This is a genomic window from Kineococcus sp. TRM81007 (assembly GCF_022669155.1).
GTDB lineage: Bacteria > Actinomycetota > Actinomycetes > Actinomycetales > Kineococcaceae > Kineococcus.
The window spans coordinates 79231-136901 of sequence record NZ_JALBVB010000052.1; the positions used below are offsets into that span (position 1 = coordinate 79231).

The 57671-nt window shown below is 73.1% G+C and carries 49 protein-coding genes (1 of these 49 running past the window's edge); 45 read left to right on the top strand and 4 right to left on the bottom strand.

Going from position 1 to position 57671, the window contains the following annotated elements; all coding sequences use genetic code 11:
- Positions 1-135: 135 nt before the first annotated feature.
- The 22 genes from alaS (at position 136) to nusB (ending at position 24088) form a co-directional block, all read left to right on the top strand.
- Positions 136-2817 carry an alanine--tRNA ligase gene (gene alaS, locus MN205_RS10920; RefSeq protein ID WP_242127131.1) on the top strand — a complete coding sequence of 894 codons (2682 nt, stop codon included), beginning with the start codon at positions 136-138 and terminating at the stop codon, positions 2815-2817.
- A gap of 91 nt (positions 2818-2908) precedes the next feature.
- A complete protein-coding gene (gene ruvX, locus MN205_RS10925) occupies positions 2909-3409 on the top strand; it encodes a Holliday junction resolvase RuvX (protein WP_242127132.1) in 501 nt (166 codons plus the stop codon).
- Positions 3410-3417: 8 nt separating this feature from the next.
- On the top strand, positions 3418-4509 hold the full coding sequence (mltG, locus tag MN205_RS10930) for an endolytic transglycosylase MltG (RefSeq protein WP_242127134.1): 1092 nt from the start codon (positions 3418-3420) through the stop codon (positions 4507-4509).
- Positions 4510-4606: 97 nt separating this feature from the next.
- Positions 4607-5470: a shikimate dehydrogenase gene (locus tag MN205_RS10935; RefSeq protein ID WP_242127136.1), complete on the top strand. Its 864-nt coding sequence runs from the start codon at positions 4607-4609 to the stop codon at positions 5468-5470.
- 40 nt (positions 5471-5510) lie between these two features.
- Entirely contained in the window at positions 5511-6065 is a 555-nt protein-coding gene (locus tag MN205_RS10940; protein ID WP_242127138.1) for a Uma2 family endonuclease, read from the top strand.
- Positions 6066-6220: 155 nt separating this feature from the next.
- On the top strand, positions 6221-7591 hold the full coding sequence (locus MN205_RS10945; protein WP_242127140.1) for a type IV pilus twitching motility protein PilT: 1371 nt from the start codon (positions 6221-6223) through the stop codon (positions 7589-7591).
- Positions 7592-7605: 14 nt separating this feature from the next.
- Entirely contained in the window at positions 7606-8844 is a 1239-nt protein-coding gene (locus MN205_RS10950; RefSeq protein ID WP_242127142.1) for a type II secretion system F family protein, read from the top strand.
- Positions 8845-9053: 209 nt separating this feature from the next.
- Entirely contained in the window at positions 9054-9455 is a 402-nt protein-coding gene (locus MN205_RS21850) for a prepilin-type N-terminal cleavage/methylation domain-containing protein (RefSeq protein ID WP_308220270.1), read from the top strand.
- A gap of 77 nt (positions 9456-9532) precedes the next feature.
- Complete coding sequence (locus MN205_RS10960) at positions 9533-10804, top strand: type II secretion system protein (RefSeq protein ID WP_242127144.1); 1272 nt, start codon at positions 9533-9535, stop codon at positions 10802-10804.
- Complete coding sequence (locus MN205_RS10965) at positions 10801-11559, top strand: type II secretion system protein J (protein WP_242127146.1); 759 nt, start codon at positions 10801-10803, stop codon at positions 11557-11559. The genes MN205_RS10960 and MN205_RS10965 overlap by 4 nt, the downstream gene beginning before the upstream one ends.
- Positions 11559-13490 carry a hypothetical protein gene (locus MN205_RS10970; RefSeq protein WP_242127148.1) on the top strand — a complete coding sequence of 644 codons (1932 nt, stop codon included), beginning with the start codon at positions 11559-11561 and terminating at the stop codon, positions 13488-13490. The genes MN205_RS10965 and MN205_RS10970 overlap by 1 nt, the downstream gene beginning before the upstream one ends.
- Positions 13487-14278 (top strand): A24 family peptidase, encoded by a 792-nt coding sequence (locus MN205_RS10975; RefSeq protein ID WP_242127150.1) that lies wholly within the window; start codon positions 13487-13489, stop codon positions 14276-14278. Before MN205_RS10970 ends, MN205_RS10975 begins: the two co-directional genes overlap by 4 nt.
- A gap of 158 nt (positions 14279-14436) precedes the next feature.
- Positions 14437-15480 carry a type IV pilus assembly protein PilM gene (pilM, locus tag MN205_RS10980; RefSeq protein ID WP_242127152.1) on the top strand — a complete coding sequence of 348 codons (1044 nt, stop codon included), beginning with the start codon at positions 14437-14439 and terminating at the stop codon, positions 15478-15480.
- Positions 15477-16133: a PilN domain-containing protein gene (locus tag MN205_RS10985; protein WP_242127153.1), complete on the top strand. Its 657-nt coding sequence runs from the start codon at positions 15477-15479 to the stop codon at positions 16131-16133. Before pilM ends, MN205_RS10985 begins: the two co-directional genes overlap by 4 nt.
- Before the next feature lie 22 nt (positions 16134-16155).
- The gene (locus MN205_RS10990; RefSeq protein WP_242127155.1) at positions 16156-16839 is read left to right on the top strand and encodes a hypothetical protein; all 684 of its coding nucleotides are present in this window, start codon (positions 16156-16158) and stop codon (positions 16837-16839) included.
- Between the two features lie 11 nt (positions 16840-16850).
- Entirely contained in the window at positions 16851-17930 is a 1080-nt protein-coding gene (locus MN205_RS10995) for a hypothetical protein (RefSeq protein WP_242127157.1), read from the top strand.
- The gene (locus MN205_RS11000; protein WP_242127158.1) at positions 17914-19344 is read left to right on the top strand and encodes a cell wall-binding repeat-containing protein; all 1431 of its coding nucleotides are present in this window, start codon (positions 17914-17916) and stop codon (positions 19342-19344) included. Before MN205_RS10995 ends, MN205_RS11000 begins: the two co-directional genes overlap by 17 nt.
- Before the next feature lie 1325 nt (positions 19345-20669).
- Positions 20670-21059 carry a hypothetical protein gene (locus MN205_RS11005; protein WP_242127160.1) on the top strand — a complete coding sequence of 130 codons (390 nt, stop codon included), beginning with the start codon at positions 20670-20672 and terminating at the stop codon, positions 21057-21059.
- Between the two features lie 343 nt (positions 21060-21402).
- Positions 21403-21918, top strand: a complete 516-nt coding sequence (locus MN205_RS11010) for a shikimate kinase (protein ID WP_242127162.1) — start codon at positions 21403-21405, stop codon at positions 21916-21918.
- A complete protein-coding gene (gene aroB / locus MN205_RS11015) occupies positions 21915-23006 on the top strand; it encodes a 3-dehydroquinate synthase (protein ID WP_242127164.1) in 1092 nt (363 codons plus the stop codon). Before MN205_RS11010 ends, aroB begins: the two co-directional genes overlap by 4 nt.
- A gap of 109 nt (positions 23007-23115) precedes the next feature.
- The gene (gene efp, locus MN205_RS11020) at positions 23116-23676 is read left to right on the top strand and encodes an elongation factor P (protein WP_242127166.1); all 561 of its coding nucleotides are present in this window, start codon (positions 23116-23118) and stop codon (positions 23674-23676) included.
- Between the two features lies 1 nt (position 23677).
- Entirely contained in the window at positions 23678-24088 is a 411-nt protein-coding gene (nusB, locus tag MN205_RS11025) for a transcription antitermination factor NusB (RefSeq protein WP_242127167.1), read from the top strand.
- Positions 24089-24217: 129 nt separating this feature from the next.
- On the opposite strand, the gene MN205_RS11030 is transcribed toward nusB, so the two are convergent.
- Complete coding sequence (locus MN205_RS11030; protein ID WP_166609695.1) at positions 24218-24712, bottom strand: transcriptional regulator; 495 nt, start codon at positions 24710-24712, stop codon at positions 24218-24220.
- 278 nt (positions 24713-24990) lie between these two features.
- Between MN205_RS11030 and pyrR the strand changes: the two genes are divergently transcribed.
- From pyrR to MN205_RS11080, 10 genes are all read left to right on the top strand, one after another.
- The gene (gene pyrR, locus MN205_RS11035) at positions 24991-25557 is read left to right on the top strand and encodes a bifunctional pyr operon transcriptional regulator/uracil phosphoribosyltransferase PyrR (RefSeq protein ID WP_242127169.1); all 567 of its coding nucleotides are present in this window, start codon (positions 24991-24993) and stop codon (positions 25555-25557) included.
- The gene (locus tag MN205_RS11040; protein WP_242127172.1) at positions 25554-26549 is read left to right on the top strand and encodes an aspartate carbamoyltransferase catalytic subunit; all 996 of its coding nucleotides are present in this window, start codon (positions 25554-25556) and stop codon (positions 26547-26549) included. Before pyrR ends, MN205_RS11040 begins: the two co-directional genes overlap by 4 nt.
- Positions 26546-27898: a dihydroorotase gene (locus tag MN205_RS11045; protein ID WP_242127174.1), complete on the top strand. Its 1353-nt coding sequence runs from the start codon at positions 26546-26548 to the stop codon at positions 27896-27898. The genes MN205_RS11040 and MN205_RS11045 overlap by 4 nt, the downstream gene beginning before the upstream one ends.
- Entirely contained in the window at positions 27895-28413 is a 519-nt protein-coding gene (locus MN205_RS21855) for a hypothetical protein (RefSeq protein ID WP_242127176.1), read from the top strand. The genes MN205_RS11045 and MN205_RS21855 overlap by 4 nt, the downstream gene beginning before the upstream one ends.
- On the top strand, positions 28410-29654 hold the full coding sequence (gene carA / locus MN205_RS11055) for a glutamine-hydrolyzing carbamoyl-phosphate synthase small subunit (protein WP_242127177.1): 1245 nt from the start codon (positions 28410-28412) through the stop codon (positions 29652-29654). Before MN205_RS21855 ends, carA begins: the two co-directional genes overlap by 4 nt.
- A complete protein-coding gene (carB, locus tag MN205_RS11060; RefSeq protein ID WP_242127180.1) occupies positions 29654-32959 on the top strand; it encodes a carbamoyl-phosphate synthase large subunit in 3306 nt (1101 codons plus the stop codon). The genes carA and carB overlap by 1 nt, the downstream gene beginning before the upstream one ends.
- A complete protein-coding gene (pyrF, locus tag MN205_RS11065) occupies positions 32956-33828 on the top strand; it encodes an orotidine-5'-phosphate decarboxylase (RefSeq protein ID WP_242127181.1) in 873 nt (290 codons plus the stop codon). Before carB ends, pyrF begins: the two co-directional genes overlap by 4 nt.
- Positions 33829-34014: 186 nt before the next feature.
- Entirely contained in the window at positions 34015-35772 is a 1758-nt protein-coding gene (locus MN205_RS11070; protein WP_242127183.1) for an ABC transporter ATP-binding protein, read from the top strand.
- Positions 35769-37682: an ABC transporter ATP-binding protein gene (locus tag MN205_RS11075; RefSeq protein WP_242127185.1), complete on the top strand. Its 1914-nt coding sequence runs from the start codon at positions 35769-35771 to the stop codon at positions 37680-37682. The genes MN205_RS11070 and MN205_RS11075 overlap by 4 nt, the downstream gene beginning before the upstream one ends.
- Positions 37683-37738: 56 nt before the next feature.
- Positions 37739-40327: an ExeM/NucH family extracellular endonuclease gene (locus MN205_RS11080; protein WP_242127187.1), complete on the top strand. Its 2589-nt coding sequence runs from the start codon at positions 37739-37741 to the stop codon at positions 40325-40327.
- Positions 40328-40331: 4 nt separating this feature from the next.
- Here the strand turns inward: MN205_RS11080 and MN205_RS11085 are convergent, their stop codons facing one another.
- The gene (locus MN205_RS11085) at positions 40332-41207 is read right to left on the bottom strand and encodes a universal stress protein (RefSeq protein WP_242127190.1); all 876 of its coding nucleotides are present in this window, start codon (positions 41205-41207) and stop codon (positions 40332-40334) included.
- 228 nt (positions 41208-41435) lie between these two features.
- Between MN205_RS11085 and MN205_RS11090 the strand changes: the two genes are divergently transcribed.
- The 4 genes from MN205_RS11090 to MN205_RS11105 are packed head-to-tail and all read left to right on the top strand — an operon-like array spanning position 41436 to position 45242.
- Positions 41436-42404 carry an ABC transporter substrate-binding protein gene (locus tag MN205_RS11090; protein ID WP_242127192.1) on the top strand — a complete coding sequence of 323 codons (969 nt, stop codon included), beginning with the start codon at positions 41436-41438 and terminating at the stop codon, positions 42402-42404.
- A 36-nt stretch (positions 42405-42440) separates the two neighbouring features.
- On the top strand, positions 42441-43403 hold the full coding sequence (locus MN205_RS11095; protein ID WP_374115913.1) for an ABC transporter permease: 963 nt from the start codon (positions 42441-42443) through the stop codon (positions 43401-43403).
- Positions 43396-44463 carry an iron chelate uptake ABC transporter family permease subunit gene (locus MN205_RS11100; RefSeq protein WP_242127196.1) on the top strand — a complete coding sequence of 356 codons (1068 nt, stop codon included), beginning with the start codon at positions 43396-43398 and terminating at the stop codon, positions 44461-44463. The genes MN205_RS11095 and MN205_RS11100 overlap by 8 nt, the downstream gene beginning before the upstream one ends.
- Positions 44460-45242 carry an ABC transporter ATP-binding protein gene (locus tag MN205_RS11105; protein WP_242127198.1) on the top strand — a complete coding sequence of 261 codons (783 nt, stop codon included), beginning with the start codon at positions 44460-44462 and terminating at the stop codon, positions 45240-45242. The genes MN205_RS11100 and MN205_RS11105 overlap by 4 nt, the downstream gene beginning before the upstream one ends.
- Before the next feature lie 40 nt (positions 45243-45282).
- Here MN205_RS11105 and MN205_RS11110 read toward each other — a convergent pair whose 3' ends face one another.
- On the bottom strand, positions 45283-45423 hold the full coding sequence (locus tag MN205_RS11110; RefSeq protein ID WP_242127200.1) for a hypothetical protein: 141 nt from the start codon (positions 45421-45423) through the stop codon (positions 45283-45285).
- Between the two features lie 888 nt (positions 45424-46311).
- Between MN205_RS11110 and MN205_RS11115 the strand changes: the two genes are divergently transcribed.
- The 7 genes from MN205_RS11115 to MN205_RS11145 all read left to right on the top strand — a co-directional run bounded on the left by MN205_RS11115 (position 46312) and on the right by MN205_RS11145 (position 56039).
- Complete coding sequence (locus MN205_RS11115; protein ID WP_242127202.1) at positions 46312-47346, top strand: sugar ABC transporter substrate-binding protein; 1035 nt, start codon at positions 46312-46314, stop codon at positions 47344-47346.
- Positions 47347-47348: 2 nt separating this feature from the next.
- Positions 47349-48977, top strand: coding sequence for a sugar ABC transporter ATP-binding protein (locus tag MN205_RS11120; RefSeq protein WP_242127204.1), 1629 nt, complete (start codon positions 47349-47351; stop codon positions 48975-48977).
- Positions 48974-49969, top strand: a complete 996-nt coding sequence (locus MN205_RS11125) for an ABC transporter permease (protein ID WP_242127206.1) — start codon at positions 48974-48976, stop codon at positions 49967-49969. The genes MN205_RS11120 and MN205_RS11125 overlap by 4 nt, the downstream gene beginning before the upstream one ends.
- 94 nt (positions 49970-50063) lie before the next feature.
- On the top strand, positions 50064-52169 hold the full coding sequence (locus tag MN205_RS11130; protein WP_242127208.1) for a hydantoinase/oxoprolinase family protein: 2106 nt from the start codon (positions 50064-50066) through the stop codon (positions 52167-52169).
- The gene (locus MN205_RS11135; RefSeq protein WP_242127210.1) at positions 52166-53893 is read left to right on the top strand and encodes a hydantoinase B/oxoprolinase family protein; all 1728 of its coding nucleotides are present in this window, start codon (positions 52166-52168) and stop codon (positions 53891-53893) included. Before MN205_RS11130 ends, MN205_RS11135 begins: the two co-directional genes overlap by 4 nt.
- Positions 53890-55125: an amidohydrolase family protein gene (locus MN205_RS11140; protein ID WP_242127211.1), complete on the top strand. Its 1236-nt coding sequence runs from the start codon at positions 53890-53892 to the stop codon at positions 55123-55125. Before MN205_RS11135 ends, MN205_RS11140 begins: the two co-directional genes overlap by 4 nt.
- Before the next feature lie 35 nt (positions 55126-55160).
- Complete coding sequence (locus tag MN205_RS11145) at positions 55161-56039, top strand: LLM class flavin-dependent oxidoreductase (RefSeq protein ID WP_242127213.1); 879 nt, start codon at positions 55161-55163, stop codon at positions 56037-56039.
- Positions 56040-56141: 102 nt separating this feature from the next.
- On the opposite strand, the gene MN205_RS22335 is transcribed toward MN205_RS11145, so the two are convergent.
- Positions 56142-56426, bottom strand: a complete 285-nt coding sequence (locus MN205_RS22335) for a transposase (protein ID WP_374115914.1) — start codon at positions 56424-56426, stop codon at positions 56142-56144.
- On the opposite strand from MN205_RS22335, the gene MN205_RS11150 reads away from it, so the two are divergent.
- On the top strand, positions 56386-56607 hold the full coding sequence (locus MN205_RS11150; protein WP_242127214.1) for a hypothetical protein: 222 nt from the start codon (positions 56386-56388) through the stop codon (positions 56605-56607). The genes MN205_RS22335 and MN205_RS11150 overlap by 41 nt on opposite strands.
- Positions 56608-56679: 72 nt before the next feature.
- Positions 56680-57671: the 5' portion of an FUSC family protein gene (locus MN205_RS11155; protein ID WP_242127216.1), read on the top strand. Its footprint extends 37 nt past the window's final position; only the first 992 of its 1029 coding nucleotides appear in the window; the start codon lies at positions 56680-56682; the stop codon falls past the right edge of the window.

Sequence of the window (57671 nt, forward strand, 5' to 3'; positions counted from 1 at the left end):
CCGCGGGGGTCGGGGGAGGTGCTCCCGTCCGCGCCGGTGGCCGCCGGCGCGGGGTGCGCCCGCGCTCCGGGTAGGGTCGAGGGTCGAGCGCCGGGCGGCCGACCCGGCGGCACCGCACGAGCAGGAGGCACCTCGATGCAGACGGCCGAGATCCGTCGGCGCTGGCTGGACTTCTTCGAGCGCAAGGGCCACACCGTGGTGCCCAGCGCCTCGCTGGTCTCCTCCGACCCGAGCCTCATGTTCACCGTCGCGGGCATGGTGCCGTTCATCCCGTACCTCACCGCCCAGGTGCCCGCGCCGTACAAGCGCGCCACCAGCGTGCAGAAGTGCCTGCGGACCCTCGACATCGAGGAGGTCGGCAAGACCACCCGCCACGGCACGTTCTTCCAGATGAACGGCAACTTCTCCTTCGGCGACTACTTCAAGCGCGACGCGATCACCTTCGCCTGGGAGCTGCTGACCACCCCCGAGGCGGACGGCGGCCTCGGCTTCGACCCGCAGCGGCTGTGGGTGACGGTCTACCTCGACGACGACGAAGCCTTCGCGCTGTGGCGCGAGGTGGGCGTGCCCGCCGAGCGCATCCAGCGCCGCGGCAAGGCCGACAACTACTGGAACACCGGCCAGCCCGGCCCCGGCGGTCCCTGCTCGGAGATCTACTTCGACCGCGGCCCCGAGCACGGCGCGGACGGCGGCCCGGAGGCCGACGAGGACCGCTACCTCGAGATCTGGAACCTCGTCTTCATGCAGTACCAGCTCTCCGCGGTGCGCTCGAAGACCGACTTCGACGTCGCCGGCGAGCTGCCCGCCAAGAACATCGACACCGGCATGGGCCTGGAGCGCGTCGCGTTCCTCAAGCAGGGCGTCGACAACATGTACGAGATCGACGAGGTCCGCCCCGTCCTGGACAAGGCCGCCGAGCTGTCCGGCAAGCGCTACGGCGCCGTGCACGAGGACGACGTGCGCCTGCGGGTCGTCGCCGACCACGTGCGCAGCGCCCTGATGCTCATCGGCGACGGCGTCACCCCCGGCAACGAGGGCCCCGGCTACGTGCTGCGCCGCCTGATCCGCCGCGCCGTGCGGGCGATGCGCCTGCTGGGCGTGGAGGAACCCGCCCTGCCGCACCTGCTGCCCGCGTCGATGGAGGTCATGAGCGCCTCCTACCCGGAGCTGCGCACCGACTTCGAGCGCATCTCGAGCGTCGCGCACGCCGAGGAGGACGCCTTCCGCCGCACCCTGGTGGCCGGCACCTCGATCTTCGAGAACGCCGTCGCCGCCACGAGGGCCTCCGGCGGCAGCGCCCTGTCCGGTGAGCGCGCGTTCGCGCTGCACGACACCTACGGCTTCCCCATCGACCTGACGCTGGAGATGGCCTCCGAGGCCGGCGTCACCGTCGACGAGGCCGGCTTCCGCGCCCTCATGGCCGAGCAGGTCGGCCGCGCCAAGGCCGACGCCCGCGCGAAGAAGACCGGCGGGGTGGACCTGTCCAGCTACCGCACCACGCTGGAGGGCATGCCCGGCCCGGTGGTCTTCACCGGCTACGAGCAGGCCGACAGCGAGGGCGGCGTCGTCGTGCTGCTGCGCGACGGGGTGAGCGTGCCGTCCGCACCGGCCGGCACCGACGTCGAGGTCGTCCTGGACCGCACCCCCTTCTACGCCGAGGGCGGCGGCCAGCTCGCCGACCACGGCACCCTCACCACCGCCTCCGGCGCCCGCGCCCGGGTGGGCGACGTGCAGCAGCCGGTGCGCGGGCTGTACGTGCACCGCGCGACCGTCGAGTCCGGCGAGCTCGTCGTCGGCGACCGGGTGCACGCCGAGGTCGACGCGGTGCGCCGCCGCGCCGTCAGCCGCGCCCACACCGCCACCCACCTCGTGCACCAGGTGGTGCGCGAGCACCTGGGCGACTCCGCCACCCAGGCCGGTTCGGAGAACGCCCCCGGCCGGCTGCGCTTCGACTACTCCGCCAGCGGCCAGGTCGGCGCGGACGCCGTGCGCCAGATCGAGGGGGTCGTCAACGAGCGCATCGCCGACGACCTCGAGGTCGGCGCCACGGTCATGGACCGCCAGGCCGCCCTCGACTTCGGCGCGATGGCCCTGTTCGGCGAGAAGTACGGCGACCGCGTGCGCGTGGTCACCATCGGCGGCGACTGGTCCAAGGAGCTGTGCGGCGGCACGCACACCCTGACCTCCCAGCAGGTGGGGCTGGTCTCCATCGTCTCCGAGGGCTCCATCGGTTCCGGCGCGCGCCGCATCGAGGCGCTCGTCGGCACCGACGCCTACGACTTCCTGACCCGCGAGCACCTGCTCGTCAGCCGCCTCACCGACGTCGTCAAGGCCCGCCCGGAGGAGCTGCCCGACCGCATCGGCTCCCTGATGACGCGGCTGCGCGACGCCGAGAAGGAGATCGCGAAGCTGCGCGCCGGGCAGGTCCTGGCGCTGGCCCCGCAGCTGGCCTCCGGCGCCCAGGACGTCTTCGGCGTCAGCGTCGTCGCCCACGACGCCGGTGCCGCCTCCGCCGACGACCTGCGCACCCTCGCGCTGGACGTGCGCGCCCGCCTCGGCGAGGAGCGGCCCGCCGTGGTCGCCGTCGCCGGCGTCGCCAAGGACCGCCCCGTCGTGGTCGTGGCCACCAACGCCGAGGCGCGCGGCTGGGGCGTGAAGGCCGGTGAGCTGGTGCGCCAGGCCGCGCAGACCCTCGGCGGCGGGGGCGGCGGCAAGGACGACGTGGCGCAAGGTGGCGGACAGGACCCCGCGAAGGTCGGTGAGGCCCTGACGGGCCTGCGCGACGCCGTCGGCCGGCGCGTCACCGGCCCGCGCTGAGCCGGGCGCCGCGACGGTGCGGGCCGGGGTGCGGGTCGGCGTGGACGTGGGGAGCGTCCGCGTCGGGCTCGCGGCGTGCGACCCTTCCGGGGTGATCGCCTCTCCCGTGCGCACCCTCGCGCGCGACGAGCAGGCCGACGCGGACGTCGCCGAGGTCGCCGCGGAGGTGCGCGAGCGCGCCGCCGTGGAGGTCGTGGTGGGTCTTCCGCTGTCGATGGACGGGTCCGAGGGTCCGGCGGCCTTGCGCGCGCGCGCGCACGCGAGCAAGATCGCTGTGGCCGTCGACCCCGTGCCGGTGCGCCTCGTGGACGAGCGCCTCAGCACGGTCGGCGCCCACCGGGCCCTGCACGACGCGGGCCGGCGGGAGAAGCAGTTCCGCGACGTCGTCGACCAGGCGGCCGCGGTGGTGCTGCTGCAGGCGGCCCTGGACGCCGAACGCTCCACCGGGCGGGCACCCGGCCAGGTGCTCCCCGCCACCGGGGGAGCCGGCCCCGCCCGGCGGCGCAAGGCCAGGCACGGCAGGACCGCACGCCCCGCCGGGGCGGACGCGGCGCACGACCCGCACGAGCGTCCCGACGCCACGGAGGGCTGAGAAGCGTGATGGACCTGATGGACCTGCCCGGTACCCGCGAGGGCCGACCCCGCCGCCGGCGCCCCTGGCGCGCGGTCGTCGTCCTCCTCGTGGCCCTCGGCCTCGTCGGCGGCGGCACCTGGGCCGCCTGGGGCACCCTGGAGCCCCTCGTCAGCCGGCTGACCGCCAGCGACGACTACGAGGGCACCGGCACGGGCAGCGTCGACGTGAAGGTGGAGGCCGGTGACACCGGCACCGCCATCGGCCGCACCCTGCAGGAGGCCGGTGTCGTCAAGACCACCGAGGCGTTCATCTCCGCCGCCTCCGCCCACCCCGGCATGGCCGGCATCCAGCCCGGCACCTACCGGCTGAAGCAGGAGATGTCCGCCTCCGCGGCGGTCGCCCTCCTGATGGACCCCGCCTCGAAGGTCACCACCCGGCTGACCGTCCCGGAGGGCCTGCGCGTCACGCAGGTCGTGGAGCTGATCGGGGAGCAGACCCCCCTCAGCACCGAGGACGTCGAAGCCGCCCTCGCCGACCCGGCCGCCATCGGCCTGCCCGCCTCCGCCGGCGGGAACGCCGAGGGCTACCTCTTCCCCGCCACCTACGAGGTGGACCCCGACGAGACGGCCGTGGAGCTGCTCAGCAGCATGGTGGCCCGCACCCAGCAGGCCCTCACCGAGCTCGGCGTGGCCCCCGAGCGCGAGCGCGAAGTGATCATCACGGCGAGCATCGCGCAGAAGGAGGCCCGCAGCGCCGCCGACATGGCGAAGGTGACGCGGGTGCTGCTGAACCGCATCGAGGACGGCATGAAGCTGCAGCTGGACTCCACCGTCAGCTACGGCACCGGCGGCACCACCGTCACCACCACGGCGGACGAGCGCGCCACCGACACCCCGTGGAACACCTACATGCACGAGGGCCTGCCCGCCGGGCCCATCAGCAACCCCGGCATGGACGCCCTGCGCGCGGCCGTCAACCCCGAGCCGGGGCCGTGGAAGTTCTTCGTCACGGTGGACCTCGCGACGGGTGAGACGCGCTTCGCCGAGACCGGCGCCGAGCACGCCGCCAACGTGGAGCTGTTCCGCCAGTACCTGCGGGAGCACCCGGAGTCCGAGTGAACGTCCGAGTGAACGTCGGAGTGAACGCCCGAGTGAACGCCCGAGCGGACGTCGGGGTCGACGCGCGGACGGGCACCCGCGCCGGGGCCGGTGCGCGGTGAGGGCCGCCGTCTGCGGTTCCCCCATCGCGCACTCCCTGTCCCCGGCCCTGCACCGCGCCGCCTACGCGGCCCTCGGCCTGCACCGGTGGGAGTACGACCTGCTGGAGGTCGACGAGGAGCGCCTGCCCGGCCTCGTGGCGTCCCTGGACACCGGCTGGGCCGGGCTGAGCCTGACGATGCCGCTGAAGCAGGCCGTCCTGCCCCTCGTCGACGAGGTCAGCGACTTCGCCCGCGCCGTCGGCGCCGTCAACACCGTCGTGGTCACCCCCCGGCCCGCCGGCGGTACCGGCCGGGCCGGGGTGCACCTGCGGGCCGAGAACACCGACGTGCACGGCGTCGTGGCGGCGCTCGCGGAGGCCGGCGCGGTCGGCGTGGCGCGCGGCGCGGTCGTCGGCGGGGGAGCGACGGCCCGCTCGGCGCTGGTGGCGCTGCTGCGCGCCGGCTGCCCGCGGCCGGTGGCGGTGGTGCGTTCCTCCGCCCGCGCCGAGGAGCTGACGCGGGTCGCGGCCCGTCTCGGCGGCGAGGTGGAGGTGCGCGGCTGGGCGGAGCTGCCGAGCGTCCTGGACGCCGACGTCGTGGTCTCCACGGTGCCCAGCGGTGCCTCGCAGGCCGTCGCCGACGTCCTCGCCCCGACCGGTGCCCCGGGCGGGTCGCGTCCCGCCCCGCTGCTGCTGGACGTCGTCTACGCGCCGTGGCCCACGCCCCTGGCGCAGCGCTGGGCCGGGCCTGTGATCGGCGGCTTCGAGATGCTGCTGCACCAGGGGGCGGCGCAGGTGGAGCTGATGACGGGGCGCACCGCGCCGCTGGAGGCGATGCGCGCCGCCGGGCTCGCCGTGCTGCGGGAGCGCGCGCGGGCGTGAGCCGTAACCTGGAGCCCCGGAGGGGAGGAGGTGCTCTCACGTGTCGGTCCCGACCACGGCCCGTCCCGGGCAGGCGATGTCCTGGGAGGAGTACGCGCGGCTCCCGGAGGGGCCCCGGTACGAGTACGTCGACGGGCACCTCGTCGTGAACCCGAGCCCGTCCTTCCGTCACCAGATGATCTCGGTGAACCTGCTGGTGGCCCTGAGGGGGGTGCTGCCCGGCACGCACCGGGCCGTGCCGACGTGGGCGTGGAAGCCCGCGCGCGACGAGTTCATCCCCGACGTGATGGTGTGCGCGATCGCGGACGTGGAAGCGGGCGGTCCGGCGCGGTTCACCGGTACGCCCGCGCTCGTCGTCGAGGTGCTGTCCGGCAACCGCGGTGACGACCTCGTGCGCAAGGCGACGAAGTACGCGGCCGCCGGTCTGCCGCACTACTGGATCGTCGATCCGCGGGACGAGGTGGTGCAGACCTTCGCCCTCGACGCCGGAACCTACCGCTCGGACGTCACCCTGGTCGCGGGCGACCCGCCGGCCGAGCTGGACCTGGGCGTGGCGCGACTGGTCACCTCGGTCGCCGAGCTGCTGACCCCCTGACCCCTCCCCGCCGGCCCTCTGACCCGAACGGCTGACACCCGTCCCCGGCGGTGATCGTCCCCTCAAGACGCGCACCCGCCGCGCCGACACGGTGAGGACGGTGCCGACCGACGGCGCCGCCGTGCGCCGTGGCGGGCGCCGTGGAGGGGAGCGAGATGAACGACGCGGGTGCCGCTGGTCGGCCCGTCGACGCTTACGTGCCGGTGAACCTGCGGCCCGACGGCGAGGTGGCCCCGCGCCGCGACGTCAGCGCGCTGCTGGCGAAGCTCACCGGTGACGCGCCCGTGCCGGAGACCACCGCCGTGGAGGTGCCCGCCCCGCGCGCCGTCCAGCCCCCGGCCACCCCGGGGCTGGCCGAGGACCTGGTGCGTCCCGCGGTGCCGCTGCTCGCCCCCGACCCGCAGCAGGAGCCCGTCGACGTGGAGGCGCTGGTCACCTCCGGCGGCGACGACAGCGGCCCGGCGTTCAAGGTCAACGACGTCCTCGTCGCCGGGCTGGAGGCGGGTGCCTCCGACATCCACCTGACGTCCGGTGCGGAGCCGACCGTGCGCCTGTCGGGCGAGCTGACCCCGCTGGAGGGTTTCGACAAGCTCACCCCGCGGGTGCTGCAGCAGGCGATCTACGCGATCCTCACGCAGAAGCAGCGCGAGCAGTTCGAGGCGAACCTGGAGCTGGACTTCGCCTACCAGGTGCCCGGGCACTCCCGCTTCCGCGTCAACGTGTACCGCCAGCGCGAGTCCCTGGGGGCGGCGTTCCGGCGCATCCCGTACGAGATCAAGCCGCTGGAGGACCTGGGCGTGCCGCCCGTGGTGGGTTCGTTCGCGGGCCTGCAGCGCGGGTTCGTCCTCGTCACCGGCCCCACCGGTTCGGGCAAGTCGACGACGCTGGCGTCGATCGTGGACCTGGCGAACCGCACCCGCAAGGACCACATCATGACGGTGGAGGACCCCATCGAGTTCCTCCACCGCCACAAGAGCTGCCTGGTGAACCAGCGCGAGGTGGGGGAGGACACGAAGTCCTTCGCTAACGCGCTCAAGCACGTGCTGCGCCAGGACCCCGACATCATCCTCGTCGGCGAGATGCGCGACCTGGAGACGATCTCGGTGGCGCTGACGGCAGCCGAGACCGGCCACCTGGTGTTCGGCACCCTGCACACCCAGGACGCCGCGCAGACCATCGACCGCGTCATCGACGTGTTCCCCCCGCACCAGCAGCAGCAGATCCGCGTGCAGCTCGCCGGTGCCCTCCAGGGCGTGGTGTGCCAGACGCTGTGCAAGCGCGCCGACGGCCGCGGCCGCGTCGTCGCCACCGAGGTCCTCGTCGCCACCCCCGCGATCCGCAACCTCATCCGCGAGGGCAAGACCCACCAGATCGGCTCCGCCATGCAGGCCGGCGCGCAGTTCGGCATGCACACCCTCGACCAGCACCTCGCGGAACTCGTCCGCACCCGACAGATCACGTTCGAGCACGGCCTGGAGAAGTGCCACGCCGCCGACGAGTTCCGCCGCCTCACCGGCCGGATCTGAGAGAGGACCGACCGATGGCCACCGCCACCAAGGGGCAGCGGACGTTCGAGTACGCCGTCCGCGACCGCGCCGGGAAGCTCGTCAAGGGGAGGCTGGAGGCGTCCGACCAGGACGCGGTGCTGCAGCGCCTCCGCAGCCAGGGCATGGCACCGATCAGCGTCACCGAGTCCAAGGCCGGCCAGGGCCTCCAGATGGAGATCACCCTGCCGGGGTCCAACGGCGTGGGGATGAAGGACATCGCCGTCATGTCGCGCCAGTTCGCGACGATGGTGTCCTCGGGCCTGACGCTCATCCGCGCCCTGGGCATCCTGGCCGAGCAGACGGAGAGCAAGAAGCTGGCCAAGGTGCTGCACGAGGTGCGTGCCGAGGTGGAGCAGGGCACGGCGCTGTCGACGGCGATGGCCAAGCACCCGCTGGTGTTCCCGCCGCTCATGACCAACATGATCCGGGCGGGTGAGGTCGGCGGCTTCCTGGACGGGGTGCTGCTGCGCATCGCGGCGAACTACGAGTCCGAGGTCAAGCTCCGCGGCAAGATCAAGTCGGCGATGACCTACCCCGTCGTCGTGCTGATCATGGCCGTGGCCGCCGTCTTCGGCATGCTGATGTTCGTCGTCCCGGTCTTCAAGGAGATGTTCGCCTCCCTGGGCGGGAGCCTGCCGGCGCCGACCCAGCTGCTGGTGGTGCTCAGCGAGCAGATGAAGTGGGTCGCACCCTCTGCCGCGGTGCTGCTGATCGCCTTCGGCTTCGTCTGGAAGCGGGTGAAGAACCGCGACGGCGTGCGCGGTGTCGTCGACCCGCTGAAGCTGAAGGTGCCGGTCTTCGGACTGCTGTTCCAGAAGGTGGCGCTCAGCCGCTTCGCCCGCAACATGAGCACGATGCTCGCCGCCGGCGTGCCCATCCTGCAGGCCCTGGACATCGTCGCGGAGACCACCGGGAACATCACGCTGACCCGCGGCATCCGGGACGTTCAGGAGAGCGTCCGCAACGGCGAGTCGCTCACCGGGCCGTTGTCGAAGCACAAGGTGTTCCCGGCGATGATGGTGCAGATGATGGCCGTCGGTGAGGACACCGGGGCCATCGACGCCATGCTCGAGAAGATCTCCGAGTTCTACGACCAGGAGGTCGAGGCGATGACGGAGAGCCTCACGGCCCTCCTGGAGCCGCTGATGATCGCCGTGCTGGGCAGCATCATCGGCTCCATGGTGATCGCCCTCTACATGCCCATGTTCAGCATCATGGACCAGATCAAGTAGGTCCCAACACCCCCGCAGCCGGCCCGTGAGCGCACCCGTGCTCACGGGCCGTCGCCGTCCCCGCGGCCGGTCACTGCTCCAGGGGGGTGAAGCGGTCACCAGGCGCTCAAGGGCGGCGCCGACCGGGCCGATGGCTTGAGTACAAGAGCCGCCACACCGGCCACGGTGCGCGACCAGCGAGCGGCTCACGATCCAGAAGGGGAGCGTCCATGCTCGCTCGCATCCGCAAGGCCAACGAGGACAAGGAGCAGGGGTTCACCCTCATCGAGCTCCTCGTCGTCATCGTCATCATCGGCATCCTGGCCGCCATCGCCATCCCGACCTTCCTGAACCAGCGGGAGAAGGCGTGGGCGCGCTCGGCCCAGTCCGACCTGCGCAACGCCGCCACGGTGATGGAAGAGCAGTTCGGTGAGACCGGCACTTACCCCACTACGGCTACCGCGGGCATGTTCAAGACGTCGGACGGCAACTCCATCGAGATCACGTCCGGTGGCACCGCGTACTGCCTCGACCTGACCAGCACCAAGCTCAAGGGTGCTGACGGTGACACGGACAGCCAGTACTGGAGCTTCAACAGCGCGACCGGCAAGCCCGAGTCGAGCGCCTGCTGACGATGAGCCAGTGACGGGGGAGGCCCACGGGGCCTCCCCCGTTCCGCGACCCCCGAAAACACGATCGAGGAGCAGCAGTGGTGCAGGAAGAACCGCGGGACACCGGCTTCACGCTCGTCGAAGTCATCGTCGCCTCCGTGCTGTTCGTCATCCTCGGCACCACCGTCGCCGTCGCGCTGACCACGGCGGTCCGGGCAGCTGCGGCCAGCGAGGGCCGCGTGCAGGCGACCAACCTGGCCGCCGAGCAGATCGAGCTCGCTCGCGACGCCGACCCGAGCACCCTGGCGGACGCCTCGGTCGAGGTCCAGCGCGGCAGGATGACCTACCGCGTCACGACCACCGTCGACTCCCAGACCGCTGACGTGGGCGGGTCCGCCTGCGACGGCGCCAGTGGTGCGGAAGCCCTCAGGCGGGTCACCGTCACGGTCACCTGGGACGGCATGGGCGACGTCGCCCCGGTCCGCTCCGACACCTACCGGAACCTGCCGATCACCGGTTCCTCGAGCACCCGCGGCACCCTCACCCTCAAGGTGGTCGACCGCGAGAGCCGTCCCCTCGCTGGTTCCCCCGTCGCGCTCAGCCGCAACGGCGTGGCTCTGGCCACCCGTGCGACGGGTGCCGACGGCTGCGTGGCCTTCTCGAACCTCGAGGCCGGCGCCGGCTACCGCGCCGAGCTCCGGCAGTCCGGCTTCGTCGACCCGGGGCACGCGCCCAGCACCGCCGTGGTGACCACCGTGGTCGCGAAGCAGGTCACCAAGCACCCCGGCTTCCAGTGGGACCGTGCGTCCACACCCGTCATCACCGCTCCCGTGCCGGCCGGGTACCCCGTGCCCGCGGGCGTGCCCGTGACCCTCTTCAACGGGGACGCGCAGGGTGCGCCCCTGGTCCTGGCAGCCTGCTCCTCCACGACCACGGTGTGCGCCGACCAGAGCGGTGCCGGGACCGACCGCGCCACCTGGAACGTGCAGGGGCTTTTCCCGCGCACCAGCGGGTACCGGGCAGCGGCCGGCGGTTGCGGCAACTGCACCACCTCGCCGCGGACGGTCGCCACGATCAAGCCCCTTCCGGGACAGTCGACACCCGTGGACGTCTCAGGGCTCGGGGGGCTGGACGTCGTCCTGAAGAAGGGGGGCCGGACGGTCGTCGGCAGCGTCTGGGTCGTCAACGTCAACGACCCCAACGAGAAGTACCAGCTCACCGGCATCACCACGAGCAGCCCGGGCAGGATCGCGATCCCCGCCGGTTCCTGGCGTGTCAGCGTGTCCGCGACCGAACCCAACGCCGCCTACCGGACGTCCGTGGACGTCGGTCCCCTGACCACCCGGACGATCGAGGTGACCGCGCCGTGACCGCCACCCGCCGTAGCGGCGATCCCGCGGACGAGGGCGTCACCCTCGTGGAGGTGCTCGTGGCCATGCTGGTCGCGGGTGTCCTCTCGACCGTCGTCATGCTCACCATGACGCAAGCGTTCGACACCACCCGTCTCGCCGACGGCCGGCAGGAACGTGCCGCTCAGGCACGGGTCGCCCTGGACGACACCGCCACCCTGCTGCGCACGGCGACCAACTACACCCCGGTACCGCCGCAGGGCGGCAACGCCGCCCCCGGCCCGACCGTTCGCGCCTTCTCCGTCCTCGCTCCGACCGAGGTCGTCTTCCTGGCGAACCTGTCCGCCATCGGGGTCACACGGGCGGAGGACAAGCGTCCCACCAGGGTCCGCTTGTACCTCGACACCTCCGACCCCGCCGACCCGGTGCTGCGCGAGGAGCGCTGGACCTCGACCGGCGTGAACCTCGATGGCAGCCTCGTCTGGCCGGGCCGGCCGAACTCCTCGCGGGAGGTGGCGCACCGTGTCAGCGTCCCCGCCGGCAGGATCTTCACCGGGTACCTGGTCGACGACGTCGCGTCGGGCCCCACGGACGGCCAGCAGTTCCCCGACTCCACGCTGCCCGTGGATGCCGGGGGCGCCGTCACGGGTGCCGGCCTGGACGCCGTGTCCGGTGTGCGGGTCCAGATCGCCGTCACACCCCCGGTCGGTGAGACCGGGGGCCCCGCCACGTTCAGCAACTACGTCAGCTTCGTCAACCCCGTGGGGCAATCGTGATGAGCAGGAGCGTCCACCGCGACGGTGACGAGGGGTACGCCCTCGCCTTCGTGATGATCACCATGATGGTCGTGGCCATCGTCGTCGCCACGACCATCACCATCGCGATGTCCAACCTCAAGCCGAGCCGTGAGAACGCCGACTCACAAGCCGCCCTGGCCGCGGCGCAGACCGGCGTCGACGACTTCGTCACCCGGCTCAACGCCTGTGACGCCTACTGGCGTGATGCCCGCGACGAAGAGCTCAAGGCCGTGACCGGGCAGTCCTTCACCCGGGCGTGCCCAGGCAGCACGGACAGTCCCGCGCTGCTCACCTGGGCTTCCGTTCCGGGCACCGACGGGTCCGGCCGGGCGAAGTTCACGTACGACATCCTGAGCGCGCCGGACGGGACCGCCACGCCTGGTCGCATCCGCCTCCGGTCGACCGGTGACGTCGACGGTCAGCAGCGGACCGTGACGATCGAGCTGAGCAAGCAGGGCTTCCTTCAGTACATCTACTACACGGAGCGGGAGGCTCCTTCGCCGAGCACCATGCGATCCCGCTTCGGCCCCCGCGTCGTGCCCCTGACAGAGGACTTCGCCCGCAACCGCGTGTGCCTCGCCTCCTCGTGGTGGAACGGATGCTCGGAGTGGGGAACCAAGATCGAGTACGGCGGCCTGAGCGTCGCCGACGCCGAGCGGTGCAGCAGGACCTGGTACAACGACGGCAGCGGCAACGGCCGGCGAGCGAGGTACGACAGCAGCACCTCCTTCGAGGAGACTCCCTTCGTCGAGACGTACGTCATCTACACCAACCGGAACAGGTCCTACTCAGGTACCGCCCAGCGCTCGTGCGACATCCAGTTCGGGCCGCAGGACGTGATCTCCGGCCGTCTCTACTCCAAGGACGCGCTGATGCTGGGCGGCAGCGCCCAGAGCAAGCCGACGTTCATCGGTTCTGCTCAAACGTACTGGCAACCGAGCTACTCCCCGGCGCCGCGTTCCGGCGCGCCCTGGCGAGACGCCTCGAGCAACGGCTCCTCCGGGTACAACCTCAACGGCCAGAAGCCCGCGATCACCCAGGAGGACGTGAGCCTGCCGCCGTCGAACGGTGAGATCCGTGCGGTTGCCGCGGGTACCGCAGGCTGCCTGTACACGGGCCCGACGCGCATCGTGTTCCAGGCCGGTGGGGGGTACACGGTGACCAGTCCGCGCACCGCCGCCAGTTCCTCAGCCTGCGGCAGCAACCTGTCCTCGGGGGTGGCCCAGACCGTCTCCGGGCCGAGCAGTGGCGTCATCTACGTGGACGCCTTCTCCGGTCAGTGCACCGACCCTGCTGCGGGAGGTCCCCGGGTCCTCAACACCTACCCGGTCCAGGGGGACGTCACCACGTACTCCTGCGCCGCCGGGGACGTCTTCGTCGAGGGCAGGGTGAAGGGGCGTTACACCATCGCTTCCGCCGACCGCGTCGTCATCACCGGCAACACCACGTACGTCTCCGGCCGCAGCTCGACCGGCACCGACGTCCTCGGCCTCATCGCAGGCACCGGCAACGTGGAGATCTACCACCCCGTGCGGTGCGCTACCAGTGTCGTCGACCGTGCGTGCGTCAACGACGCCTCCGACTTCGGGGCCGACACCGCCAGCGTGTACGCCAACCTCGCCGGCTCCGTCCAGAACATCGAGGTGCACGCGGCGCTCCTGTCGGTGTCCAACTCCTTCACCGTGCAGAACTACGACCGGGGAGCCGCCCTCGGAACGTTGAGCGTCTTCGGTGGCATCTACCAGAAGCAGCGCGGTGCGGTCGCGCTGTCCGGCAGGACCGGCTACGTCAAGGACTACGCCTACGACTCCCGGCTGGTGTCCATGCCCCCTCCGTCCTTCCTCCGACCGGCGAAGGACCCCTGGCTGGTGTCCTCGTTCAGCGAGAACCAGGGCCTGGCGCAGCGGTGATCGCCCTCGTCGCCGCAACGGGTGCCCTCGGCGTCCTGGTCGGCTCCTTCCTGAACGTGGTCGTGCACCGCGTACCACTGGGGCAGTCGGTGGTGGCCCCCGCCAGCCGGTGCCCGGGGTGCGGCACACCGCTGTTGCGGCGGGACAACGTCCCGGTGCTGTCCTGGCTGGCCCTGCGGGGCCGCTGCCGGCACTGCGCCCGGCCGATCAGCCCGCGCTACGTCGTCGTCGAACTGCTCACCGGTGCGCTGTTCGCCGCGGTGGCCTGGCTGGTCGGCTGGTCGTGGGCGCTGCCCGCGCACCTGTACCTGGCGGCCATCGCCGTCGCCCTGGCCGCCATCGACCTCGACGTCAAGCGACTGCCGGACGTCATCGTCCTGCCGTCGTACCTGGTCGCCCCCGTGCTGCTGGCCGTCGCCAGCGCCGGCACGGGGCAGTGGGGCTGGCTCGGGCGCGCAGCGCTCGGTGGTCTCGCGCTGTGGACCTTCTACTACGCGCTCTACCGGGTCAAGCCGGGCGGGATGGGCTTCGGGGACGTCAAGCTCGCCGGCGTCCTCGGCCTGTACCTGGCGTGGTGGGGATGGTCCCAGTTCCTCGTCGGTGCCTTCCTCGCCTTCCTCGTGGGAGGTGTCGTCAGCGTGGCCCTGCTGCTGTTCAGCGGCGCGGGCCGCAAGACACGCATCCCCTTCGGCCCGCACATGCTCGCCGGTGCGATCGCGGCCCTCTTCGTCGGCGCCGACCTCGCCGGCTGGTACCTCCAGCTCTTCGACCTGGGACCCGTCACCTGACCGGTCGTCCTCCACCTGGGGGAAGCGTGCGCGTCACGCTCAAGCGCCTCACCCCGGGCGCCGATCACGGTACGGACGACCCACCCCGGCGCACAGCGCCGGACCACCACCGCCGGCGCCAGCCGCGGGCCGACCCACTGACCCATGAAGGAGGCGACGTGCCCGGACGTACCGCCATCGGCCTCGACATCGGAACGTCGGGAGTGCGTGCCGCCGAGCTGTCCTACGGCAAGGGTGGCATCACGCTCGAGAAGTTCGGGCAGGTCGCCCTGCCGGAGGGGGCCGTGCGCGACGGTGAGGTCGTCGACCGCCAGATCGTCAGCGAGGCCCTGCGGACGCTGTGGAAGGGCAGCGGGTTCAAGTCCCGCAAGGTCGCCCTCGGTGTCGCCAACCAGCGGGTCGTGGTCCGTCAGGTCGACCTGCCCTGGATGCCGGCCAGGGAGCTGAAGTCGTCCCTGCCGCTGCAGGTCCAGGACTACCTGCCCCTGCCCGTGGCCGATTGCGTGATCGACTTCCACCCGGTCGCCGAGCTGCGCGAGAACGGCTCCCGGACGCTGCGCGGCCTGCTGGTCGCCGCGGCCCGAGAGATGGTCATGTCGAACGTCGACGCCGCCTCCGCCGCGGGCCTGCAGGTCGCCTCGGTCGACCTGACCCCCTTCGCGGTGCTGCGCTCCGTCGGCAGCTCCTTCGGACCCGCGGCCACGGAGGCGCTCATCGACATCGGTGCCCGCGTCACCAACCTGGTCATCCACTCCGGCGGCGCGCCCCGGTTCGTCCGCATCCTGCTCTCCGGCGGTCAGGACGTCACCGATGCCATCGCCGAGCGCCTCGGTGTTCCCATGGACGTCGCCGAGGCCGTCAAGCGTCAGACCGAATCGGTCGAGGAGGCCGAGGAGGAGCGGGCCGCGACCGCGGTGCAGCTCATGAGCGAGGTGTTCGTCGACGAGATCCGCACCTCCATCGACTACTACTCCGCGTCCAACCCGCAGTTCCGCGTGGAACGCGTCGTCGTCACCGGAGGCGGTTCCCTGCTCGCCGGCGTCGTGGAGGGCCTGTCGTCCGCCACGCGCCTCGAGGTGGTCGCCGGCAACCCGATCGCGCCCCTCCACCTGGGCAGCACCGGGCTCGACGAGAGCCAGCTACTCCAGATCCAGCCCCTCGCCGCCGTGCCCGTCGGCCTCGCACTCGGAGCGATCGCATGAGCTTCCAGACCCTGGAGGCGGTCGCCACGCAGCAGACCGTCGTCCGCGTGGACCTGCTGCCCCCGGAGATCGGCCAGCAGCGCGCCTTCCGCCGGTTGCAGCTGGCCCTCGCGGGTGGTGTCGCCGTGGTCGTCGGCATGGCGGGAGCTGCGGCGATCATCACCCTGGGCCACGTGTCCACCGCGCAGGAGGCGCTCGACGTCGAACAGGCGAAGACGCCCGCGCTGCAGCGCGCCCAGCAGCAGTACGCCGAGGTCCCGCAGGTCCTCGGCGAGCTGGCGCAGGTGCAGAGCGCGCGGGACACCGCGAAGGCCCACGAGGTGCCGCTGTACGCCTACCTGGACCGCATCGCCGCGGGAGCGCCGACCGACCTGTCGCTGACCTCGCTGACGATCGCCGTCACGGCGGGCAGCGGCAGCAGCAGCGGCACCGTGGACGGCACCACCCCGGTGGTCGCCGACGGCATCGGGACCGTGAGCGTCACGGGCGCCACGAACAGCCAGGACAAGGTCGCCGGCTGGATGGAGTCGCTGGAGGCCATCGACGGTCTGGACGCCACCGCGCTCTCCAGTTCGCAGCGCGACGAGCAGGGCACCGTCACCTTCACCACGTCCAGCACCCTGACGTCGGCCGCGCTCGCGCACGGTTCGTGACGCGGGACGACAGGAGCACCCCATGAGCATCTCGAAGACCAAGCTGTGGACGGCGGGCGCCGTCCTCGTGTCGCTGGCGCTGGTGCTGGCCACGTGGTTCCTCGTCATCTCGCCCCAGCGCGCCGTGGCGGCGGACCTCGCCACCGACCGCGCCGCGGCAGAGGCGTCCAACGCGTCGATCCGGTTGAAGACCGAGCAGTTGCAGGCGCAGTTCACCACGTTGCCCGAGCGGCGTGCCGAACTCGCCGAGATCCGGTCGGAGTTCCCGTCCGAGGTCGAGGTCCCCGCCCTGCTGCGCTCCCTGGAGCAGTACGCCACGTCGGCAGGTGTCACGCTCGTCAGCATCACCCCCGGCGCCCTGGAGGCCTACACCCCCGGTGTGGATCCCGCGGCGGCGACCGCACCGGCATCTTCCGGGACGGCGATCTCCGCCCTGCCGGTGACCGTGGCGGTGAGCGGTTCCTTCGCGCAGACCGAGCTGTTCGTCAAGCAGGTGCAGGCGGACATGAAGCGCTACCTGCTGCTCGAGAACGCGAGCCTGGCCGCGGAGGACTCCGCGGCGGGGACGACCTCCGCGGTCACCACGACCCTCATCGGCAGGATCTTCGTCCTGCCCGCCACGGGAGCCGTCACCGAAGCACCCGCCGCCACCGCCACCACCCCGGCCCTGACGCCGCCCAGCGCCACGACCACCGAGACCACCTGAGGGACGCGACCATGAGTTTCTCCAGCTCCCCCGCCTCTCCCTCGCCGCAGCCGGGCGAGGCCATGACCGAGGAGTTCCCCGAAGGTCGCGTGCGCCGTCTCGACGCCCGTGTGGTGCGTTCCCTGCTGGCTGGTGCGCTCGGCGTGGCCGTCATCGGCGGTGGTGCCGCGAGCTTCCTGTGGCTGAGCAGCGCTCCCTCGGGCGCCGAGGCCGTCAGTCCCTACGCGGGCGGGGTCGTCACACCGCCGGTCGCCACGTCTTCCCCTGACGGCGCAGCCGTCGCCTTCGCTGCCGGTGGTCGCGACATCTTCGCCGGCACGGCGATGCCGACCGCAGCGAGCGATCCCCTCCTCGGGGTGGAGGAGGTCGCCTCGTCCAGCACCTCCGGGGGGACCGCCGTGGCGAGCGCCTCCAGCAGGTCGACGACGGTCGCCTCGGTCGTCCCGAGCCGGGGCGCGTCTTCCGGCACCACCACCACCACGACCGCGCCGGTGACGTCCGCTCCGACCACGACCGGTTCGGCTCCCGAGCCCAGCGTGTCGGCCACCCCGTCGGGCACCCGGTCCACCGCCCCCGGCTGGACGGTGCCCCGAGTGTCCTTCGTGACGGGCACGGACGCCTACGGCATCTTCCGCATCGCCGGTGAGGACGTGCGCATCGCCGAGGGAAGCCTGGTCTACCCGCTCGGCATCCGCTACGGGGGCCTGGTGGGTGAGGCGACCGCGCCCGCGGAGGGCGAGGTCCCCGCGGTCAAGGCCGTCTTCACGGCCGAGAACGACGCGCGGACCGGGTGGGTCATCACCTCCGACCCGGAGGGTGAGGTGCTGCTGCCCGACGCCGTCGTGGGCCACCCGCAGGGTCGTGTCCGCGCCTACGGCGTGCTGGGCAAGCAGACCTGGATCCGCATCGACCGCGAGCCTGGGGAGTTGTACTCCGAGGGTGCGGTCGTCGAGGGGACGGGCCTGACCTTCCTCGGCAGCGCTCCCGACGTGGAGGACCTGCCCGCGGCGGGCACCTACTTCAAGGACACCGCCGGGAACATCTACTTCGGCACGTTCGGTGGAGGTGAGTCCGATGGCGTCTCGTTCTGAGCGCACCAGCGCCCGCCGGCGCACCGGTGCGGTCGCGGCCCTCGTGGGCCTGGCGACCGTGGCGGGCGCGGCCTCCGCGGCGGCGACCCCCACGCCGGTGACGGCGCACCGCGCCTACGGTGTGGACCGGTACGCGACCGCGGCGACCCTCGAGGACCCCGCCCGCGACACCGCGTACGTCGTCACCGGGGCGAACTACGCCGACGGCGTCACCGCCGGGGCGGTCGCGGGGCACCGCGGGTCGAACATCTTCCTCACCCCGCGCGAGCAGCTCACCGACGACGTCCGCGCCGTCATCGGCTACTACCGCAAGGTGGTCGTCGTGGGCAGCGAGGCGGCCGTCGGCCCTGACGTGCTGACGTGGCTGCGGCAGAACACGCGGGCCGAGCTGTCCCGCGTCGGGGGTGCCGACCGGTACGAGACGGCGGCGAAGCTCTCCGCGGCGTCGTTCGCGCCCGGTGTCGCCGACGTCGTCATCGCCACCGGAACCGACTACGCCGACGCGCTCGCGGGTTCCGCCGCGGCCGCGTCGGTGGACTCGCCGGTGCTCGTGGTGGAACCCGGCCACATCCCCGACAGCGTGCGCGCGGAGCTGGCCCGCCTGGCGCCGCAGCGCATCACCGTCCTGGGCGGGGAGCAGTCGGTCAGCGCCGCCGTCGCCGGCGACCTGGCGCAGTACACGAGCGGTCAGGTCCGCCGTCTCTCCGGCGCCGACCGCTACGAGACGGCGGTCGCCGCCAGCGAGGCGTACTTCCCGGCCGGGGCACCGTGGGTCGAGCTGGCCAGCGGCTCCGCCTGGCCGGACGCCATCGCCGCCGGGGCCTCCGCCGGCCGTCGTTCCTCCCCGGTGCTCCTGACGCCCCAGCACTGCCTGCCGCAGCGGGTGAACCTGGAGATCGAACGCCTGTCGCCGGATCAGATCCAGGCCGTGGGCGGGAACGGCTCGTACTCCGAGGTCGCCGCCAAGCGGACCTCCTGCGGCGCGGGGGAGAAGAAGTACCTGGACGAGTTCGCGCAGCCGGAGGGCAACGCCACCTACGTGCAGTCGCACGCCACGATCGGCGGGGTGTTCTACCCGCGCACCGCGGCCTTCTCCACGTACGTGCCCACCAGCACCACGGACATCCGCAACGCGGAGTACCGGGTGTGGAACATCGGCACAGGTCACTCGCGGTTCACCGCGGTCGCCGGTGTCGCCGACGGCGTCACCTCGGGCCTGACCGCCCGCGTCGAGGTGTTCGGCGACGAGCGGCTGCTCGGCGGCTACGACGTGGCCGCGGGGCAGCCGGCGAGCATCGACGTCGACGTGCGCGGCGTTCGCAACCTCAAGCTGGTGACGACGTCCTCGGGGCGCACGTCGTCCGAGGACGAGACGGACCACGTCGTCTACTTCGGCGACTCCGCGGTGCGCTGACCGCACCCGCCGCGGAGCAGGGCCCGCACCCCACCGGGGGTGCGGGCCCTGCTCCCGTCCAGCCGACGTCTTGCGCCGGCACTCACGGTGAGGGTATCCCGAGCACCTCGGACGTGGTGCAGCAGTTCATCGAGGGTGGCCTTCGGGCGCGGATGAGGGGGGCCCGCGAGCCAGGTCAGAGCGGTGATGGTGCACGCGCTGGTGTCTCAGCGCAAGAGCGGGCGTTCATGCCTGAGCAGCAGGATGGGGGTGCGTTCGACCGTCTAGCGGTGACGTCCGAGGTGCTGGACGACGTTGGGCGGCGAGCCGTCGGTGGCAGCCGGGAGGGTCTGCTTCGACCTCACCTCCCCTCGAGTCAGTGGCGTTGCGCCCAGTCAGCTCACCCCTTCTCCTGCACGGCCCCTGACGGAGCCGGTGCCCAGAACGTGCCCTACGGATCACTGGAGATGGAGCATGGTGCAAGCGGTGAGCGCCTCGCAGCGGGAGTACGCAGCCCGCTCGGCGTGACGGGTGGCGGAGGTCCACGACTGGTCCAGGCGGTCGATGCAGCGTTCGACGACGGTGCTCTGGCGGTAGGTATCGGCGCCGGAGACGGGTGCGCTCCCGCCGGCGGAACCTGTGGCTCGGCGGTGCGCACGCTGGTCGACATTCGCGGGGATGGATGCTCTGTTGCGTTTCGGCGTAGCGCCGGGCGGGTCGAGGTGCGCGCGTACGTCTCGCCGGTGGTGACATCGCTCGAGGCGCGGGTGCCGGTTGCAGCTCCGCAGCCCCATCTCTCCGGGCACCGGCTGAGTGCCCGTGGGCCTGGGTGCCGGTGTGGTCGATGCTGACGATGGAGTCGTCCTGGGCGACCTCGGCCGGGATGCGTTTCCGGGGTGCCGTCGGCGGTCCACTCGCGCAGCCGCTCGTGCGCTGCTGGCAGTGCTGTTGGGGACGTGGGGCGAGGAGTTCTCGGAGCTCACCGCCGATCAGTTCGCGGGACCGGACCCTCACGCCGATGGCTACGCGGACCAGCCTGCGCCTGGCTCAGTACGACGCCCCAGGGGCTCGCCTGCTTCTGCCGCGTCTCCTTGCTCGATTTCGCTCCGCGCTGTCGAAGTGGCCCCCTGAACTAGTTGAGCGAGCGACAGCCTATGGGTTGCCGGTGTCGAAGGGGGTGCTTTCGAGTGACGCGACTGAGGAATCGCGCGTGTTCCCGAGCCAGCTCGCTACGGTTGTGAATGAGCCACCAGGGACAAGGGGCCTACGGGAGATCCGTGCCGGATCAGCTGCGCGCGACCGGCTGTGGATCTCCGTGACGGTGGCGTGATCCGAGGAGTTGGGTGATGAGGAACACTTTCCGTCGCAGGGCAGCCGCGGTCGTCGTAGGAGCGGGCGTGGTGCTCGGTGGCTTCGTGACCACGGCGGCGCCGGCGAATGCGCTCTCGCCCGCGGCTACTGCTTTCAACAACTGTCTGACCAGGTACACTGAAGCGGCCAACAAGGCGGAGCGGTTGCGCCAGAGCAGCCTGGCCCAGGCTGTGCACCTGACTGGCCTCGCGAACTGCAACTACCAGCTGTCGCAGCGCAGCGACATCAGTGATCAGCAGGAAATCAATGCGATCAACAACTACAATCGCTACCGTCCCGCCGCGCAGCAGGCCATCACCAAGGCTGGCCTCGTCTACTACAGGTCCTTCATCGCCAAGGCGGGTCTTGCGGGACTTCGACTCTGAGCGTCATCCCTTGAGTCCGGGGTGCCGAGCGCGGTCCGCTCGNCGGCACCCCGGCATTTCGTCGGTGCAGGGTGGGCGGCATCAGGATCGATGGCGGCCCCAGGACTGTGGATCCGTGGCTGAGCGGACCTGCCGGAGTCACTGATCCTTTTCCATCGTCGTGCAGAACCTCGCCCTCACCGGGTGAGCGACGATGGAAGAGGCTCGCTCTGCGTTGCATTCCGATTTACTCGGGGAAGGGCGGTGAGAGGGGCCGCGGCTGTCGTCATGCCGTAAGGGGGCATCGGTAGGGGCGGGTCTATGATTCGGCAGCCCTCTTCACCGAGCCTGCAGGAGTCCCACCGTGATCGTCCTCGTCGGCTTCATGGGCGCGGGCAAGACCACCGTGGGCCGCCTGCTCGCCGCCCCCCTGGGTCTGCCGTTCACCGACACCGACCACGTCGTCGAGGCCCGGGCGGGCCGGCCGATCCCGGAGGTGTTCCGCACCGACGGCGAGGACGCCTTCCGCGACCTGGAGGAGCGGGCCGTCGCCGACGTCCTGGCCGGTCCCGCCGCGGTCGTCTCCCTCGGTGGCGGTGCCTGCGGCCGCGCGGCCACCCGGGAGCGGCTGCGCGCCCACACCGTCGTGCACCTGCGCGTCAGCCTGGAGCAGACCCGCGCCCGCACCGCCGGGGACGCCAACCGCCCCCTCCTGCAGCGCCCCGACCTGGCCGAGCTGCACGCCGCGCGTCAGCGGCTGTACGACGAGGTCGCTACCGTCGCGGTGCCCACGGACGGGCGGGCGGCCGAGGAGGTCGCCCGCGACGTCTTGGGGCGCATCGAGACGCAGCGCACCGCGCGAGACCCGGAGGACCGATGAGCGAGCCCACCCAGCCCACCCGGATCACCGTGCCCGGGGACGCGCCCTACGACGTGCTCGTCGGGCGCGGCCTGCTCGGGGAGCTGCGCGGGCTGCTCGGCGAGCGCGCCGAGAAGGTCCTCGTGGTGCACCCGCGCGCCCTGCGCGCCACCGGCGAGGCGGTGCGCGAGGACCTCGTCGCGCAGGGCCTGGACGCGGTGCTGGCGGAGGTCCCCGACGGCGAGGAGGCGAAGTCCGCGGAGGTGGCCGCGTTCTGCTGGACGGTGCTGGGCCAGTCCGGCTTCACCCGCTCCGACGCCGTCGTCGGCGTCGGCGGGGGAGCGGTCACCGACCTGGCCGGGTTCGTGGCCGCGACCTGGCTGCGCGGCGTGCGGGTGGTGCACCTGCCGACGACGCTGCTGGCGATGGTGGACGCCGCCGTGGGCGGCAAGACCGGCATCAACACCGCCGAGGGCAAGAACCTCGTCGGTTCCTTCCACCCGCCGGCCGGTGTGCTGTGCGACCTGGACGCCCTGGACACCCTGCCGGCCCACGACCTGCGCGCCGGGCTCGCCGAGGTCGTCAAGTGCGGGTTCATCGCCGACGAGCGCGTCCTCGAGCTCGTCGAGGCCGACGTCGACGCCGCCACCGACCCGCGCTCGCCGGTCCTGCAGGAGCTGGTGGAGCGCGCGGTGCGCGTCAAGGCGCGCGTGGTGGGGGAGGACCTGAAGGAGTCCGACCTGCGGGAGGTCCTCAACTACGGGCACACGTTCGCCCACGCCGTCGAGCTCGTCGAGCGGTACCAGTGGCGCCACGGCGCCGCCGTGAGCGTCGGCCTCGTCTACGTCGCCGAGCTCGCCCGCATGGCCGGGCGCCTCTCCGACGCCGACGCCGACCGGCACCGCGCCGTCCTGACGTCCCTGGGCCTGCCGGTGACCTACCGCGGCGACCGCTGGCCGCAGCTGCTGGACGCCATGAAGCGCGACAAGAAGTCCCGCGGCGCGCTGCTGCGCTTCGTGGTGCTCGACGGCATCGGCCGGCCAGGCCGGCTGGAGGGGCCGGACCCGGCCCTGCTGCAGGCCGCCTACGCCGAGATCAGCCGCGACTGACCCGCGCGGGCGGGGTGCCCGCGCCGTCCTCGGTACGATGGAGGCACCACACCCGCGCCCGGTCCCGGCCCGCGGGACGCACGGACGACGAGACGGACTGAGAGACGACGTGGCATCGACGAACGACCTGAAGAACGGCACCGTGCTGAACCTCGACGGCAACCTCTGGTCGGTGGTCGAGTTCCAGCACGTGAAGCCCGGCAAGGGCGGTGCCTTCGTGCGCACGAAGCTGAAGAACGTCCTGTCCGGCAAGGTCGTCGACCGCACCTTCAACGCCGGCGCCAAGGTCGACACCGCCACCGTCGACAAGCGGGACATGCAGTACCTGTACCGCGACGGCGAGGACTTCGTGTTCATGGACTCCTCGACCTACGACCAGGTCATGGTCCCGCCCGCCACGGTCGGCGACGCCGCGAACTACATGCTGGAGAGCCAGGAGGTGATCATCGCCACCCACGAGGGCACCCCGCTGTACGTGGAGCTGCCCACCTCCGTGGTGCTGGAGATCACCTACACCGAGCCCGGCCTGCAGGGCGACCGCTCCACCGGCGGCACGAAGCCCGCCACCGTGGAGACCGGCGCGGAGATCCAGGTGCCGCTGTTCCTCGAGCAGGGCACCAAGGTCAAGGTCGACACCCGCACCGGCGACTACCTCGGCCGCGTGAACTGACGTGGCGGCCCGCCGCAAGGCCCGCCGGCGCGCGCTGGAGGTCCTCTTCGAGGCCGACCAGCGCCGCCTGGAGCCGCTGACCGTGCTCAAGGACAGGATCGTGCGGGCGGACCCGCCGGTGGGGGACTACGCCGTCACCCTCGTCGAGGGCGTGGTCGCCGAGATGCCCCGCATCGACGAGGTCCTCTCGACGTACTCGATGGGCTGGACGGTCGACCGGATGCCCGCGGTGGACCGCGCGGTGCTGCGCATCGGCGTGTGGGAGGTCCTGCACGCCGACGACGTGCCCGACCACGTCGCCATCAGCGAGGCGGTGGAGATCAGCCAGGAGCTGTCCACCGACGAGTCGCCGAAGTTCATCAACGGCCTGCTGGCGCGCATCTCCGAGCTCAAGGAGACCCTCACCGCCTGACGGCGCCCCGGCGCCGTCGCACCCCGCGGGGTGCGCCGGCGCGAGCGCGCCCGCCCGCTGCGGAACGCACGACGGCCCGGCCTCCCCNCCCCTCTCGGGGTGGCCGGGCCGTCGTGCGTCCGGTGCTGCTCAGCCGTGCTCGACGGCGCGGCGCGCGTCCGGGTTCAGCACGCCCCAGGCGATGAACTCGTCGCACAGGGTGGTGGCCGGGACGTCGTAGATCACGGCCAGGGTGCGCAGGTCGTCGGCGCGGATGCTCAGCACCCGGCCGTTGTAGTCGCCGCGCTGGGACTGGATGGTCTTCGCGTAGCGGTCGAGGGGCCCGGCCTTCTCGGCGGGCACCTCCTGCAGGCGCTCGAGGTCGAGCACGAGCCGCGCCGGCGGCTCGGTGCTGCCCTGAGGGGCGCCTTCGGGGAGGAGGGCCGAGACCGGGACCCCGTAGAAGTCCGCGAGCTCTGCGAGTCGCTGGACGGTCACTGCACGGTCGCCTCGCTCGTAGGAGCCGACGACGACGGCCTTCCACCGTCCCTCGGACTTCTCTTCGACGCCGTGCAGGGACAGCCCCTGTTGGGTACGGATGGCGCGAAGGCGCGATCCGAGTGCGCGGGAGTAGTCCGATGCCATACGAGAATGCTCACGGAGCGTGAACAACTTCGTCAAGCTGACCCGCCGCATCATGGGCCTGTCCAGGGACTTTCCACTCTCTCGGCACCAAGTTCATTACTCCGTGTGAGCGCTTGACCTCACAACGACAGTGTCGGTGAGCCCGTCCGCGCTCCGCACGGGCCGCCGGGGACGCCCGCGCACCCCCTGTAGGGTGACGCTGACCGCGGCCCGCTCCGGCGGACCGCACCAGACGTCCTTTAAGGATCCGTCCCGTGAGGCGGGGAAGGAGGTCCGTGGTGACTGCTGCCCGGCGTGTCCTGCTCGAGGGAGCCGACGTCCAGCGGGCGCTGACGCGCATCGCCCACGAGCTGCTCGAGGCCAACAAGGGGGCCGCGGACCTGGTGCTGCTGGGGATCCCGCGGCGCGGGGTGCCGCTGGCGCACCGCCTGGCCGCCCGCATCGCCGACGTCGAAGGCGCCGAGGTCCCCGTCGGCTCGCTCGACGTGACCATGTACCGCGACGACCTGCGCCACCACCCCACCCGGACCCTGCTGCCCACCGAGCTGCCCGCCGGCGGTGTCGACGGCAAGGTCGCCGTGCTGGTGGACGACGTCCTCTACTCGGGCCGCACCGTGCGCGCCGCCCTCGACGCCCTGAACGACCTGGGCCGCCCCCGCGCGGTGCGCCTGGCGGTCCTCGTCGACCGCGGCCACCGCGAGCTGCCCATCCGCGCCGACCACGTCGGGCGGAACCTGCCCACCTCCTCCGCCGAGCGCGTCGGGGTCCTGCTCTCCGAGACCGACGGGCGCGACGCCGTCGAGATCAGCACCCCCGGTGCGGCCGGGCAGGGGGGAGCGCGGTGAGGCGCCACCTGCTGTCCGCGGCCGACCTCGGCCGCGACGCCGCCGTGCGGGTCCTCGACGTCGCCGAGCAGATGGCGCTCACCCAGCGCCGCGAGATCAAGAAGCTGCCCACCCTGCGCGGGCGCACCGTGGTCAACCTCTTCTTCGAGGACTCCACCCGGACCCGCACCTCCTTCGAGGCCGCCGCCAAGCGGCTGTCGGCGGACGTCATCAACTTCTCCGCCAAGGGCTCCAGCGTCTCCAAGGGCGAGTCCCTGAAGGACACCGCGCTGACGCTGCAGGCCATGGGCGCCGACGCGGTCGTCGTGCGGCACCCCGCCTCCGGCGCCCCGCACCGCCTGGCGCACGCCGGCTGGACCAGCGGCGCCGTCGTCAACGCCGGCGACGGCACCCACGAGCACCCCACCCAGGCCCTCCTGGACGCCTACACGGTGCGCCGGCACCTGCGCCCCGGGCCCGGCGGCGCCGGGGTGGGCGAGGACCTCACCGGCGTGCACGTCACGATCGTCGGCGACGTGCTCCACTCGCGGGTCGCCCGCTCCAACGTGCTCCTGCTGCACACCCTCGGCGCCCGCGTCACCCTCGTCGCACCACCCACCCTGCTGCCGGTGGGCGTGGAGACCTGGCCGTGCGCGGTCTCCCACGACCTCGACGACGCGCTGCGCTCCGGCGCACCGGACGCGGTCATGATGCTGCGCGTGCAGGCCGAGCGGATGACCACCGACGGCGGCGGGTTCTTCCCCTCCGCCCGCGAGTACAGCCGCCGCTACGGCCTGGACCGCCGCCGCGCCGCGCTGCTGCCCGAGCACGCCCTCGTCATGCACCCCGGCCCCATGAACCGCGGCCTGGAGATCTCCGCCGACGCCGCCGACAGCACCCGCTCCACCATCGTGGAGCAGGTCGGCAACGGCGTGGCGGTGCGCATGGCCGTGCTCTACCTGCTGCTGGCCGGCGAGACGCCGGACGGCCGGACCCCCGGAGGCGACTCGTGAGCACCACCCTGGTCACCGGCGCGCGCCTGCTCGGCGGCGAGGTCGCCGACCTGCTGCTGCGCGACGGCGAGATCGCCGAGGTCGGCACCGGCCTGACCGCCCCCGCTGGCGCCGACGTCCTCGACGCCAGCGGCCTGGTCGCCCTGCCCGGCCTGGTGGACCTGCACACCCACCTGCGCGAACCCGGTCGCGAGGACGCCGAGACCGTCGCCTCCGGCACCCGCGCCGCCGCCGCCGGCGGCTACACCGCCGTCTTCGCCATGGCCAACACCTTCCCCGTCGCCGACACCGCCGGCGTCGTGGAGCAGGTGCAGCGCCTGGGCGAGGAGGCCGGCTGGGCGCAGGTGCGGCCCGTGGGCGCCGTCACCACCGGCCTGGCCGGTCGGCAGCTCGCCGAGCTCGGCGCCATGGCCGACTCCGCCGCCGCCGTGCGCGTCTTCTCCGACGACGGGCACTGCGTCTCCGACGCCGTCCTCATGCGGCGGGCCCTGGAGTACGTGCGGGCCTTCGACGGCGTCGTCGCCCAGCACGCCCAGGAACCGCGCCTGACCGAGGGCGCGCAGATGAACGAGGGCGCCGTCTCCTCCGTCCTGGGCCTGCGCGGCTGGCCCAGCGTCGCCGAGGAGGCGATCATCGCCCGCGACGTGCTGCTGGCCGACCACGTCGGCTCCCGCCTGCACGTGTGCCACCTGTCCACCGCCGGGTCCGTGGAGATCGTCCGGTGGGCCAAGGCCCGCGGCGTGCAGGTCACCGCCGAGGTCACCCCCCACCACCTGCTCCTCACCGACGAGCTGGTGCGCGGCTACGACCCCGTCTACAAGGTCAACCCGCCGCTGCGCACGCAGGCCGACGTGGAGGCCGTGCGCGAGGGCCTGGCCGACGGCACCATCGACGTCGTCGCCACCGACCACGCCCCGCACCCGGTGGAGGCCAAGGACTGCGAGTGGGCCGCCGCCGCGATGGGCATGACGGGCCTGGAGACCGCCCTGTCGGTCGTGCAGCACACGATGGTGGACACCGGCCTGCTCACCTGGGCCGACCTGGCCGACCGCATGTCCGCCGCCCCCGCCCGCATCGGCCGCCTCGCCGGGCAGGGCCAGCCCCTGGCCGTCGGCAGCGCCGCCAACCTCGTGCTCGTCGACCCCGCGGCCCGCTGGACGGTCGAGCCCGAGGCCATGGCCACCGCCGGGCGCAACTCGCCGTTCCGCGGCACCGAGCTGCCCGGCCGGGTCGTCGCCACGTTCCTGCGCGGACGGGCCACCGTCCGCGACGGGCGCCCGGTCGACCGCGAGGCCCGGCACGACACCCGGCACGACACCCGGCACGACACCGAGGGGAGCCGGTCGTGAAGTTCGTCGGCACGATCATCCTGATCGTCGCGCTGCTGCTGCTGTGGCGGATGATGTTCACCGGCTACCGCGGCCGCGCGCTGCGCCAGAAGACCCTGCCGCGACCGGTCGGCTCCAAGGACTGGCAGGGCCTGCGCGACGCGGTCGAGGGCGTCTACGTGTCCACCACGGACGCGGAGAACTCCCTGGACCGCATCGCCGCCCACGGCCTGGGCACCCGCAGCGCCGTCGCCGTCGGCTTCGTCGACGAGGGCGTCGGGTTCCTGCGGCAGGGCGCCCGCTCGTTCGTGGTGCCCACCGCGGACATCGTCGGCGTCGGGCACGGGCCCGGCATGGTCGGCAAGTGGGTGGGCCGCGGCGACGGCCTGGTGATCCTGCGCTGGCGGCTGGGGGACCGCGTCGTCGACACCGGCGTCAAACCCCGCCACCCCGCACAGGGGGCGCGGTTCGCCGAACAGGTGGAAGAACTCGTGCGCGCAGCGCGCCGGGGCGAGGACAACGGAGGTGCCCAGTGACCACGACGGCCAGGCAGGAGCGGGGGACGCGCGTCCCCGCGGTCCTCGTGCTCGAGGACGGGCGCACCTTCCGCGGCCGCGCCTACGGTCGCGTCGGCGAGACCGTCGGCGAGGCGGTGTTCTCCACCGGCATGACCGGCTACCAGGAGACCCTCACCGACCCCAGCTACCACCGCCAGGTCGTCGTCATGACCGCCCCGCACGTCGGCAACACCGGGTACAACGACGAGGACGCCGAGTCCTCGCGCATCTGGGTCGCCGGCTACGTCGTGCGCGACCCCGCCCGCGTGCCCTCGAACTGGCGCTCGCAGCGCTCGCTGGAGCAGGAGCTGGACGCCCAGGGCGTCGTCGGCATCTCCGGCGTCGACACCCGCGCCCTGACCCGGCACCTGCGCGAGCGCGGCGCCATGAAGGTCGGCGTCTTCTCCGGCGAGGCCGCGCAGCGCCCCGACGCGGAGCTGCTGCGCGCCGTGCACGAGGCCCCGGACATGGTCGGCACCGACCTCGCCTCCCTCGTCAGCACCCCCGAGCCGTACACGGTGCCGGCGGTCGGCGAGCGGCGCTTCACGGTGGCCGCGGTGGACCTCGGCATCAAGTCGATGACTCCGCAGCGCCTGGCCGAGCGCGGCGTGGAGGTCACCGTGCTGCCCTCCACCGCCTCGCTGGAGCAGGTGCTCACCGCGGGCCCCGACGGCTCCGCCCCGGACGGGGTGTTCTTCTCCAACGGCCCCGGCGATCCCGCCGCCGCCACCCACGAGATCGAGGTCCTGCAGGGCGTGCTCGAGCGCCGCATCCCGTTCTTCGGGATCTGCTACGGCAACCAGCTCCTCGGCCGCGCCCTCGGGTACGGCACCTACAAGCTGAAGTACGGCCACCGCGGCATCAACCAGCCCGTGATGGACCTGGCCACCCGCAAGGTCGAGGTCACCGCCCACAACCACGGCTTCGCCGTCGACGGGAAGGCCGGTGAGGTGCGCGACACCCCGTACGGGCGCGCCGAGGTCAGCCACGTCGGCCTCAACGACGGCGTCGTGGAGGGCCTGCGCTGCCTGGACGCGCCCGCGTTCAGCGTGCAGTACCACCCCGAGGCGGCGGCCGGCCCGCACGACGCCTCCTACCTGTTCGACCGGTTCCTCGCCCTCATGGAGGGCGTCCCCGCCGCGCAGCTCGTGGACGACACGGGCGTCGCGGACACCACCGAGAACCCCGCCGCCACCGGCGCCACCGAGAAGGACGCCTGATGCCCCGCCGCACCGACATCTCCTCGGTCCTCGTGATCGGGTCCGGCCCGATCGTCATCGGCCAGGCCGCGGAGTTCGACTACTCCGGCACCCAGGCGTGCCGGGTGCTCAAGGCCGAGGGCCTGCGCGTGGTCCTGGTCAACTCCAACCCCGCCACGATCATGACGGACCCGGAGATGGCCGACGCCACCTACGTCGAGCCCATCACCCCCGCCGCCGTCGAGGCGATCATCGCCCGCGAGAAGCCCGACGCGCTGCTGGCCACCCTCGGGGGGCAGACCGCCCTGAACACGGCCATCGCGCTGTTCGAGTCCGGCGTGCTGGAGAAGCACGGCGTGGAGCTCATCGGCGCCGACGTCGACGCCATCAAGCTCGGCGAGGACCGCCTGCTGTTCAAGGGCGTCGTCGAGCGCTGCGGCGCCGAGTCGGCCAGGAGCCACCTGTGCCACTCGATGGAGGAGGTCCTCACCGCCGCCGACGACCTCGGCTACCCGGTGGTCGTGCGGCCCAGCTTCACGATGGGCGGGCTGGGCTCCGGCTTCGCGTACGACGAGGCGGACCTGCGCCGCATCGCCGGTCAGGGCCTGCACCACTCCCCGGTCACCGAGGTGCTCCTCGAGGAGTCCATCCTCGGCTGGAAGGAGTACGAGCTGGAGCTCATGCGCGACCGCGCCGACAACGTCGTGGTCGTCTGCTCCATCGAGAACTTCGACCCCATGGGCGTGCACACCGGCGACTCCATCACCGTCGCGCCCGCCATGACGCTGACGGACCGCGAGTACCAGCGCATGCGCGACATCGGCATCGCGGTCATCCGCGAGGTCGGTGTGGACACCGGCGGCTGCAACATCCAGTTCGCCGTCAACCCCGACGACGGGCGCATCATCGTCATCGAGATGAACCCGCGCGTGTCGCGCTCGTCCGCCCTGGCGTCCAAGGCGACCGGGTTCCCCATCGCGAAGATCGCCGCCAGGCTGGCCGTCGGGTACACCCTCGACGAGATCCCCAACGACATCACCCGCTCCACGCCCGCCAGCTTCGAGCCGACGCTGGACTACGTGGTGGTCAAGGTGCCGCGGTTCGCGTTCGAGAAGTTCCCCGCCGCGGACCCCACGCTGACCACGACGATGAAGAGCGTCGGCGAGGCCATGGCGATGGGCCGCAACTTCACCGAGGCCCTGCAGAAGGCGCTGCGCAGCACCGAGAAGCGCGGAGCGTCGTTCAGCTGGGCCGGCGACCCCGGTGACCTGCGCGACCTGCTGCAGCGCGTGCGCCAGCCCACCGACGAGCGCATCGGCCTCGTCATGCGCGCGATCCGCGCCGGCGCCACCCCCGAGGAGCTGTTCGAGGCCACCCGCATCGACCCCTGGTTCCTCGACCAGCTGTTCCTCCTCGACGAGATCGCCGTGGAGGTCCGCGAGGCCGACGAGCTCACCGCCGACCTGCTGCGCCACGCCAAGCGGCACGGCTTCTCCGACGCCCAGGTCGGCGAGCTGCGGCACATGGACGAGGCCGTCGTGCGCGGCGTGCGGCACGCGCTGGGCGTGCGGCCGGTCTACAAGACCGTCGACACCTGCGCCGCGGAGTTCGCCGCCGCCACGCCGTACCACTACTCCAGCTACGACGAGGAGGACGAGACCCGCCCGCGCGAGAAGCCGGCGATCGTCATCCTCGGCTCCGGCCCCAACCGCATCGGGCAGGGCGTGGAGTTCGACTACTCCTGCGTGCACGCCAGCTTCGCGCTGCGCGAGGCCGGGTTCGAGACCGTCATGGTCAACTGCAACCCCGAGACGGTCTCCACCGACTACGACACCTCCGACCGGCTGTACTTCGAGCCGCTCACCCTGGAGGACGTCCTGGAGGTCGTGCACGCCGAGACGCGCTGCGGCCCCGTCGCCGGCGTCATCGTCCAGCTCGGCGGGCAGACCCCCTTGGGCCTGGCCGCCAAGCTGGAGGAGGCCGGGGTGCCGATCATCGGCACCTCCCCGGCCGCCATCGACCTCGCCGAGGAGCGCGGCGCCTTCGGCCGCGTCCTGGAGCAGGCCGGGCTCGTCGCGCCCAAGCACGGCACCGCCGCCTCCTTCCCGGAGGCGAAGGCCATCGCCGCGGGCATCGGCTACCCCGTGCTGGTGCGCCCCAGCTACGTCCTCGGCGGGCGCGGGATGCAGATCGTCTACGACGAGGCGTCCCTGGAGGAGTACATGGCCACCGCCACCGAGGTCTCCCCGGAACGGCCGGTGCTGGTGGACCGCTTCCTCGACGACGCGATCGAGATCGACGTCGACGCCCTGTTCGACGGGGAGGAGACGTACCTCGGCGGGATCATGGAGCACATCGAGGAGGCCGGCATCCACTCCGGCGACTCCGCGTGCGTCATCCCGCCGGCCACCCTGGGCCGCGCCGAGCTGGAGCGGGTGCGGCGCGCCACCGAGGCCATCGCCCGCGGCGTGGGCGTGCGCGGCCTGCTCAACGTGCAGTTCGCCCTCGCCGCCGGCGTGCTGTACGTGCTGGAGGCCAACCCGCGCGCCTCGCGCACCGTGCCGTTCGTCTCCAAGGCCACCGGCGTGCCGCTGGCCAAGGCCGCCGCGCGGCTCATGGCCGGCACCCCCATCCGGGAGCTGCGCGCCGAGGGCCTGCTGCCCGCTCGCGGTGACGGCGGGGTGCTGCCGCCGGAGGCGCCGGTGTCGGTGAAGGAGGCCGTGCTGCCCTTCGCCCGGTTCCGCACCGCCGAGGGGCACGTCGTGGACTCCCTGCTGGGGCCGGAGATGCGTTCCACCGGTGAGGTCATGGGCATCGACGCGGACTTCCCGACCGCGTTCGGCAAGGCCCAGACCGCCGCCTACGGCGGGCTGCCCACCTCCGGCACCGTGTTCATCTCGGTCGCCGACCGCGACAAGCGAGCCATGATCTTCCCCGTGAAGCGCCTGGCCGACCTCGGGTTCACGCTGGTGGCCACCGAGGGCACCGCCGCGGTGCTGCGCCGCAACGGCATCGCCTCCACCGTCGTGCGCAAGCGCTCCGAGGGCACCGGGGAGCACGGCGAGCTGACGATCGTCGGGCAGATCGCCGCCGGGCAGGTCGCGATGGTCGTCAACACCCCCTCCGGGGACCAGGCCCGCGCCGACGGCTACGAGATCCGCGCCGCCTCCACCGCGGTCGGTGCACCCATCATCACCACGGTGCAGGAGCTCGCCGCCGCGGTGCAGGCCATCCAGGCGCTGCGGGCCGGGCACGGCACCTCCGTGGCGCCGCTGCAGGAGCACACCGCGAAGCTGGCCGCCGCCTGGGACGGGTTCCGCGCGTGAGCGGCGCCGCGGCGGCCGGGGCGGGGGAGCGGTTCGGTGCCCGCCTCGCCGCGGCCGTCGCCGAGCACGGCCCGCTGTGCGTCGGGATCGACCCCCACGCCCCGCTGCTGGCGGCGTGGGGGCTGGGCGACGACGCCGCCGGCGTCGAGCGGTTCGGGCGCACCGTCGTCGAGGCGCTCGCCGGGAACGTCGCGGCCCTGAAGCCGCAGGCGGCGTTCTTCGAGCGGCACGGCTCGCGCGGCGTCGCGGCGCTGGAACGGGTCGTCGCCGACGCCCGCGACGCCGGGCTGCTGACGGTGGTCGACGCCAAGCGCGGCGACATCGGTTCCACGATGGCCGCCTACGCCGACGCGTTCGCCGGCGACTCCCCGCTCGCCGGGGACGCCGTCACCGCCTCCCCGTACCTGGGCTTCGGCTCGCTGCAGCCGCTGCTGGACGTGGCCGCCGAGCACGGCCGCGGCGTGTTCGTCCTCGCGCTGACGTCCAACCCCGAAGGCGCCGGCGTGCAGCACGCGCGCGGTGCCGACGGGCGCTCGGTGGCGCGCGCGGTCGCCGAGGCCGCCGCCGCGGAGAACGCCGGTGTGCCGCCGATGGGGGACGTCGGCCTCGTCGTCGGCGCCACCGTGGGCGATGCCGTGCGGGACCTCGGCATCGACCTGGCCGCCGTCAACGGGCCGCTGCTGGCGCCCGGGGTGGGGGCGCAGGGCGCCACCGCCGAGGGCCTGCGCACCGTGTTCGGCGACGCCCGCCGGTACGTGCTGGCCGCCAGTTCGCGCGAGGTGCTGGGCGCCGGCCCGGACCCGGGCGCGCTGCGCGACGCGGCCCTGCGCTCGGCCGACGCGGTGCGCACGGCGCTCGGCGCCGGCTGAGGGGAGCTGCACGACAGGATCGGGGTCGAGAGGCTCGATCTTCAGGTAACAATCGATTATGGCGGGTAAAGTAGCGCAAATCCTAATTCGCTGACAGCGCTCGGGATGCAGCCGCAGGAGCTCGGAGGAGGCACGCAGCCGGGGATCCGGACCGGGGAGCGCCCTGCGCGGTTAGGGTCACCTCCCGTGACCCCCTCGCGCCGGCTGCTGGCCGACGTCCTGCGCCGCCGCCGGCGCCCCGCCCTCGTCGGGTGCCTCGCCTCCACCGTGCACCAGACGTGCGAGGCGCTCGTGCCCGTCGCCATCGGCCTGGTCGTCGCGCGCGCCGTCGCCACCGGCGACACCACGGCGATCGCGTGGTCGGTGGCCGGGGTGCTGGCCCTGTTCGCCGTGCTCACCGCCGCCGGCGCCTACGCGTTCTGGACGATCGAGGGTGCCCAGCTGCGCGAGGCGCACCACCTGCGGGTGGTGGTGCTGCGCGCGGTCCTGCACCGCCCGCCCACGTCCGCGGACCTGCGCGACGGGGACGTCCTCAGCGTCGCCACCTCCGATACCCGCCACACCGCCGAGGTCCTGGCGCTGCTGGGGTACCTCTTCTCCGCCAGCGTCGGGATGGCCGTGTCCGCGGTGGTCCTGCTGCGCGTGGACGCCCTGCTGGGACTGGGGCTGCTGGTGGCGGTGCCGCTGCTCGTGCTGGGCCTGCAGCGCCTGGCGCCGCGGCTGGAGCGGCGGGTGCGCACCCGGCAGGAGGCCGCGGGACTGGCGGCGGCCACCGCCGCGGACCTGCTCGCCGGGCTGCGCCCGCTGCGCGGCTTCGGCGGTGTGCCCGAGGCGGTGCGCCGCTACCGCACCGTCAGCCGCACCTCCCGCGACGCGGCCGTCGGCGCCGCCGGCGCCACCGCGGCGGTCGTCGGCGCCGGCACGCTGGCCACCGGCCTGCTGCTGCTGGGCACCGCCGCGGCGGCCACCGCGCTGGCCGTGCGCGGGCGCATCGACGTCGGTGAGCTCGTCACCGTCGTGGGCGCCGCCGCGTTCCTCGCCGACCCGGTGCGCACCATCACCTCGTGCGTGCAGGGCCTGGCCGTCAGCCGCGCCAGCGCCGCACGCGTTGCGGCCCTGCTCGCCGACGGGCCGGGCGACGTCCCCGGGCCGCGGAGCGCCGCGACCGGCGCCGGGGAAGCCGCTGCGGCGCCGGGGGAGCCCGCGCCGCTGGTGCTGGAGGGCGTCAGCGCCGGCCCGCTGCGGGGACTGGACCTGACCGCCGCCCCCGGCGAGGTGCTCGGCGTGGTCACCACCGACACCGCGCTGGCCGACGCCCTCACCGGCGTGCTGGGCGGGCGGCGCACCCCCGAGGCGGGCACCGTGCGCCTGGGCGGGCTCGACCCGGCCCGCGACCCGGTCGCCACCGGCCGGCTGCTCGTCGAGCCGCACGCCGTGCACCTGCTGGGCGGCACCCTGCGCGAGGCCCTGAGCACCGGCACCCCCGGCGGTGCCGGTGGGCCCGGTGGGCGGGGACCGGCCCTGCTGGAGCGGGCGCTGACCGCCTCGGCCGCCGACGAGGTCGTGCGCGCCCGCCCCGGCGGGCTGGACGCCGAGCTCCTCGAACGCGGGGCGAACCTGTCCGGCGGGCAGCAGCAGCGCCTGGCGCTGGCGCGGGCGCTGGCCGCCGACCGGCCCGTGCTCGTGCTGCGCGACCCCACCACCGCCCTGGACGCCCTCACGGAGGACACCGTCGCCGCGGGCCTGCGCGACCTGCGCCACGGCCCCGGCGCTCCCGGTGGTCGCACCACCGTGGTGCTGACCACCTCCCCGCTGCTGCTGGCGCGTTGCGACCGCGTCGTGCTGCTCACCGCGGACGACCCCCGCACCGGCACCCGCACCCTCAGCGGTACCCACGCCGAGCTGCTGGCCGAGCCCGCCTACGCGGCGGCGGTGCTGCGGTGAGCGCCGCCCCGGGCACCACCCCTGGCGCCCCCGCGGCGGCGGGCGCCGGCACCGCGCTGCCCGTCGCCACCGCCCGGCGGACCGGCGCCGTCCTGGTGGCCGCCGCGCGCGCCCACCGGCGCACCCTCGTCCTCGCCCTGGTCACCACCACCGTCGCCAGCGCCGGCCTGGTCCTCGTGCCGCTGCTGCTCGGCCGCGTCGTCGACGCCGTCGTCGCCGACCTCGGTGCCACCGGGGGGCAGGACGCCGGGCAGCAGGGGCGGCTGTGGCTGCTGTTCGGCCTGCTCGCCGCGGCCGCCGCCGGCACCGCCGTCTTCGCGGCCCTGGCCCGGGCGCAGAGCGAGCGCCTCGGCGTGGAGGTCGCCGCCGACCTGCGCGAGCGGGTCGTGGACCGCTCCCTGCGCATGGACGCCGAGCGCCTCGAGCGCGCCGGCGGCGGCGACGTGGCCTCGCGCGTGACCGAGGACGTGGAGCTGTTCACCTCCTCCACCGAACTGGTCGCCACCGTGCTGACGTCCCTGGTGACCGTGGTGCTCGCCGCCGCCGGCTTCGCCGCACTGGACTGGCGCCTGGCCCTGGCGTTCTGCACCGTCTTCCCCGTCTACGCGCTCGCGCTGCGCAGCTACCTGCCGCGCGCGGCACCGCTGTACGCGCGCGAGCGCGCCGTGGCCGCCGAGCGTTCCCGGGTGGTGCTGGAGTCCCTGCACGGGGCCCGCACCGTGCAGGCGTACGGCGCCCAGGAGCAGCAGACCGCCCGCGTCGAGGTGGCCTCCGGGCGCGGCGTCGGCGCCGCGCTGGACGCGCTGCGCACCTTCGCGCGGCTGTCGGTGTCGATGAACGCCGCCGAGGCGATCGGACTGTCGGCGCTGCTGCTCACCGGGTTCCACCTCGTGCGCGCCGGTGCCGTCAGCGTCGGCGACGTCACCGCCGCGGCCCTGCTGTTCCACCGCCTCTTCGGCCCGCTGGGGGTGCTGCTGCTCAGCTTCGACGACGTCCAGCGCGCCGGTGCCGCCCTGGCCCGCCTCGTCGGCGTCGCCGACACCGAGCCGCCGCCGGCGCAGCCGCACCGGGACGTGCGCCACCCGGCGACGCTGACCGCGCAGGGCCTGCTCCACGCCTACGCGCAGGGAGCGCCCGTGCTGCACGGCGTCGACCTGGAGGTGCCTGCCGGGGGCACCCTGGCGGTGGTCGGGGAGTCCGGTGCCGGCAAGTCCACGCTGGCGGCGCTGCTCGGCGGGGTGCTGGCACCGTCCGGCGGGCGCGTCCTGCTGGACGGGGTGGACCTGGCGCTGCTGGACCCGCAGCAGGTGCGCGAGCACGTGGCCGTGGTCACCCAGGAGGCGCACGTGTTCACCGGCACCCTGCGCGCGGACCTGACGCTGGCCGCCCCCGGTGCCGGCGACGTGGAGCTGCTGGCCGCGCTGGCCGTCGTGGGCGCCGACGCCTGGGCCGCCGCGCTGCCGCACGGGCTGGACACCCGCGTCGGCGCCGGGGCGCACCCGCTGACCGCCGCGCAGGAGCAGCAGCTGGCGCTGGCCCGCGTCGTGCTGCGCGACCCGGCGCTGGTGGTGCTGGACGAGGCCACCGCGGAGGCGGGCAGCGCCGGCGCGCGCGAGCTGGAGGACGCGGCCCGCTCCGTCCTGGCCGGGCGCACCGCCGTGGTGGTGGCGCACCGCCTCACCCAGGCGCGCGCCTGCGACCGCGTCGCGGTCCTCGAGCACGGGCGTCTCGTGGAGCTGGGCACCCACGACGAGCTGGTGGCTGCCGGTGAGCGCTACGCGCGGCTGTGGCGCACGTGGAGCGCGAGCGCACCGCCCGCCGCGGGCGGGTCGACGGGACACCCGGGTGTCACCGGACGTCAACCCCCCGGACACCCCGGGCACGACCGCGCGTGGGTGGTGGAGGGTTAACTTCGGCGCGTCCGTGTGCCCTCCCGGAAGGACCCGCCTTGCCCAGTCGTTCCCGCGTGACGCGCCTGACCGGCGGCTGCGCCGCCCTCGGCGTCGCCGGTGCCGCGCTCACCGCGCTCGGCCTGCCCGTCGCCTCCGCCTCCGCCGCGGAGCCGACCGCTCCGTTCGTCTCCGAGATCCACTACGACAACGCGGGTGACGACACCGGCGAGTTCGTCGAGGTGCAGCTGCCCGCCGGCACGAGCTCGGCCGGGCTGGAGGTCGTCGCCTACAACGGCAACGGCGGTGCCCGGTACGGCACCCGCGCCCTGCCGGCCGTCACCGCCCCCGCCGACGCACCGGCCGTCGCCGTCGTCGACTTCCCCGGCCTGCAGAACGGGGCGCCGGACGGCCTCGCTCTCGTGCGCGGCGACGAGGTGCTGGAGTTCCTCTCCTACGAGGGGACGGTGACGGCTGCTGACGGACCCGCCGCCGGGCGAACCAGCACGGACATCGGCGTGAGGGAAGGCAGCGGCACCCCGGCCGGGCAGTCCCTGCAGCGCACCTACGACGCCGCCGCCGACGCCCTGGTGTGGTCCGGCCCCGCCGCGGCCACCCCCGGCACGGTGAACGGCGCCGCCCCGACCGACCCCGAGCCCCCCGCACCGGGTGAGCCCGTCGAGATCGGTGCGGTGCAGGGCGCCGGCGCCACGACCCCGCTCGCCGGGCAGCAGGTGACCGTCACCGGCGTCGTCGTCGGCGACACCCCCGGCCTGTCCGGGTTCCACCTGCAGGACCCCGACGGCGACGGCGACCCGGCCACCTCCGACGGGATCTTCGTCTTCAGCCCCGACGCCGCCGTCGACCTCGGCGACACCGTCACCGTCACCGGCGAGGCGCAGGAGTACTACGAGCAGACCCAGATCTCCGCGCCCGCGGGCGTCACGGTCGTCGCCGACGGCGACGCCGCGGACCTGCCCGAGGCCGCCGTGCTGGACCTGCCCGCCGGCACCGAGGACCGCGAGCGCTACGAGGGGATGCTCGTCGCCCCGGCGGACACCCTCACCGTCAGCGAGGTGTACGACCTCACGGGCTACGGCGAGCTCACCCTGTCCGAGGGCGGGGTGCTCGTGCAGCCCACCGAGCTGGCCCGCCCCGGTGACGCCGCCGAGGCGATCGCCGCGGAGAACGCGCGGCGCAGCATCGTCCTCGACGACGCGTCGACCGCCCGGCGCAGCGCGACCGACCGCCCGTACCTGAGCCCGGACACCCCGGTGCGCGTCGGCGACGAGGTGACGTTCACCGAGCCGCTCGTGCTCGGCTACGGGTTCGACGCGTGGCGCCTGCAGCCGGCCGACGGCACCGCCGACGGCGTGTTCGCGGCGCAGGACACCCGCCCCGACGCTCCCGAGGCCGTCGGCGGCGACGTGCAGGTCGGCGCCTTCAACGTCCTGAACTACTTCCTCACCTTCGGCGGGGCCGGCCGCGGCGCCGACGGCCAGGAGGAGCTGGAGGAGCAGGCCGGCAAGATCGTGCCGGCGATCCGGGCGCTGGGCGCCGACGTCGTGACCCTCATGGAGATCGAGGACACCGACTCCTCCGGCTTCACCCCCGGGAACGCCGACACCGCGCTCGCCGACCTGGTGCAGCGGCTGAACGCCGCCGCCGGGTGCGAGGAGTGGGCGTACGTGCCGATGCCGGAGGAGCTGTACGCGGTGGACCGCGACGTCATCCGCAACGCGATCATCTACAAGAAGGACGTCGTGCAGCCGGTGGGCGAGTCCGCCGGCCTGGTCGACGAGAGCGTGTGGTCCAACGCCCGCGAACCGATCGCGCAGACGTTCGTCAAGGACGGCGACGCGTTCACCGTCGTGGCGAACCACTTCAAGTCCAAGGGCGGCGGGGACGACGCCACCGGCGACAACACCGACACCGGCCAGGGCGCCTACAACGGCGACCGCGTCCGGCAGGCGGAGTCCCTGGCGGAGTTCGTCGCGCAGTTGCGCGAGCGCACCGGCGACGCGGACGTGGTGGCGATGGGCGACTTCAACGCCTACACGCAGGAGGACCCGGTCGAGGTGCTGCGCACCGCGGGCCTGACCGACCTGGGCAGCCGGTTCGACGAGGGCGGCTACAGCTACGTCTACGACGCGCTGTCCGGTTCGCTGGACCACGCCCTGGCCACTGCCGAGCTCACCGCGAAGGTCACCGACGCCACCCACTGGAACATCAACTCGGTGGAGTCCTTCGCGTACCAGTACTCCGGCGATCCGGCGCTGTACGCGGCGAACCCGTACCGCTCCAGCGACCACGACCCGATCGTGGTCGGCATCGACCTCGACGAGCGTTGCCAAGGCCTGGTGCCCACCGTCCGCGGCACCGCGGGCGACGACGTGTTCGAGGGCACGAACGGCCGTGACGTGATCGTGGGGCTCGGCGGGAACGACGTCATCACCGGCGGCAACGGCGACGACGTCCTGTGCGGCGGCGCCGGGCAGGACCGTCTGGCCGGCGGCAACGGGGACGACGTGCTGCTCGGCGGGTTCGGCGACGACGTGCTCGCCGGCGGCAACGGCGCCGACAGCCTCGTCGGCGGCCCCGGCGCCGACTCCCTCGAGCAGGGCCGTGGCGAGGGTCCCGAGGAGCGGGACGGCGCGGAGTCCTGACCCCTCAGCGCGGCGGCGCAGCTCCCACGAGCGCGCCGCCGCGCACCTGCGCGGGTGGGCCGGGCGGGACCGTGAGGACGGGGCGGGCCATCCGCACCGCGAGGGTGTGCACCGTCGCGGTGGGCAGCAGGTGCTCCAGCGCGACGCCCTCGTCGGCCTCGCACACCACCACGTCGGCTCGTGCGACCGCGTGGGTCAGCGCCTCCGCCGGCGTGGCGAAGGGGAGGCGTCCGCCCGGGTCGTCGCCGGTGGCGGCGGTGCCCACCTCCGGTGCGGCGCCGCGCTCGGTGCGCACCAGGTGCAGGCGGCCACCGCCACGGCGGGCCAGCGCCGCGGCCGTGCGCAGCACCACGGCGTCCCCGGCGTCGCCGGCCAGCGCTGCCAGCACCTCGGGCGCCGCGTCCGCGTCCTGCTCCAGCAGCACCGACCCGGCGCGGGCCACCAGGACCGGCACCGGCGAGAGCCGGCTCAGCTCCAGGGCGACCCCGCCCCAGGTGGCGCTCCACTCCTGCCCCGGCCCGCGTGCGCCGACCGCCAGCAGTCGCGCGCCGCGGGTCGCGGCCAGCACCGCCGGCACCACCGGTCCCGGTGCGGCGGAGAGCACCGTGCCCGCCGCGGGCGCGGCCTCGGCGATCACCTCGCGGGCGGAGTCGAGCAGCGCGCCCAGGGCGAGCGCGTCCGTGCCCGGGGCGCCGGGCACCACCACGACGTGCACGTCCGATCCGGTGCGCGCGGCGTCCAGCGACGCCAGGCGCAGCGCCGCCGCGCTGTCGGGGGAGCCGTCGTGGACGACGGTCACCGGCCGCGCGTCCTCCCACGGCTCGCCGTCGCGCCACTCGTGCTCCTGCCCGCCGTCCTGCTGCCACCCGTCCCGTCGCACGGTGTCCTCCCGAGCTCGTCGTCGTCCCCGCGTCCAGCACACCGCGGCGCGCCCCGGGTGCGAAGGGCCCTTGGTCCCCCGCGCGGGTGCGTGCGGGGGCTGATCCTGTGACGTGAAGCACACCCTGCGGTGCTGTCCACGGCGTGGTCAGGGAAGGCTAAGCTTCCTGGCATCGGGTCGCGCGGAACCGCGGGCCCCGCCCCTGCACCCTGCTCGAAAGGCGTTGCCGTGAACCACCTCCTGCCCCGGCGCACCGCAGCCGGTCTCGCCCTCGGACTCGCCGCGTGCCTCGGCCTCGCGTCCTGCTCCAGCGACGCGGAGGCGGACACGGACACGGGTGCCGCCGGGACCCGCACCGTGCAGACCAACACCGGTGCCGTGGAGATCCCCGCCGAGCCGGTGCGCGTGGCCGCCCTGGACAACACCTCCTTCGCCACCCTGAAGGCGTTCGGCATCACCCCCGTGGCGGTGCCCAAGCCGCTGCTGCCCGCGGAGGGCTTCGCCGAGTGGGCCTCCGACGAGTCCATCGCCGACGCCGGCAGCCACCGCGAGCCCGTGCTGGAAGCCATCAGCGAGGCCGACCCGGACCTCATCATCGGCGGCTACCGCTTCGCGGAGCAGACCGAGGAGCTGTCGAAGATCGCCCCCACCGTCGACGTCTCGCCGTCCGCCGACGCCGAGGGCGGGTTCGTGGAGAGCCTGAAGGCGCAGACCACCACCCTGGGCGAGATCTTCGGGGAGGAGGAGCGGGCCGCCGAGCTCGTCGCCGCGCTGGAGGAGGCGCAGGAGAACGCCGCCGCCGAGACGGACGGGGAATCGGTGTTCCTCGCCGTGGCCAGCGGCGGCCACATCGACAACGGCTCCGAGCGCCTGGGCAGCATCACCGAACCGCTGGGCCTGACCAACGTGCTCGAGGCCGAGGGCGACTCCATCCACAACGACTCGGGGCTGGCTCCGGAGACCATCGCCCAGCTGAACCCCGACTGGATGGTCGTGCTCGACCGCGACGCCGCCATCGGCACCGAGGGCGCCTCCCCGGCGAAGCAGCTGGTCTCCGAGCAGGAGGCGTGGAAGGACACCACCTTCGTCTCGCAGGACCAGATCGTCTACCTGCCGCCGACCTTCTACGTCACCGAGGGCATCCAGGCCTACACCGAGGTGTACGACATGATCACGGACGCGTTCGCGGCGGCGTGAGCACCCCCACCCGCCGGGCAGTCGCGTCCCGCACCCCTGCGTCGGGTCCCCCTGGCCGCGGGGATCGTCGTCGTGCTCGCCCTCGTCGCGCTGTCCCTGGCGGTGGGCGGGTACGACATCACCCTCGAGACGTTCCTGCACGACGAGAAGGCGCGCGAGATGTTCTTCATCAGCCGCGTCCCGCGCACCCTGGCCCTCGTGCTCGCCGCCGCCGCCATGGGCGTGTCCGGCGTCGTGATGCAGGTCCTCGTGCAGAACAAGTTCGTCGAGCCCACCACGACGGGGTCCAGCCAGTGGGCGGCCCTGGGGATCGTGGGGCTCGCCGTCGTGCACCCCGGCGCCCCCACGATCGTGCGCATGGTGGTGGCGAGCCTGCTCGCCCTCGTGGGCACCCTGGTGTTCCTCGGCGTCCTGCGGCGCGTCTCGCTGCGCTCCTCGGTCGTCGTGCCGCTGGTCGGCATCATGCTCGGGTCCGTCGTGGGCGCCGTCACCACCTACCTCGCCTCGGACAACGACCTGCTGCAGATGCTGGCCTCGTGGCGCTCGGGCGGTTTCAACGACATCGTGCGCGGCCGGTACGAACCGCTGTGGATCGTCGGTCTCGTCGTCGTCGCCGTGTACGTCACCGCTGACCGGTTCACCATCGCCGGCCTGGGGCGGGACGTGGCCACCAACCTCGGCCTGCACCACGGCCGCGTGGTGTTCACCGGCACCGCGATGGTGGCACTGGCCACCGGCGTGACGACCGTGGTCGTCGGCTTCGTGCCGTTCCTGGGTCTGGTCGTGCCCAACGTGGTCTCCCTGCTGCGCGGCGACGACGTGCGCCGCAACCTGCCCTGGGTGGTGCTGGCCAGCGTGGCCCTGATGGTGGTGTGCGACCTCGTCGGGCGCACCGTCGTCTTCCCGCTGGAGGTCCCCGCGTCCGTGGTGCTGGGAGCGGTGGGTGCCACGGCGTTCGTCGTGCTGGTCCTGCGCCGGAAGGGGTCGCTGCGTGGCTGAGGACACCACCGTGCGGGAGGCTCCCGCTGCGCACCTCCCGCGCACGGGGCAGCGTTCGCGCCCACCCGCCCGCGGCGGGGCCGGTGCACGAGCGCCGCGGCTCGCGCGGCCCGCGCGGCCCTGGCTGCGCGTGGCGGTCGTCGGCGTCCTGGCCGCCGTGGCCGTGCTGTGCTACCTGTTCCTGTTCGTGCGCGGCTCCTTCGAGTTCGCGATCGAGCGCCGCCTGACGGCCGTGGGCGCCATGGTGCTCGTCGCGTTCACGCAGGGCGTGGCGACCCTGCTGTTCCAGACGGTCACCCAGAACCGGGTGCTCACCCCCTCCATCATGGGTTTCGACTCCGTCTACACCCTGGCCCAGACCGCGATGGTCGTCGCCTTCGGCGGCGGTGTGCTGGCCGCCACCGACGGCGTGGGCAAGGTCGTGGCCCAGACGCTGCTCATGGTGGCCTTCGCCACGTTCCTGTTCCGCTGGCTGTTCTCCGGCCGCCACGCCAACCTGCACGTGCTGCTGCTGGTCGGTGTCGCCATCGGCATGGCCTTCGACAGCGTCGCCACCTTCGGCCAGCGCGTCCTGGCGCCCGCCGACTACGACCTGCTGTCCGCGCGCATGTTCGGCCGGCTCACCGCGGCCGACCCGCAGGTGCTGCCGCTGGCGGCGGGGGTGTGCGTCCTCGTCGGCGTCGTCGTGGTGCGCCGGCACGCCCGCCTGGACGTCCTGCACCTGGGCCGCGACGTGGCCACCAACCTCGGCCTCGACCACCGCCGCGAGCTCACCCTGGCGCTGGTGTGCGTGTCCGTGCTGGTGGCCATGTCCACCGCCGTCGTCGGGCCCCTGACGTTCTTCGGGTTCCTCGTCGCGGTCCTCACCCACCAGGTCGCCGGCACCCACCGGCACGCCGTGCTGCTGCCGATGTCGTTCCTGCTGGGCGTGCTCGTCCTGGTGGGCGGGCAGTTCGTCATGGAGCACGTCTTCTACGCCACCGGCATGCTCACCGTCGTCCTGGAGTTCGTCGGCGGCACCGTCTTCCTCGTCCTGCTGCTGCGGAAGGGCACCCTGTGATCACCGTCGACGCCGTCACCAAGGCCTACGGCGACACCCCCGTCCTCGGCCCCGTCAGCGAGGTGCTGGCCGACCGCGGCATCACCTCCGTGATCGGGCCCAACGGCGCCGGCAAGTCCACCCTGCTCACCATCGCCGGGCGTCTGGCCGAACCGGACTCCGGCACGGTGCACGTGCACGTCGACGACGCCGCGGGCGCGGTGGGGCTGGACGTGCACCGCGCCCGCTCCGCCGACGTCGCCAAGCTCGTCGCCGTGCTGCGCCAGGAGAACCACTTCACCGCCCGCCTCACCGTGCGCGAGCTGGTCTCCTTCGGCCGCTTCCCGCACAGCCGCGGCCGGCTGACCCCCACCGACGTCGCCGCCGTCGACGAGGCGCTGGGGTTCCTGGACCTGACGGCCCTGCAGGGGCGCCACCTCGACGAGCTCTCCGGCGGGCAGCGCCAGCGCGCCTACGTCGCCATGGTCCTGGCGCAGGGCACCCGCCACGTCCTGCTCGACGAACCGCTGAACAACCTCGACATCCGCCACGCGGTGCGGATGATGCGGCTGCTGCGCCGCGTCGCCGACGAGCTCGGCCGCGCCGTCGCGCTGGTCGTGCACGACGTGAACTTCGCCGCCGCCTGGTCCGACCGCATCGTCGCCGTGCGCGACGGTCGCGTCGTCGCCCAGGGCACCCCCGAGGAGGTCGTGCGCGAGGACGTGCTGCGCGAGGTGTTCGACACCCCGGTGCGCGTGCACGTGCTCGACGGGGTGCCCACGGCGGTGTACTTCCGCTGACCCGGCGCACCGGACGCGGGACGGGTCCGGGGTGTGCACCTCAGCAGGAGGGGCGCTCCGGCTCGTCGCGGGCTGTGGTGGTGAACTCGCCCGCGAGCGCTACGGGTGCGCTGTCGACGAGGGCGACGTCCGCCACCAGGAGCACGAACCAGCTGTGGGCGTCGACGCAGCCGCGCGCCACGGCGGGTCGAGAGCGTTCGCCCCTCCCGGGTCGCCGGTGGCGCGGACCGCCTCTGCGGCGCGCAGTGCTGCCACGCTCCTCGTCTTCCCGGGATCGGCAGCCTCAGGCAGGACCGCGGCGCACCGGTTCCCGGAGCCCGGCGGGACCGGGGCCGACCGGGCGGGGGCGTGGATGAGCACCCACTCGGCCAGCGCTGCCCGCGAACCGGTCACGTCGCGGGTGCGCCGGCTCGACGACTCGGTGCTGAACGGGGCCTCGGCCACCGATCCCACCGGCGCTCGACGGTGGTGACCGTGGCGCCGGTGAAGGTCGTTCGCACGCCCTGCGCGAAGGCCCGTCGCTGCCGGGGGGCGGACACGCTCGACGCCGGGGCGTCGGGGTGCTGGACGGGCAAGGCGTTCAGCGGGCTGAACGGGCCGTGCCCGAAGCAGGCGGACTCGATCCGCTCCGCCAGGAATTCCCCTCCTGCCGGGGAGGGGACGCGCAGACGCCGCCGGCGGACGCTGCTCGGCTGCCCGCGTCGCTGTGGCGACGGGCGAGCAGTTGCTCGTCCGCCGGGCGTGGAGCTCGACGACGTCGATGCAAACCGGCGGCGCGCGTGGACCCCGCGGTGTGCGAGTCGGTAGGGCCGATGCCGATGCCGATGCCGGTGAGGGAGGGGCCGAAGGACTCCGCACCGTGTGGACCTCGGGGAGGAGCTGTGCGGGTGGCGCAGGAGCCGGGGCCTGACCGGTTCGCGTGGAGCTGCGGCTCCGCCCCGGGAATCGTGAGCACGACCTGAGCTCGGTCGATGGCCAGAAGGCGAAACACCGCTGTTACGTCGTCGTCATTCCCAGAAAATGTGGTGTGTGACATAGTACCGAAACGTCACTGATCCGCGGAGGAACCATGGAACGCAGCGTGAAGAAGTCCAGCCGTGCGACCCTCGTCGCCGCCGCGGTCAGCATCCTGGCCCTGCCGGCCTGCGGAGCAGCGGACGGCGCCGCCAGCGATGACGGGGGAGCGCTGAACATCGCCGTGCTCGCCTCCTCCAGCCAGAACGGCTACAACCAGGCCGTCTACGAAGGTGTGCGGAAGGCGGTGGAGGCGTCGGGCCAGGACGTCGAGCTCAAGCTGCTGGACGGGCAGTTCGACTCCAACACCCAGCTCTCGCAGATGCAGAACGTCACCAGCGGCGACGACTACGACGGAGTCGTCGTGGTGCCCAACGACGGTGTCAGCCTGGCCGCAGCCTTCCCGCTGTCCAGCGACGTGCCGGTGGTCACCGTCCTCAACCCCATCGGCCCGGACATCGACACCATGACGCCCCAGGTCGACGGCGTGGTCTCGACCGTGGCCGTCTCCCCGTCGGCTGCCGCCGAGAAGCAGGCCGAAGGGGTCCTGGAGCACTGCGCGGACATCGACCCCTGCAAGGTCGTCGAGCTCGTCGGCAACCTCTCCGCCACCCTCGACGTGGCGCGCAAGGACTCCTACGACGAGGTGCTGTCCACCGCCGCCAACATCGAGGTGGTCAGCGCCGTCGAAGGTCAGTACGACCGGGACACCTCGCTGAGCGCGATCAGCAACGTGCTGCAGGCGCACCCCGACATCGACGTCATCCTCTCCAACGCCGACCAGCAGACGTCCGGCGCGGTGATCGCCCTGCAGAACGCCGGGATCGACCCCGCCTCGCTGTACCTCACCGGTGGCGGTGGAACCGAGGACGCGGTGGCCGCGGTGCGCGCCGGGACCTGGAAGGCCGACTACATCAACTTCCCCGTCAGCATGGGCGAGGCGGCTGCCGAGCAGCTCCTGGCCGCGATCGCCGGTGAGGAGGTCACCGAGGTCGTCGACGCCGACGCGCTCGGTGGTGATGTCGAGCCCTACGCCACGGCGGAGACCCTGGCGACGACCCCGGACTTCACCGGCGAGTGGAACGGCTGAGCGTGAGCGCCGACTCCGCTGCACCCGCTCAGAGCTCTCCGAGGCGCGCAGTCCTCGACCTGTCGGGCATCACCAAGCGCTTCGGAGGCACGCTCGCCCTCGACCGGGTGGACCTGACGGTCACCCCCGGCAGTGTGCACGCCCTGGTCGGGGAGAACGGAGCCGGCAAGTCCACCCTCGGCAAGATCGCCGCAGGCATCTACACCCCCGACGCCGGCGGGATCTCGGTGTCCGGTCGCTCCGTGGGGCGGTGGGACACCGTGCGCGCCCAGCGGCAGGGCATCGTGATGATCGCCCAGGAGTTGTCGCTGGTGCGCGACCTCACCGTCGCGCAGAACGTCTTCCTCGGCATCGAGGAGCACCGCGCCGGCATCCTGCGTCGCGACCAGCGGCGCAGGTTCGCGGCGCTCGACGAGGTCGCGCAGTTCGGTCTGGACCCCTCCGCCCGGCTGGGCGACCTGCGCATCGCCGATCAGCAGAAGGTCGAGATCCTCCGCGCCCTGGCACGGGACGCGAAGGTCATCGTGATGGACGAGCCCACCTCGTCCCTGACCGCGCACGAGACCCAGCGCCTGCACGAGGTCGTCCGCCGTCTGACGGCGCAAGGCCGCTCGGTCGTCTACGTGTCGCACTTCCTGGAGTCCGTGCTGGAGGTCAGCGACACCGTGACCGTCATGCGCGACGGCAGGCGCATCCGCACCGGATCCGCCCGGGACGAGACCAAGCGGTCCCTGGTGGAGGCCATGCTGGGACGCGAACTGGCAGTCACCTTCCCTCCTCGACCGCCGGCGCCGGCAGCCGATGTCCAGCCGCTGCTGGTCGCGACCGACATGGCCAGTGACAACGGGGTCCGTTCAGCCACCCTCGCCGTCCGCCCCGGGGAGATCGTCGGTCTGCTGGGCCTCGTCGGCTCCGGGCGCACCGAGATCGCGCGGGCTCTGGTCGGCGTCGACCGGGTGACGGCGGGCACCGTCGTCCTGGACGGTCAGGGCCTGGGTCGCACGAGCCCTCGCCGCAGTCGCGACGCAGGTCTGGTGATGGTGCCCGAGGACCGCCACGGTCAGGGCCTGGTCCTGGCGCGCAGCATGAGCGAGAACATGACGCTGGCCTTCCTGGGGCGCTTCTCCCGGTGGGGCCTGGTGGACCGCCGGCGCGAACGGCGCCGCGTCGGTGAGCTCGTGGAGCAGTTGCAGGTCCGCCCGGCCCGGCCGGAGCTGCCCGTGCAGGGCTTCTCCGGAGGCAACCAGCAGAAGGCGCTCCTGGCGAAGTGGCTGGTGGGTGAGCCCCGCTTGGTGATCCTGGATGAGCCGACCCGCGGCGTGGACGTCGGTGCCAAGTTCGCCATCTACGAACTGATCGTCGCCCTGGCCCGCCGAGGAGTCGGCGTCCTGATCATCTCCTCGGAGCACGAGGAGGTGCTCGGCCTGGCGCACCGTGCTCACCTGGTCTGCGCAGGGCGGACCTTCGATGAGGTCGACCCCGCGCACCTGAGCCCGGAGGATCTCCTGCGCCGCCTGTTCGCAGCTCAGGACGATGCCGCCGGCGAATCCGCGGACAGCGCCGCAGGAACGCACGACCCTGGTCTCGGCGTCGACGTGTCGACGTCCCACAGCGAGGAGCTCACGCGATGACCATCACCGAAACGGCGACCCCAGCGCGACCGAGCCCGTCGTCGACGCCATCGAGCGGCGCCCGGGTCCTGGCGTTCGCCCGGGACTACGCGGCGCTCGTCCTGCTCGTCGTCATCTTCGTCACGCTGTCGATCATCTCGTCCTCGTTCCTGTCGTTCACCAACATCATGAACATCCTCAACCAGAACACCCCGCTGGCCATCATCGCCGTCGCGGGGACGTTCGTGATCATCTCCGGTGCGTTCGACCTGTCGACCGCCGCGATGTACGCCGTGGCCAGCGTCGCCGTGGCCTGGATGGCGACTCACACCGACAACGCGGCCCTGGCTCTCCTGATCGCCCCCGTGCTCGGCGTCGTGATGGGGATCCTGAACGGCTTGGCGGTGACCAAGCTGCACGTCCACTCCTTCCTCGCCACCCTCGCCTCCAGCCTCGTGTACAAGGCGGTGGCCGTCCTGGTCACCGGCGGCTCGCTGATCACCGTCACCACCGAAGGCTTCAGCGACCTGGGCCGCGGCAGGGTCGGGGGTGTCTTCTACGCCGTCATCGTCCTGATCGGCATCGTCGCTCTCGGTTCCCTGCTGCTGCACAGCAGCGTCTTCGGCCGCCACGTCTTCGCCGTCGGCGGCAACTCCGACGCCGCCCACCTGTCGGGTGTCCGAGTCGACAGCACACGCGTCACCGTCTTCGCCCTCTCGGGCCTGGCCGTCGGCATCGCCGCTGCCATCGGGGTCTCGCGCATCGCCTCAGGTCAACCGCAGGCGGGAGCCGGGCTGGAACTTCAGGCCATCGCCGCCGTCATCCTCGGTGGCACGAGCATCTACGGCGGTGTCGGAGCGGTCTGGCGCTCCATCGTCGGGGTGTTCCTCATCGCCCTCATCGGCAACGGCTTCGACATCCTCAGCGTCAACCCGCAGATGAAGGACCTGGTGACCGGCGTCATCATCCTGGCGGCCGTCGCGCTGGCCGCCGCCGACCGCCGGCGCCGCTGACGAGGCCAGGTGCTCCCGCACCTCCGTGGCGTCTCGCCACCGACCACCCGCACTCGAGCCGCATCCGGCCACGCCACGAAAGGCACCGCACACCATGGCAGAAGTCCGCATCGCCGTCGACGTCGGAGGCACCTTCACCGACGTGGTGAAGCTGGTCCCCGACACCGGTGAACTGCGATTCGAGAAGGTGGCGACCACCCCCTCCGAGCCCACCCGCGGGGTTCTCGCCGCCTTCGACGCCGCGGAAGCGCCGCTGGGCGAGGTCAGCACCTTCAACCACGGGTCGACCCTGGGCCTGAACTCCCTGCTGACCCGCACCGGTGCGCGGGTGGCCGTCGTCGCGACCGCGGGCTTCCGTGACGTCTACCTGCTGGGGCGCACCGACCGCAAGGCGATGTACGACCTCACCTACCGCAAGCCCGAGCCGCTGCTGCGCCGGCGCGACACCTTCGAGGTGGTCGAGCGGTGCACCTTCGACGGGGAGGTGCTCACCGCCTTCGACGAGCGGGACGCCCGCGCCGTCGCCCGCCGGATCGCCGAGGGCGGCTACGACGCCGTCGCCGTGGCCTTCCTGCACGCCTACGCCAACCCCGAGCACGAGCGGGCCATGCGCCGGGTCCTGCAGGAGGTGGCGCCGCAGGTCGAGGTCACCCTCTCCCACGAGCTCTCCCGCGAGTACCGCGAGTACGAGCGGACCTCCACCGCCGTCCTGGACGCCTACATCAAGCCCGTCATGCGGACCTACCTGACGGCCTTGGGTCACGAGCTGGCCGACGGCGGCTTCACCGGCCGCTTCCTGATGTCCCGATCGGGCGGCGGTGCCATGACCGCCTCGGCCGCGGCGCAGCAGCCGGTCAACCTCATCCTGTCCGGCCCCGCAGGCGGGGTCGTGGGGGCAGCGGCCCTCTCCAAGCTCATCGGCTACGAGAACCTCATCACCATCGACATGGGAGGCACCAGTCTGGATGCCTCCCTGGTCCTCGACGGCGAGCCGGTCCTGCACGCCGGCGCGCAGTTCGAGGGGATGCCCATCAACACCACCTCGCTGAACATCCACACCATCGGGGCCGGCGGCGGCTCGGTGGCCCACCTCGACGCCGCCGGCGCCCTGCAGGTCGGCCCGCGCAGCGCCGGTGCCGCACCGGGGCCGGCCGCCTACGGTCGCGGGGGCACCGAACCGACCTTCACCGACGCCGCCCTCGTGCTCGGTTACATGGGCAGCGACTCGCCCCTGGGTGGCTCCCTGCAACTGGACCACGACCTCGCCAGCAAGGCGCTGCAGCCGATCGCGCACCAGCTGGACATGAGCCTGCCCGCTCTGGCCCGCGGCATCGTGCGCATCTCCACCACGAAGATCGTCGGTGCGGTGCGCGCCATCACCGTCGAACTGGGCCGCGACCCCAAGGACTTCGCCCTGCTGTCCTTCGGCGGCGGTGGCGGACTCGTCGCCGTCGACGTGGCGCGGGAGCTGAACATCCCCACCGTGGTCGTCCCCCCCGGCCAGGGCGCCTTCTCCGCGCTGGGCATGCTCATGGCCGACGTCCAGCACGACTACTCCCGCACCAGTGTCGTCGCGCTGGACGCGACGAGCCCGGCTGACCTCGAGGTCGCCTTCCAGCAGATGGAGGACCAGGCGCGGGTCACGCTGACCGAGGAGGGCTTCGCCGTGGGCGACCAGGAGATGCACCGCTCCGTGGACGTGCGCTACGTCGGTCAAGAGCACGCGGCGACCGTGCCGTACCCCGGTGAGGGTGACGGCGGCGTCCTCACGAGCATCACCCGCGACTTCCGCGCGTTGCACGAGCGCCTGTACGGACACGTCATGGACGAACCGGCTGAGATCGCCACCCTGCGGCTGCGGGCGGTCGGCGTCGTCGACAAGCCGAAGCTGCCCGCGTGCCCGGTGCGCACGCAGGGTGCGCCGACGCCCTTCGGCCGGCGGCCCGTCTTCCTGTCCGGTGACGAGGGTGAGTACTACGACCTGTACACCCGCGAAGCGCTGCAGGGAGGGGACGTCGTGCACGGCCCGGCGGTCATCGCCGAGCACACCGCCACCACGGTGCTGCACCGCGGCGATCGCCTCGAGGTCGCCGCCCTCGGTGAGCTCGTCATCCACGTGCGCGTCGATGACACCGGTACCAGCACCGACGCTGCCACCAGGGTCGAGCGAGCGAACACCGACAGGAAGGACGCCCAGTGACCGACGCCATCACCCTCGAGGTCATCCGCCACGCCCTGCTGGCCGCCGCCGAAGAGATGGCCCGAAACCTGTGCCGCACGGCCTACAACACCGTCGTCTACGAGATCCACGACTACGGCATCGGACTGCACGACGCCAACGGTGACGTCGTCGCCGATGCCCCCGGCATCGCCATCTTCACCCGCGGCAACGACCACGGCATCCACCGGGCCATCGAGCACCTCGGCCGCGACGCGATGGCCCCCGGTGACGTCTTCGTCCTGAACTACCCCTACTGGTCCTCCGCGCACACCCTCGATCCGCTGGTCTTCGCGCCCATCCACGTCGACGGTCAGCTGATCGGCTTCTCCTCCTGCCGCATCCACGTGCTGGACCTGAAGCAGAAGAACCCCGGCTACGTCCTGGACTCCACCGACATGTACCAGGAAGGTCTCTTCTTCCCCGTCTCACGGCTGTACCGCGCCGGTGAGCCGAACCAGGAGATCTTCGACATCGTCCGGTTCAACTCGCGCATGCCCGAACGCACCATCGGGGACCTGCAGGCCCAGGTCTCGGCGTGCGTCACCGGCGTGCGCCGCACCCAGGACCTGGCGGCCAAGCACGGCGCCGACGTCCTGCTGCAGGCCATGGACTCCATCAACGCCCACGGCGAGCGCCTGGCCCGCCTCGCGCTGGCCGAACTGCCCCGAGGAACGTGGACGGCCACCGACATCGTCGACTCCGACGGGGTCGACCTGGACCGCGAGATCCTCATGAAGGCCACCGTCACCATCAGCGACGACGAGTTCGTCGTCGACTGGACGGGCAGCGAGAAGGACGTCCGCGGCCCCATCAACCTGCCCCTCGGGCAGACGATGGCCCTGTGCAGCCTGATCTTCAAGGCGCTCACCACCCCTGATTCCCCCGTCGTGGCCGGGAACTTCGCGCCTCTGCGCGTGGTCACCGAGGCCGGCAGCGTCATGCACGCCGTCCCGCCCATGCCGACGTTCACGCTGTGGACCGGCATCATCGCCGGCGAGGTGATCCTCAAGGCGCTGGCGCAGGGCATGCCCGAGCGGGTACCGGCCAGCTCCGGCGGCGACGTCTCCTCGATGATGGGTCTGGGCGTCAACCCCCGCACCGGTGAGCACTGGCTGGAGGCGACCAACGAGGCCGTGGGCTTCGGCGGCCACGCCGGCGGCGACGGCGAAGACGGGATCATGCACCTGTCCGAGCCGGGCTGCCGCAACAACCCGGTGGAGGTGCTGGAGACGAAGTCGCCCATGGTGATCGACAGCTACGGCTACGTCCCGGACAGCGGTGGCGCCGGTCTGCACCGCGGTGGAGTGGGCGTGCAGCGCACCTACCGGTTCACCGCACCCTCCACGGGCATCTGCCTGGTCTACAAGACGAAGTCCGCACCGTGGCCGATCGCCGGCGGGCAGCCGGCCCGACCGGCGAGGATCGTCCTGAACCCCGGCACGCAGCACGAGGTCACCACGCGCGGCAGCTACAACCAGCTCGAGGCCGGTGAGGTCCTGGCCAACATCACCGGCGGCGGTGGTGGCTACGGCGACGCCTTCCAGCGCCCGGCCGAGGTGGTGTTGCGCGACGTCGTCGACGGCTTCGTCTCGCTGGAGGCGGCACGCACCGCTTACGGCGTCGTCCTCGTCCCCGCACCCGGCGCTGAGGGGGGCCTGGCCGTCGACGAGGCGCAGACCCTGGCTGCGCGCGCGGCGGCATGAGCCCCGACGAGAGCCTCGGCGCTGACGGGCGGTTCGCCCACCTCATCATCACGGATGCCCTGGTGCACGACGGTGGCCTCGGCGAGCCGTTCGAGGCCGATGTCGTGGTCTCCGCAGGACGGATCGTCGCCGTGGGCGCCGGCGCGGGCCGGGACCGCAGCGCGGCTCAGGTGCTGCCGGCGCAGGGCAGGTCCTTGCTGCCGGGCCTCATCGACGCGCACTTCCACGCCTACGCCACGACGCTGGACGCCTGGCAGCTGGAGACCCAGCGCCTCAGCTACGCCGCCCTGGTGGGGGCGCAGCGCCTCGGGCGGGCGCTGCGCCGGGGATTCACCACGGTGCGCGACGTCGCCGGCGGCGACGAGGGCCTGGAGCGAGCCTGCCGGGAGGGCCTGCTACCCGCCCCCCGCTACCTGTGGACCGGCCCGGCGATGAGCCAGACCGGCGGCCACGGTGACCCGCGACCCGGGGAGGTGAGCGTGTGCTTCCACGGCGGCCCCATGAACGAGGTGGTCGACGGTGTGGAGGCGCTGCGCGTGGCCACCCGCGACCGCTTCCGCCGGGGGGCGCACGCCGTGAAGATCATGACGTCGGGTGGTGTCGTCTCACCCACGGACCCGATCCGCGTGCCGCAGTACTCCGCCGAGGAGGTCGCCGCCGTGTGCGGCGAGGCGCGTCGACGGGGCAGCTACGTCGCAGCGCACGCGTACTCACCCGAAGCGGTGCTGCACTCGGTGCGCTCCGGGGTGCGCTCGATCGAGCACGGCAACCTGCTGGACGCCGAAGCGGCCAGCGCCATGGCCACTGCCGGCGCGTTCCTGGTGCCCACGCTGGCGGCCTACGACGCCATGGCGCGCCGGCACGCCGAGGTTGGCCTCAGCCCCGTCCAGCGCGCCAAGAACACCGAAGTCCTCGAGGCGGGGAAGGCGGCCGTCGACACCGCGCGCAGCGCTGGAGTGCCGATCGGGTTCGGCTCGGACCTGATGGCGCAGCTGGAAGACGACCAGCTCCGAGGCTTGCAGCTGCAGGCGGAGGTGCTGGGCGTCGACCAGACGATCCACTCGGCGACGCGGGTCAACGCACGTCTGCTGGAGCGGGCCGACCTGGGCACCATCGCGGCCGGCGCCGTGGCGGACCTGCTGCTGCTCGACGGGCGCCTGCCGCAGGAGGGATCACTGCTGTGGAACGGGCAGCGGCCGAGGACCGTGGTGCAGGGCGGACGCGTCCTGTGACGCATCGCCACAGCCGCCTGACCCTGTCCTGCGTCGTGCTCCCCGACCAGGCGCCGGAGGACTTCGTCCGTCAGGTGCGCGACGCCGAAGACGCCGGCGTACGCACGGTGTGGACGTACGACCACCTCTCCTGGAGGGCCTTGCGCGACGGGCCCTGGCACGCGACGGTGCCGCTGCTCGCCGCTGCGGCCACGGCCACCCGCACCGTGCGCCTCGGGCCACAGGTCGCCACCCCCAACTTCCGCCACCCGGTGCCGTTCGCCAAGGAGATCATGACGCTGGACCACCTCAGCGGTGGTCGGATCGATCTCGGCATCGGCATCGGCGCCGGTGCCCAGGACTCCGACGCCCGGGTCCTGGGGCAAGCCCCCCTCTCCCTGCGTGAACGGGCGGACCGCTTCGAGGAGTGGACCGCTCTGCTGACCGCGTGCTTCTCGCAGGAGCGCACGGATCACCAGGGCACGTACTTCACGGCAGACGGTGCGCGAACCATCCCCGGCTGCCTGCAGCGACCCCGCGTACCCCTCACCCTGGCGGCCACCGGGCCACGCGGAATGCGCTTGGCCGCACGGTACGCCGACTCCTGGTTGACGTACGGCCCCTACGACGCCCGGCCTCGCCACGAGGAGTGGCTGGATGCCCTGGAGCGGCAGGTCCGGGCCTTCGACGACATCCGGGCACGAACTGCCCCCGAACGTCGTGTGCGCCGCATCGTGCAGGTGGCGCTCGACAGGATCGACCTGTTCGCTTCTGCGCACGCATACCACCGCACGTGTGAGGCGCTGGCTGCAGCGGGGTTCGATGAGATCTCCGTGCACTGGCCACGCGTGAGCGGCCAAGGCGTTCCGGCGGAACGCCTGGACGACGTCCTGAGTGCGCACTCACTACCGGCCCCCGCGGCGAACCAGGGCTGAGCGCCGATCCGGCCCTCACGGGTGGGGGTGAGCGGGCCGCAGCGCCACCGCGTGGGGGTACGGCTGCTCCCACCAGGTGACGACCCGGCTGTGCTCCGCTGCTCACCGCACCGCCTCACCACCCTCGCTGGAGCACCTCCGGCTCGGGCAGCCCCTGCGCGCGCAGCGAGCGGTACAGCAGCAAGCGGGCGCTCGCCGCGACCGTCCACGTGTGCCCGGCCACGAGCGCCGTCCCGCGCCCGCGCCGTGCGGTCGCGCTCGCCTCACCGGGCGCGGGAGGCGGCGACGGTCGTCGTCCCCGCTGGAGGCGCCGATCGGCGCGGTGCCGTTCCAGGACTCGACGTGAGTGCTGGTCGGGAACCGCGCGACGTCCCCGGCATCTCCCACCAGCAGCGCCGCCCCCGAGGGGCCGACGTCGTTCGGTGGCGGCAACCCGGAACCGGCGACAGCGACCACCTGGGCCGGTTCCTCCTCGGCCGCCTCGATCCTCCTGTCGATCACCACCAGCCCGGCGACCTCCTCCGCCGCCAGCGACCGCCGGGTCCTGCCGACGATGTCGCGCGGGTGACCCGGTCGTCCACGGGCGCTGCGCCTATCCTCGGGCCGCGGCCGCAGGGCCGCGCGGACGAGACGGAGGATCGTGCGGGGAACGGCCTGGGAACTGCTCACGGTGCACCCGCACGACGCGGCCCACTGGGGTGCGCTGCGCGCAGCGTTGGGGTTGGCGGTACCGGCGCTGCTGCTGCTGACGACCGGGAACCTGGAGCACGCGCTGCCCGTGACGTTCGGCGCGCTCGCCGGGGTCTACGGCCGCCACGCCCGCTACCGCGCCCGGTTGCGCGTGCAGGCCGGTGCGGGTGCGCTCCTGGTGGGCTGCGTCGCCGCGGGGACCTCCGCCGCTGCCCTGGGGGTTGCCGCCCTGGCGCTGCTCGTCCCGGCGCTGGCCAGCGGTGCGGGCTTCCTCGCCGCGCGCCGCGGGGGCTGGCTGCCACCGGGCTCGCTGTTCGCCACCTTCGCCGCAGGAGCGTGCGCGGCGCACCCGCGGTCGTGGGCGGACGTCGGTGCAGCGGTCGCGCTGAGCGCCGCAGCTGCGGCCTTCGCGCTGCTGCTGGGACAGGCGGGGGCGCTGCTGCCCGCCGGGCGGCGGCGGCCGAAGCGGGACGTGCCCGCCGGGCCGTCCGTGGGTGAGCAGGTGCGCGACCCCGCGGCGCGTGGCGACCTGCTCGCGCACGTCCTGGCGCCGCTGCTGGCAGGGGCACTGGCGACGGCCGCCGGGGGAGGGCACCCGTACTGGGCGATGGTCGCGGCCGTCGCGCCGCTGTCCGTGGCCGGTGCCCGCGACCGCCTCGCCCGCTCGGTGCACCGCGTGCTGGGGACGCTGGGCGGGGTGGCGCTGGCCTTCGCCCTGCTGTCGCTGGAACCGTCCCCGCTGGTCACGATCGTGCTCGCCGCGCTGTTCCAGGCGTGGGCGGAACTGCTCGTGACCCGGCACTACGCCCTGGCGGTCGTGGGCATCACCCCGCTGGCGCTGCTCATGGTCCACCTCGCGGTCCCCGTCGACCCGGGCAGCGTGGCGGCCGACCGGGCCGTGCAGACGGTCCTCGGCTCCGCGGTGGCGGTGGCGCTGGTCCT

Coding starts and splice junctions, on each gene's coding strand:
- alaS (WP_242127131.1), top strand. CDS start 136: ATGCAGACGGCCGAGATCCGTCGGCGCTGGCTGGACTTCTTCGAGCGC.
- mltG (WP_242127134.1), top strand. CDS start 3,418: ATGGACCTGATGGACCTGCCCGGTACCCGCGAGGGCCGACCCCGCCGC.
- MN205_RS10945 (WP_242127140.1), top strand. CDS start 6,221: ATGAACGACGCGGGTGCCGCTGGTCGGCCCGTCGACGCTTACGTGCCG.
- MN205_RS10950 (WP_242127142.1), top strand. CDS start 7,606: ATGGCCACCGCCACCAAGGGGCAGCGGACGTTCGAGTACGCCGTCCGC.
- MN205_RS21850 (WP_308220270.1), top strand. CDS start 9,054: ATGCTCGCTCGCATCCGCAAGGCCAACGAGGACAAGGAGCAGGGGTTC.
- MN205_RS10970 (WP_242127148.1), top strand. CDS start 11,559: ATGAGCAGGAGCGTCCACCGCGACGGTGACGAGGGGTACGCCCTCGCC.
- MN205_RS10985 (WP_242127153.1), top strand. CDS start 15,477: ATGAGCTTCCAGACCCTGGAGGCGGTCGCCACGCAGCAGACCGTCGTC.
- MN205_RS10990 (WP_242127155.1), top strand. CDS start 16,156: ATGAGCATCTCGAAGACCAAGCTGTGGACGGCGGGCGCCGTCCTCGTG.
- MN205_RS10995 (WP_242127157.1), top strand. CDS start 16,851: ATGAGTTTCTCCAGCTCCCCCGCCTCTCCCTCGCCGCAGCCGGGCGAG.
- MN205_RS11000 (WP_242127158.1), top strand. CDS start 17,914: ATGGCGTCTCGTTCTGAGCGCACCAGCGCCCGCCGGCGCACCGGTGCG.
- MN205_RS11005 (WP_242127160.1), top strand. CDS start 20,670: ATGAGGAACACTTTCCGTCGCAGGGCAGCCGCGGTCGTCGTAGGAGCG.
- aroB (WP_242127164.1), top strand. CDS start 21,915: ATGAGCGAGCCCACCCAGCCCACCCGGATCACCGTGCCCGGGGACGCG.
- MN205_RS11030 (WP_166609695.1), bottom strand. CDS start 24,712: ATGGCATCGGACTACTCCCGCGCACTCGGATCGCGCCTTCGCGCCATC.
- carB (WP_242127180.1), top strand. CDS start 29,654: ATGCCCCGCCGCACCGACATCTCCTCGGTCCTCGTGATCGGGTCCGGC.
- MN205_RS11115 (WP_242127202.1), top strand. CDS start 46,312: ATGGAACGCAGCGTGAAGAAGTCCAGCCGTGCGACCCTCGTCGCCGCC.
- MN205_RS11125 (WP_242127206.1), top strand. CDS start 48,974: ATGACCATCACCGAAACGGCGACCCCAGCGCGACCGAGCCCGTCGTCG.
- MN205_RS11130 (WP_242127208.1), top strand. CDS start 50,064: ATGGCAGAAGTCCGCATCGCCGTCGACGTCGGAGGCACCTTCACCGAC.
- MN205_RS11140 (WP_242127211.1), top strand. CDS start 53,890: ATGAGCCCCGACGAGAGCCTCGGCGCTGACGGGCGGTTCGCCCACCTC.